Annotated in this window: 42 protein-coding genes (1 of these 42 running past the window's edge); 27 read left to right on the top strand and 15 right to left on the bottom strand. The window is 51.0% G+C overall.

The features are described 5' to 3' along the window. Window positions 1-2,404, top strand: the 3' portion of a protein-coding gene (glnE, locus tag AB1656_13395) for a bifunctional [glutamate--ammonia ligase]-adenylyl-L-tyrosine phosphorylase/[glutamate--ammonia-ligase] adenylyltransferase (GenBank protein ID MEW6236376.1). 494 nt of this gene lie to the left of the window's left edge; only the last 2,404 of its 2,898 coding nucleotides appear in the window; its start codon lies beyond the left edge, outside the window; it ends in the stop codon at window positions 2,402-2,404. A gap of 77 nt (window positions 2,405-2,481) precedes the next feature. Here the strand turns inward: glnE and xylA are convergent, their stop codons facing one another. Then, window positions 2,482-3,795 carry a xylose isomerase gene (xylA, locus tag AB1656_13390; protein ID MEW6236375.1) on the bottom strand — a complete coding sequence of 438 codons (1,314 nt, stop codon included), beginning with the start codon at window positions 3,793-3,795 and terminating at the stop codon, window positions 2,482-2,484. Window positions 3,796-4,080: 285 nt separating this feature from the next. On the opposite strand from xylA, the gene AB1656_13385 reads away from it, so the two are divergent. Both AB1656_13385 and AB1656_13380 read left to right on the top strand, forming a co-directional pair. Continuing rightward, window positions 4,081-5,922 (top strand): protein kinase, encoded by a 1,842-nt coding sequence (locus AB1656_13385; GenBank protein ID MEW6236374.1) that lies wholly within the window; start codon window positions 4,081-4,083, stop codon window positions 5,920-5,922. Next, window positions 5,919-6,674: a metallophosphoesterase family protein gene (locus AB1656_13380; protein ID MEW6236373.1), complete on the top strand. Its 756-nt coding sequence runs from the start codon at window positions 5,919-5,921 to the stop codon at window positions 6,672-6,674. Before AB1656_13385 ends, AB1656_13380 begins: the two co-directional genes overlap by 4 nt. Window positions 6,675-6,737: 63 nt before the next feature. Here AB1656_13380 and AB1656_13375 read toward each other — a convergent pair whose 3' ends face one another. After that, on the bottom strand, window positions 6,738-8,216 hold the full coding sequence (locus AB1656_13375) for a hypothetical protein (protein ID MEW6236372.1): 1,479 nt from the start codon (window positions 8,214-8,216) through the stop codon (window positions 6,738-6,740). Window positions 8,217-8,720: 504 nt separating this feature from the next. Between AB1656_13375 and AB1656_13370 the strand changes: the two genes are divergently transcribed. From AB1656_13370 to AB1656_13335, 8 genes are all read left to right on the top strand, one after another. Then, a complete protein-coding gene (locus AB1656_13370) occupies window positions 8,721-9,404 on the top strand; it encodes a hypothetical protein (protein ID MEW6236371.1) in 684 nt (227 codons plus the stop codon). Window positions 9,405-9,443: 39 nt separating this feature from the next. After that, window positions 9,444-9,842 carry a four helix bundle protein gene (locus tag AB1656_13365; protein MEW6236370.1) on the top strand — a complete coding sequence of 133 codons (399 nt, stop codon included), beginning with the start codon at window positions 9,444-9,446 and terminating at the stop codon, window positions 9,840-9,842. A 105-nt stretch (window positions 9,843-9,947) separates the two neighbouring features. Next, window positions 9,948-10,268, top strand: a complete 321-nt coding sequence (locus tag AB1656_13360; GenBank protein MEW6236369.1) for a nucleotidyltransferase domain-containing protein — start codon at window positions 9,948-9,950, stop codon at window positions 10,266-10,268. Next, window positions 10,255-10,617 carry a HepT-like ribonuclease domain-containing protein gene (locus tag AB1656_13355; GenBank protein ID MEW6236368.1) on the top strand — a complete coding sequence of 121 codons (363 nt, stop codon included), beginning with the start codon at window positions 10,255-10,257 and terminating at the stop codon, window positions 10,615-10,617. The genes AB1656_13360 and AB1656_13355 overlap by 14 nt, the downstream gene beginning before the upstream one ends. 30 nt (window positions 10,618-10,647) lie before the next feature. Then, window positions 10,648-11,211, top strand: a complete 564-nt coding sequence (locus AB1656_13350; GenBank protein ID MEW6236367.1) for a LemA family protein — start codon at window positions 10,648-10,650, stop codon at window positions 11,209-11,211. A gap of 1 nt (window position 11,212) precedes the next feature. Then, entirely contained in the window at window positions 11,213-12,337 is a 1,125-nt protein-coding gene (locus AB1656_13345) for a hypothetical protein (protein ID MEW6236366.1), read from the top strand. A 109-nt stretch (window positions 12,338-12,446) separates the two neighbouring features. After that, window positions 12,447-13,391, top strand: coding sequence for a sugar phosphate isomerase/epimerase (locus AB1656_13340; GenBank protein MEW6236365.1), 945 nt, complete (start codon window positions 12,447-12,449; stop codon window positions 13,389-13,391). 316 nt (window positions 13,392-13,707) lie between these two features. Then, window positions 13,708-14,169, top strand: coding sequence for a response regulator (locus AB1656_13335; GenBank protein ID MEW6236364.1), 462 nt, complete (start codon window positions 13,708-13,710; stop codon window positions 14,167-14,169). Window positions 14,170-14,223: 54 nt separating this feature from the next. On the opposite strand, the gene AB1656_13330 is transcribed toward AB1656_13335, so the two are convergent. Further along, window positions 14,224-18,348: an ATP-binding protein gene (locus AB1656_13330; GenBank protein MEW6236363.1), complete on the bottom strand. Its 4,125-nt coding sequence runs from the start codon at window positions 18,346-18,348 to the stop codon at window positions 14,224-14,226. A 184-nt stretch (window positions 18,349-18,532) separates the two neighbouring features. After that, on the bottom strand, window positions 18,533-19,849 hold the full coding sequence (locus tag AB1656_13325; protein ID MEW6236362.1) for a hypothetical protein: 1,317 nt from the start codon (window positions 19,847-19,849) through the stop codon (window positions 18,533-18,535). A gap of 213 nt (window positions 19,850-20,062) precedes the next feature. Between AB1656_13325 and bioB the strand changes: the two genes are divergently transcribed. Then, a complete protein-coding gene (gene bioB / locus AB1656_13320; GenBank protein MEW6236361.1) occupies window positions 20,063-21,061 on the top strand; it encodes a biotin synthase BioB in 999 nt (332 codons plus the stop codon). Between the two features lie 10 nt (window positions 21,062-21,071). Here the strand turns inward: bioB and AB1656_13315 are convergent, their stop codons facing one another. Next, window positions 21,072-21,569 carry a metal-dependent hydrolase gene (locus AB1656_13315; protein ID MEW6236360.1) on the bottom strand — a complete coding sequence of 166 codons (498 nt, stop codon included), beginning with the start codon at window positions 21,567-21,569 and terminating at the stop codon, window positions 21,072-21,074. Then, window positions 21,570-22,514, bottom strand: a complete 945-nt coding sequence (locus AB1656_13310; protein ID MEW6236359.1) for an aldo/keto reductase family protein — start codon at window positions 22,512-22,514, stop codon at window positions 21,570-21,572. It abuts the gene before it with no gap. A gap of 193 nt (window positions 22,515-22,707) precedes the next feature. Here AB1656_13310 and AB1656_13305 point away from each other — a divergent pair, with 193 nt between their 5' ends. The 8 genes from AB1656_13305 to AB1656_13270 all read left to right on the top strand — a co-directional run bounded on the left by AB1656_13305 (window position 22,708) and on the right by AB1656_13270 (window position 32,317). Then, on the top strand, window positions 22,708-23,976 hold the full coding sequence (locus AB1656_13305; protein ID MEW6236358.1) for a Gfo/Idh/MocA family oxidoreductase: 1,269 nt from the start codon (window positions 22,708-22,710) through the stop codon (window positions 23,974-23,976). A 24-nt stretch (window positions 23,977-24,000) separates the two neighbouring features. After that, window positions 24,001-26,073 (top strand): HEAT repeat domain-containing protein, encoded by a 2,073-nt coding sequence (locus tag AB1656_13300; protein MEW6236357.1) that lies wholly within the window; start codon window positions 24,001-24,003, stop codon window positions 26,071-26,073. A 138-nt stretch (window positions 26,074-26,211) separates the two neighbouring features. Further along, entirely contained in the window at window positions 26,212-26,664 is a 453-nt protein-coding gene (locus AB1656_13295) for a GNAT family N-acetyltransferase (GenBank protein MEW6236356.1), read from the top strand. A gap of 40 nt (window positions 26,665-26,704) precedes the next feature. Continuing rightward, window positions 26,705-28,129 (top strand): hypothetical protein, encoded by a 1,425-nt coding sequence (locus AB1656_13290; protein MEW6236355.1) that lies wholly within the window; start codon window positions 26,705-26,707, stop codon window positions 28,127-28,129. A gap of 49 nt (window positions 28,130-28,178) precedes the next feature. Next, a complete protein-coding gene (locus tag AB1656_13285) occupies window positions 28,179-29,081 on the top strand; it encodes an ABC transporter ATP-binding protein (GenBank protein MEW6236354.1) in 903 nt (300 codons plus the stop codon). 53 nt (window positions 29,082-29,134) lie between these two features. Further along, window positions 29,135-30,235 (top strand): MlaD family protein, encoded by a 1,101-nt coding sequence (locus AB1656_13280; protein MEW6236353.1) that lies wholly within the window; start codon window positions 29,135-29,137, stop codon window positions 30,233-30,235. Continuing rightward, window positions 30,232-31,365: a glycerate kinase gene (locus AB1656_13275; protein MEW6236352.1), complete on the top strand. Its 1,134-nt coding sequence runs from the start codon at window positions 30,232-30,234 to the stop codon at window positions 31,363-31,365. Before AB1656_13280 ends, AB1656_13275 begins: the two co-directional genes overlap by 4 nt. A 280-nt stretch (window positions 31,366-31,645) precedes the next feature. After that, complete coding sequence (locus AB1656_13270; GenBank protein ID MEW6236351.1) at window positions 31,646-32,317, top strand: prepilin-type N-terminal cleavage/methylation domain-containing protein; 672 nt, start codon at window positions 31,646-31,648, stop codon at window positions 32,315-32,317. Window positions 32,318-32,424: 107 nt separating this feature from the next. Here the strand turns inward: AB1656_13270 and AB1656_13265 are convergent, their stop codons facing one another. After that, window positions 32,425-33,714, bottom strand: coding sequence for a Gfo/Idh/MocA family oxidoreductase (locus AB1656_13265; protein MEW6236350.1), 1,290 nt, complete (start codon window positions 33,712-33,714; stop codon window positions 32,425-32,427). Between the two features lie 247 nt (window positions 33,715-33,961). Here AB1656_13265 and deoC point away from each other — a divergent pair, with 247 nt between their 5' ends. Beyond that, entirely contained in the window at window positions 33,962-34,666 is a 705-nt protein-coding gene (gene deoC, locus AB1656_13260) for a deoxyribose-phosphate aldolase (GenBank protein MEW6236349.1), read from the top strand. 437 nt (window positions 34,667-35,103) lie between these two features. Here the strand turns inward: deoC and mtnA are convergent, their stop codons facing one another. The 3 genes from mtnA to AB1656_13245 form a co-directional block, all read right to left on the bottom strand. Beyond that, entirely contained in the window at window positions 35,104-36,141 is a 1,038-nt protein-coding gene (mtnA, locus tag AB1656_13255) for an S-methyl-5-thioribose-1-phosphate isomerase (GenBank protein ID MEW6236348.1), read from the bottom strand. A gap of 113 nt (window positions 36,142-36,254) precedes the next feature. Continuing rightward, complete coding sequence (locus tag AB1656_13250) at window positions 36,255-36,653, bottom strand: HEPN domain-containing protein (GenBank protein MEW6236347.1); 399 nt, start codon at window positions 36,651-36,653, stop codon at window positions 36,255-36,257. Further along, a complete protein-coding gene (locus tag AB1656_13245; protein ID MEW6236346.1) occupies window positions 36,610-37,005 on the bottom strand; it encodes a nucleotidyltransferase domain-containing protein in 396 nt (131 codons plus the stop codon). Before AB1656_13245 ends, AB1656_13250 begins: the two co-directional genes overlap by 44 nt. 231 nt (window positions 37,006-37,236) lie before the next feature. Here AB1656_13245 and rsmA point away from each other — a divergent pair, with 231 nt between their 5' ends. The 5 genes from rsmA (at window position 37,237) to AB1656_13220 (ending at window position 45,644) form a co-directional block, all read left to right on the top strand. Continuing rightward, window positions 37,237-38,136 (top strand): 16S rRNA (adenine(1518)-N(6)/adenine(1519)-N(6))-dimethyltransferase RsmA, encoded by a 900-nt coding sequence (rsmA, locus tag AB1656_13240; GenBank protein ID MEW6236345.1) that lies wholly within the window; start codon window positions 37,237-37,239, stop codon window positions 38,134-38,136. Beyond that, the gene (locus AB1656_13235; GenBank protein ID MEW6236344.1) at window positions 38,120-41,503 is read left to right on the top strand and encodes a cellulase family glycosylhydrolase; all 3,384 of its coding nucleotides are present in this window, start codon (window positions 38,120-38,122) and stop codon (window positions 41,501-41,503) included. Before rsmA ends, AB1656_13235 begins: the two co-directional genes overlap by 17 nt. A gap of 111 nt (window positions 41,504-41,614) precedes the next feature. After that, window positions 41,615-42,460 carry an MqnA/MqnD/SBP family protein gene (locus AB1656_13230; protein MEW6236343.1) on the top strand — a complete coding sequence of 282 codons (846 nt, stop codon included), beginning with the start codon at window positions 41,615-41,617 and terminating at the stop codon, window positions 42,458-42,460. Between the two features lie 456 nt (window positions 42,461-42,916). Beyond that, window positions 42,917-44,320, top strand: a complete 1,404-nt coding sequence (locus AB1656_13225) for an MBOAT family O-acyltransferase (protein MEW6236342.1) — start codon at window positions 42,917-42,919, stop codon at window positions 44,318-44,320. A 67-nt stretch (window positions 44,321-44,387) separates the two neighbouring features. Beyond that, window positions 44,388-45,644 (top strand): hypothetical protein, encoded by a 1,257-nt coding sequence (locus tag AB1656_13220; protein ID MEW6236341.1) that lies wholly within the window; start codon window positions 44,388-44,390, stop codon window positions 45,642-45,644. Window positions 45,645-45,731: 87 nt separating this feature from the next. Here AB1656_13220 and AB1656_13215 read toward each other — a convergent pair whose 3' ends face one another. The 4 genes from AB1656_13215 to AB1656_13200 all read right to left on the bottom strand — a co-directional run bounded on the left by AB1656_13215 (window position 45,732) and on the right by AB1656_13200 (window position 55,048). Beyond that, on the bottom strand, window positions 45,732-46,712 hold the full coding sequence (locus AB1656_13215) for a hypothetical protein (protein MEW6236340.1): 981 nt from the start codon (window positions 46,710-46,712) through the stop codon (window positions 45,732-45,734). Between the two features lie 187 nt (window positions 46,713-46,899). After that, window positions 46,900-48,291: a sigma-54 dependent transcriptional regulator gene (locus tag AB1656_13210; GenBank protein ID MEW6236339.1), complete on the bottom strand. Its 1,392-nt coding sequence runs from the start codon at window positions 48,289-48,291 to the stop codon at window positions 46,900-46,902. Further along, window positions 48,288-50,420: an ATP-binding protein gene (locus AB1656_13205; GenBank protein ID MEW6236338.1), complete on the bottom strand. Its 2,133-nt coding sequence runs from the start codon at window positions 50,418-50,420 to the stop codon at window positions 48,288-48,290. Before AB1656_13205 ends, AB1656_13210 begins: the two co-directional genes overlap by 4 nt. Window positions 50,421-50,662: 242 nt before the next feature. Then, window positions 50,663-55,048: a PAS domain S-box protein gene (locus AB1656_13200; GenBank protein MEW6236337.1), complete on the bottom strand. Its 4,386-nt coding sequence runs from the start codon at window positions 55,046-55,048 to the stop codon at window positions 50,663-50,665. 252 nt (window positions 55,049-55,300) lie between these two features. Between AB1656_13200 and AB1656_13195 the strand changes: the two genes are divergently transcribed. Beyond that, window positions 55,301-55,942 carry an RDD family protein gene (locus tag AB1656_13195; protein ID MEW6236336.1) on the top strand — a complete coding sequence of 214 codons (642 nt, stop codon included), beginning with the start codon at window positions 55,301-55,303 and terminating at the stop codon, window positions 55,940-55,942. Here the strand turns inward: AB1656_13195 and AB1656_13190 are convergent. Further along, window positions 55,921-57,513, bottom strand: a complete 1,593-nt coding sequence (locus AB1656_13190; protein MEW6236335.1) for a hypothetical protein — start codon at window positions 57,511-57,513, stop codon at window positions 55,921-55,923. The two genes, AB1656_13195 and AB1656_13190, sit on opposite strands and share 22 nt — an antisense overlap. Between the last annotated feature and the right edge of the window lie 158 nt (window positions 57,514-57,671).

Here is a 57,671-nt window from a genome sequence, read left to right as displayed (position 1 = left end):
AAAACTCGGCGGACGCGAATTGAATTTCAGTTCCGACATTGACTTGATGTTCGTCTATCGATCCGAAGGGAAAACCAAAAGCGCGTCGGCGCCATCCGTAAGCAATCGGACTTTTTTTACTCAATTAGCCCAGGGAATATGCGATATGCTCGGCAAGATGACGCCGGAAGGCTTTCTCTACCGCGTCGATGCGCGTCTGCGTCCCGAAGGCGACCGAGGCGCCTTGGCGGTCTCCCTGGCGGCCGTAGAAGCCTATTACCATAACTATGGTCAAAACTGGGAACGGCAAGCGCTATTGAAAGCGCGAGCCATTGCGGGCGATGCGGACATCGGCCGTCAATTCATGAGCGTCATCACGCCTTTCACGTACCGCAAATACGTAGACGAAGTCGAAATCGCGGACGTGCTCCTCTCCATCGACCGAATGCGCAACAAGTACCTCTCTCAACTTGCCAGCCCCGAAGAGAAGGCGAACGATTTTAAAAACGGTTACGGCGGCATCCGGGACATCGAGTTCTTCGTTCAAGCGGTGCAAATGCTCTACGGCGGCCAGTATCCCGAAATCAAACTGGCCGGAACCCTGCTCTCCTTGAAGCGGATGCACGAAAGCCACCTTCTCCATTCCAAGGACTTCGGCCCGCTCGACGCCGCTTATCGCTTCCTGCGCCGCATCGAACATCGCATGCAGATGGTGGGCGACCGCCAGATCTACGAGTTGCCCAAAGACGAAGAGGGTCGCCGCCGTCTGGCGGAAAGCATGGGGATAAATACGTTCGAGGATTTAAAAAAACAATACGATCGATACAGGGCGGGAGTACGCCGGATTTACGAGGGGGTATTCAAGCGCGAAGAATGGCGCGATCCTTCCGAAATCATTCTGGAATCGGGCAAATTCGACGAACGTTCCGAAAAAATTCTTCGCGATTGCGAATTCGAAAATCCCAAAAAAGCCCATACATTTCTTCACGCCTTGAACCAATCTCCCGACGCTCATCTGCAGCCGAAAACCACGCGTCTATTCAAGGCGCTGCTCCCCCGGCTGCTTCTTTGCTTGAAGAACAGTCCCGATACGGACCTGGCGTTGTCCAACTTCGAAAAACTGGCGTCCAGTTTCAAAGCCCGCTCCGCTCTCTATCAAACCCTCTGCGATCAACCCGCTCTCGTGGACCTTCTCGTCTCCGTCGTCAGTTGCAGTTCGTTTCTCACCAGCCTGGTTTTGCGCGATCCCTCCTTGATGGAGGCTATAGGCCGCGACGGCGTCTTCGAAGAAATCGTCTCGAAGGAATCGTTGGCCAATCATCTGCGCATTATCGCCAAGACCTATCCCGCCAAGAATCGCCGGGAACATCTTCTCTTCGTGCAAAACGCCGCCATGCTCCGCAGCGGCATTCGCTTCCTGCTCGGCTTCACCGACGTGGAGCGCATGGGCGTTGAACTCGCCGACATCGCCGATTTCGTTCTGGAACATTCGCTGACGCCCGTCAACGAAACGCTGGCCTGCCGCTTCCCCGATTTCGTACGCGCTCACTCCCATGAAATCGCCGTTGTGGGATTCGGCAAACTGGGCGGGCGCGAATTCAACGTCGCTTCCGACTGCGATCTGGTTTTTATTTATCCGGAAACTGTTTCCTCCGAGAAAATCAGTTCCACCGAATTCTTCCAGCGCTGGGCGGCGGAATACGGCCGTTTTCTCGAATCGAAAACCTACATGGGTTTTCTCTATCATGCGGATATGCGGCTGCGCCCCTTCGGCAATAGCAGCCCCATGGCTTCCAGCCAGGACGCCTTCGCCAAATATTACCGCACCCAAGCGCTCTTTTGGGAAAAAATGGCCTTGACCCGCGCCCGTTTTATCTGCGGCAATCCTCAAATCGCCGACTTTTTGGATCGGATCAAAAACGAGATTCTCTTCTCCCGCTCCTGCGTCAAGGAAGAGATCGAAGCCATTCTTTCCATGCGGCAAAAAATCGAGAAGGAAAAAAGCAAAGAAACCTTAAAAGCCGGCCCCGGCGGCCTGGTCGACGTAGAATTCATCGCCCAAGCGCTTGTTCTTCATTACGGCCATTCCCACCCTTCTCTTCGCACGACATCCACTTTGGAAGCGCTGCGGCAAGCGCAGGAAGCGGGACGGCTCAGCCGTTCGGACGCCGCCCATCTCATCGCTTCCTATCTTTTCCTGCGCGAAGTGGAGAACCGTCTGCGCATCGTCAACAACGTCTCTTTGGATTCCCTTCCCCAAGAGCGCCACGAATTGGAAAAACTTACGCGGCGCTACGCCTTGCGGCTTGACGCCCATAAACCTACGCCGGATATCTTTCTCGGCATGATTTCGCTGCACACTCACCGCGTCCGGGAAATCTTCGACCAATTCTTCCATCGCTTGCTGGAAGAAGCCTCCGCTTAGCAATCGCCGCGCGCAACGAAAAGGGGCGGCATGACCGCCGCCCCGCGAAACCTAAAGCAATCGTATGTTTCCCGCTATTAACAGATATATTCGTTCAACAGATTTTCCAGCATTTCCTGTCGTCCGCTTTGAATTTCCGGTTCCCCGTTCTTTAAGATATAGGCTTCCAATTCTTCGAAACCAACTTCGCCGCTCTCGATCTTGGCGCCGAATCCCTTATCCCAACCGGCATAGCGAGCTTTGACGAATTTTTCGAATTTCTTTTCCTTAATCATATTGGCGGCGATTTTCAGGCCGCGGGCAAAAGCGTCCATCGCTCCAATGTGCGCGTAGAACAAATCGATGGGATCGATGGATTGACGCCGCACCTTAGCGTCGAAATTCAATCCGCCCGTCGTAAATCCGCCGCCGCGCAGAATGATGTACATCGCCATCGCCGTCTCGTAAATATCGGTGGGGAACTGGTCGGTATCCCATCCCAAGAGCAAATCGCCCCGGTTGGCGTCGACCGAGCCAAGGATGCCGTTGGCGACGCAGAATTCCAATTCGTGTTGGAAAGTATGGGCCGCCAGCGTGGCGTGGTTCGCTTCGATGTTGAGTTTGAAATCCTTTTCGAGTCCGTATTTCTGCAGAAAGGCGTAGCAGTTTCCCGCGTCGAAATCGTATTGATGCTTAGTCGGCTCTTTGGGCTTGGGTTCGATGTAGAATTGCCCCTGGAAGCCGATTTTTTTCTTGTATTCGACAGCCTTGTTGAGAAAAAGTCCCAAGTGATCGAGTTCGCGCTTCAAGTCGGTGTTGAGCAGCGTGTCGTAGCCCTCGCGGCCGCCCCAGAAAACATAGCCTTCGCCGCCCAGTTCCTGCGTGATCTCCATCGCCTTTTTCACTTGCGACGCGGCGTAAGCGAACACTTCCGGCGAAGGGTTAGTGGAAGCTCCAGCCATGAAGCGCCGGTGGGAAAAAGCGTTGGTCGTGCCCCATAATAATTTGACGCCCGCATCTTTCTGAAGTTTCTTGGCCACCGCGACAATGGCGTCCAACCGCTTGTTCGTCTCCGCCAAATTGTCCGCTTCCGGCGCGATGTCGCGGTCGTGGAAACACCAATAATTCACTCCCAGTTTCGAAAAAAATTCGAACGCCGCTTGCAGCGTCATCTCGGCTACTTTCATCGGATCGTCCGACTTGTTGTAGTTTCGAATAATCGTTTCCGGTCCGAAAACATCCCTGCCCAGACCTTTGAAGGTATGCCAATAGCAAACGGCGAAGCGCAGGTGGTTCTCCATCGTCTTTCCCAAAATCTTCTGTTTGGGATTGTAATGCTTAAAAGCCAACGGATTCTTGGAATCGGGTCCCTCGAACTTTATTTTTTTGATTTCGGGGAAAAATTCGGTCATAATCGGCTCCTCCGGTTATTCGTTTTTTTTGGGTTATCGGTTATCGTTTGCTTCCACGGATGCTCCAGCGAGGCATATCCTTCTCCGGCGCGCCAGCCGTTCGTCAGGATTCGGCGCGCTCCGGTTTATAAGACTAAGAGAAAACCTGAGCACTCGTCAAGCGTTCCAGTCCGTTTCGAAGAAATGAATTAAAACGCGTTATGCTATAACAAAAAAATCCGATGTAGAGTATGATCGTAATGCCGGGATAAAAGCGGCGGAAAAAGAGAAAATTAGAGAATTCCAGTGGAAGACCAACGCAGCTCCGATCCCTTCATAACAGGCGATCTTATCGAAAACCGCTATCGCATCGACGATCGAAAAAGCGGCATGATGGGAATCGTCTACCTCTGCACGGATATCGAGACCGGATGCCCCATCGCCTTTAAAACATTCAAAGACAAATATCTGAATTCGGAGAAAAACCGCAAGAAGTTCATTGACGAATCGTCGATGTGGATACGATTGGACAGCCATCCGAATATCGTGCGGGCTTATTATTTAAAATCGATCGAAGGCAAACTTCACCTCGCCATCGAACGGATTCTTCCCGGCCATTTCCGGGGCGCGACGCTGAAAGACTTGATCTTTTCCCGCCCGCTCACTCTTCAATCCATGATTCAAATCGGCGTTCATATCTGCGACGGCATGATTCACGCCATCAGCAAATTTCCCTACCTCGTCCATCGCGATCTGAAATCGGAGAATATTTTGATCGGCGAAAACCTCCTCCCCAAAATCACCGATTTCGGCATGACTCAACGTCTTGAACAAATCGAAGAAGAATCCCCGCGCTCCTTCTTCGCCGGCAAAGAAAAAATCGATCCCGCCGCCCTGCTTTCGAAAATGCAGGGAACTCCCGCCTTCGCCTCGCCGGAGCAATGCCTATGCAAAGCTCTGGATACGCGTTCCGACATCTACTCCGTCGGCTGCGTTCTCTATCATCTCGCCACGGCGCGCCTTCCCTTGCCCAAAGCCACCGTGGAAGAGTGCATCCGCGCCCATATCTTCGAAACTCCAACGCCTCCTAGCCAGATCAATTCCCGCGTCTCTCCGTCTTTCTCCAAGGCGATTATGACTTGCCTGGAGAAACCGGCGAATAACCGCTATTTCAGTTTCGCCGATCTTCGCCGGGATCTTATGCGAATTTACATCAACGAATTCGGCGTGGAACCGATCAGTTATCCCGTCGGAGCCCCTCTTTCCCCCGACGAATATTTGGAAAGAGCCAGGTCCTTCTATCTCATCGGCGAATTGGACCATTCCCTGGAGGAACTGACTCATGCGCGAGAATTGAGTCCCAACCGGGGAGACGTGTTATTCGAATTAGGAAATATCCATTTGCAGATGAACGAATTAAGAAAAGCCATTGGCTATTTCGAGATGGCTCGCTCCCTGCTGCCGGAGAACGCCGAACTTCTTGAAATCATGGGTACGGCTTATACGACGGTCAAGCTAAGGAAAGAGGCGGAAACCTGTTTTCGTTCCGCCATCCGCTTGGCTCCAGACCATCCTTCGCTTTATTTGAAATTCGCCGAATGGTTAATCGAAAAAGACGCTTTCTGGGAAGCGGAGAAAGTGCTCCTCCAAGGCGCCGGCCGATGCGGCGACTGTTTGGAACTCCATAAAAAATTGGCGACTTACTATCGCATGATGCGCAATCCCTTGAAAGAAAGGGAATATTTGAAAGCCGCCCTGAAAGAGACTCCTAACGATTCGGAAACGCTCCTGCTTTTAGCCGAATCCTATTTGGCCGTCCGCGATCGGCGGCAAGCGCAGCTTTTCGCCGATAAAGCGTTGGAATCCGAATTCCACTCCTTCGATTTGTTGTATCGAATCGGACTCGTTTATAAAACTCTCGATAATCCTTCGAAAAACTTGGAAGCGTGGTCGCGCGCCGCCAGAATGAGAAAAGGCGACGGCGCGTTCGAACGCGATATGTCCGAACTCTACTTTCGCCAGCGGATGTTCGACGAGGCCTGGGATCATCTGCTGAAAGCGGAAGAGGCGGGTCTTGATGCGGAAGCGTTGAAAAGAAAAATCCAGGCGGCTAGACTCAAGTTGAGCGATCCGAAATTACGACCATGAAATACGCTATCTTCAGCGACATTCACAGCAATTGGGAAGCCTTAAAGAAGTATATAGCTCATACCAGCGGTCTGGGCTTAAAGTGGATATGCCTGGGCGACGTCGTAGGCTATGCTTCCCATCCCAACGAGTGCATCCAACTGCTGCGCGAGCATAACATCCCCGTCCTTATGGGGAATCACGATTCCGCGCTGTTGAAAGCGTTCGAACGTAGAAAGTTCAACCTCTTGGCGCGTTCGGCGATCGAATGGCACGCGAAAGAAGTGACGCCCGCCAACCGCCAATGGCTTGGCGAATTGCCGCTGGGGGCCATTTATCAAAAATTGTTCTCCGTCACTCACGCCGATTTTTCGTCCCCCGGCGATTTCCCTTACATCATCACCGCCCAAGACGCCCAAAGATCCCTCGCCGCCATGAAAACCATCATCGGCTTCTATGGCCATACTCATATTCCTATGGTTTTCGCCGAAGATCCCAAGAAGGCTCCCGGCGAGGAGGGACGAATCGTCATCCGCCAGATTCGGGGGATAAAGAAATTCGCGCTGCAAACCGGAAAGCGATACCTCATCAATCCCGGCAGTCTCGGACAACCGCGAGACGGCGATCCCCGCATGAGCTACGTCATTTTCGATACGGATGAAATGACCGTCTCCTATCAACGGTTGGAATACGACTATCACTTGGAATCGAAAAGCATCCTGGAAGCCAAACTTCCCCCTCAGTTGGCCGAACGTCTTCTCGTAGGCGCTTGACGCCGGTTGGGAATACGAATTCGGAAAGGCCATTCACCGCCCTTTCCGGAAGGGTGGAAAGCGTTAGGACTCGTCGCGGTTTCTTCGGGGAGCCATGACCATGCGGCTGGATCTCTTTTTCTCCGACATATCTACTTGGCGGACTTTTTCCGGATCGATGAAGATTTGCGATTGCAATTGCTCCTCCACCTTTTTTTGCAGCGCTTCGTTCTTGTTGTAGCGCTGGATCGCTTCCGACACTAACGAATGCTGGATATCGATGAGCGATTGTTGGTTATCGAGAACGCGCAATTTTCTGCGGTGATTTTCCAGCTTCTTCTGAATTTGCGCTTTGCGCTTCATCAACTCGATGAATTGCGGGGATTGGGGATCGAGGGTTTGCGCCACGTCTTCGATCTGTTGCAGGAATCGCTCGAAATCGTCCCGAATGGCGGCGAATTCCTGATTGAAAACCTCTTTACTGTATTTCACGACGTCTTTTTGCAGATTCAAGACGATGCTCTGGCGAAGATGCAGGCCGTGCTGAAAAGAAGGAAGGCGATTAAAATCGAAAGCGACGATGCTGCGCGCCCGCGAGTAATCGCCAATCTTGCCTCGGATCTGATCCACGATTTTCGGCGCAAGTTTCGGATTGAGCAAACCCAACTTGATCTGGATTAAGGCTCGGATCAATTTGGGCAATTCCAACAAAATCGGCCTATCGCGCAGATGCCGATTAATTACGACTTCCAAATCCCTCAATTCGTCGATCGCCTTCTCCAGCGAGATTTTCGATCGATCCTGCCTTTCCCGAAATTCCAAAACCTTAGGAGTGCGGTTATATCCGCCGATTTCCAATTTCCTTATGAAATAATTGGCCATTTCCAGAAGCAAATGACCAGTCATTTCGTTATGCTGCACGATATCGTAGGCTTGATCCACGATCATCGTGAAAAAAGCCTGCATAGGATCGTTCTCTTCCAACTTGGACAATTTAACTCGGATGGCGCGTACTTCTTCCGGCGTGAAGATCAGCGCGATCTCCTGGCGCAACAGTTGCTGCGTGCCGGTGGAACAGGTTTTGGGATTAAAAAAATTGAAAAGGCGAGACCGAACCGTTATTACGCCTTCCGTTTTCTGCAGGCATAATTGACTTTGAATTTCCAAAAGGCTGGAAAAAACCGCCGCGACGTCCTTTATGCTCTTGGTCGGCGATTCGGAATCCAACTCTTCCAGTATGCGATACAATTCCTTTTTTTTCTCTTTAACGGTTTCGCAACCGTCTTCCACCAGAGCGTCAATTTCGTCGCGGTCTAAATCTTCGTCAAGAAATACATCTCCTAATGTATCGAAGACAACGTCTCTTACCGCTTCTTGAGCCGACGAGCCTGATTCGATTTTTTCCGCGATCAGATCCGCCGGAGAGGAATAATCGTCGCCTAACTCTTTTTCCAACTCCTCCGCCGCTTCCTTAAAATACTTCTCCGCTTCGCGCAAGGCTTCTTCATCGAACAGTTCATCGCCATTGCCGGAATTTCGATTATCATTATGTTCGTCAATCATAGATGATTACCTCAATCGATGCGGAAATTCACCTTTATTCGAAATATTTGCCATCATTTTAGCATGTAAAAATCTTTATTCAAGATATTTTATCAAACGCAATTTAAATAAATTCCCCATAAAAGTTCAGTTTTTCGAATATAAAATCAATATATAATTCCCATCATTATATACGTATAATCAATTCAAATCCATCGAATTCCAGAAATATTTAATCGTAATATTAATACGAATCTCTTTCGATATCCATCCTAATTATAGCCCGTAAAAAAGAAGAACAAAGAAGATTCGCCAATCCTTCCGAATCTCCGGCGAAGAAATTTCGCAATCGCTTTACGATCGTATGGTTCTATTCGGATACATCCCCTTCCGGCTGCGTTCTACTCATCCATTTTCGCAGCCAACTTCCCATCCCATTGAGTTCTATGCAATAATTTTTCTCTTGATGCGTTTGGAATAATGACTTTTTTTTCCATCATTCCCTTTATCGGCGGTTATAAACTTATGCCTGAATATTTTATCGTACTCTTGGTTTTGTTCGCCATCGTCTTTCTCGCCATTATGGGATTCATCCAGGCGCAAAAACGGAAGAAAGAGTTGATGGAGTGGGCGCAATCGAATGGTCTGCGTTTCCATCCCGATAACGATCATGCGATGGATAATCGCTATAACTCGTTTTCCTGCCTCCAAGAAGGTTCCCATCGTTACGCTTACAACATTATGGAGGGCGAATGGAAGCAGCGAGGCCTATGCGCCTTCGATTATCATTACGAGACCTATTCCACCGACTCCAAGGGAAACCGGGAAACGCATCATCATTATTTTTCCGCCGCCGCCGTGAAAACAGAATGGCCTATGAAACCGCTCTTCATCCGTCCAGAAGGATTCTTCGACAAGATTACCGAATTTCTGGGATTCGACGATATCGATTTCGAATCGGCGGAATTCAGCCGCCAGTTCTACGTCAAATCGCCCGACAAGCGTTGGGCCTTTGATGTGATCCACCAACGCGCCATGGAATTTCTTATGAACGCGCCCCGTTTCCAACTTGATTTTCAGGGATATGATATTATCGCTTACCGGGACAAAACGTTTTGTCCGGCGGATTTCGAAGCCGCCATCGACGTCATTCATGGCTTGCTCGATCTTTTACCGGATTATTTAATTCGCGAATTGAAAAAATTCTGAATTTTGAATTCTTAATTCTTAATTTTTGTGGGATTAACAATGAAAGAGAACCTAATTAAAGAAAAAAGTTATCAATTCGCCTTGAAAATCATTTCTTTGTATCAATCGATGGTTGAAAAAAGAGAATTTGTTTTATCCAAACAATTGTTGCGATCTGGAACCAGCAATGGCGCTAATGTCGAAGAAGCGCTGGCAGGACAAAGCCGAGCGGATTTCTTATCGAAGATGTCGATTGCTTCAAAAGAAGCCAGTGAGTGTAATTATTGGCTAAGATTAATAAGAGATTCAAATTTGGTTATCGAAAATGAAATAGAGCCTTACCTTGAAGAATCAGATGCGATTTTACGAATTTTAACATCCATTGTAAAATCAACGCATGAAAACATAATTCAAAATCAAAAATTCAAAATCAAAAATAGAAAAATTTTGAATTTTTAATTTCTGTGGGATTAACAATGAAAGAGAACCTAATTTGCTGGAGTTTTCTGTTATAATTTCGGATAATCAAGGCCATTGAATACGGCAAGTTATGGAGAAATTCTCATGAGCGAAACGATCCATATTAATCCTGTTTTAAACATATCACCGAAAGAATTAGAGGTTTTTTGCCGGAAGAATCGTATTCGAAAACTATCACTCTTTGGCTCTGCTTTGCGGGGAGAAATGCACGCAGAGAGCGATATTGACATCTTAGTGGAATTTTTGCCGGATCAGGAACCGGGTTTGATCGATCTGGCGGGAATGGAATTTGAATTGATGGAGCATTTCGGGCGTGAGGTTGAAATGCGCACTGCGGAAGATTTAAGCCAGTATTTTCGTGATGAAGTGATAGCGTCCGCAGAGGTTCTTTATGAAGAAAAGTGATTGGATTCGATTGCAGCCTATTCAACAAGCCGCCGATGAATTGGTGGATATAACCAAAAATCGCAGCCGGGAAGATTTGAACACTGACCGGTTTTTTATGTTTACCGTGATTAAATTAGTTGAAATCATGGGAGAAACCGCCTCGAAAATTTCCAATGAAATTACAGATCAATACCCGCAAGTTCCCTGGCAACAAATGATCCGAATACGGAACCGGCTGATTCATGGATATTTCGACATCAATTTGAATATCATTTGGAAAACCTCAACCGTAAATATACCTCCTGTATCGAAAGAAATAGCGAACATTTTAGCAAATGATACGTCGCACAACGATGAAAACATTTAATAACCTGTTTTTAATGAAGGGAGAGAATTGATGATTTCGCCGATCATTATTGGTTTAGCCGTCTTTTTCCTTATCTTCATCCTATGGATTGCGATGATGTACAATGGCCTTGTGCGCCTGAAAAACGCCTGCAACGAATCATGGGCGGATATCGATACGGAATTGCGCCGCCGCTACGATCTGATCCCCAACATGATCGAGACGGTCAAGGGCTACGCGGCTCATGAAAAAGAGGTCTTCGAGCGCGTCATCCAGGCGCGCAACAATGCCGCCGCCAACGCCGGTTCGCCGGAATCGCAGGCGCAGGACGAAAATGTCCTTATGGGCGCCATGCGTCAACTTTTCGCGCTGGCGGAGAGCTATCCCGATTTGAAGGCCAATCAGAATTTTCTACAATTGCAAGGCGAATTGGGCAATACGGAAGACCGCATTCAACGTTCGCGCCGTTTTTATAACGCCAATGTTCGCGATCTGAACAACCGCATTGAGGTGTTTCCCTCCAACATCATCGCCGGGATGTTCAGCTTCGATAAGCGCGAGTTCTTCGAGATCGAAGACGCCGCCATGCGCGAAGCCCCCCAGGTAAAATTTTAAAATGAAAAAGCCGCTCGCCTTTATGGCATCGACGGCGTTATGGCTGTCGTTATATTCCTGCTTGTCGGATCCAACCCCCATAAAAACCGGGGAGGTTCCAACTCGCGCCTTGAACGGCGGCTCAAAGCGCCCCATCAGCCAGGAAACGAAACCCGCTGCGAGCGACGATGCAAAGTCCGCCATTATTTTCGATGCGACGACCGCCATCAGTCCGAAGGAAATACCGGCGATTCGCAACGATTCGAAGCTGGCGGCGGTTGTAGAAACGAAGCCTACAAGCCTTCCCGCCGCCAAAGGGGCGGACAATCGGTACTCTCGGTCAACTGTGGATCGCGATTCGCCGCTCATCGTTTTCAACGCCATCCCAAAGTTGGACGACGAACCGGCGGCGAAAATTAAGGGAGACAAGCTCGAAGAATTGTCGGGAATCGCGCCCGCCGCTCAGCCGGGTGAATATTGGGGGCATAACGACCGAGGGAACGACGCCGAGATTTTCCGATTCGACCGTAAGGGAGAGATCCAGCAAAAAACGGTTTTGACGGAATGGGAGAACGACGATTGGGAGGCCGCGCTGCGCGGAGACGACGGATTTCTCTATATCGGAGGATTCGGCGATAATGACAAAAAACGAGAACTCCGGCATTTATATAAAGTAAAAGAACCTGCTCCAGGCGCCAAGAAAATCAGCGGCGCCGCGTCCTTTGCCTTCACGTATTCCGACGAAAAAGCGCATAACTGCGAAGCTTTTTTTTCCATGATGGGCCGATTTTATCTCATCACGAAGACGAAAAAAGACGATGAAAAACCGATCGTCTTTCGCCTCGAATCCTTGAAGGAAAAAGAAACGAATATAGCGCAGGAAGTGGGGAGAATGGAAATTCGCGGAGAAGTGACGGACGCGGCCTATTCCAAACCGCATAACCTGTTGGCGGTTTTGACCTATGAGGAGATTTTCTTCTTTTCTGCGAAAGAGGAGAAAGACTTATGGAATCCTCCGGCGCATCGCATCGAGATAGACTATGAACAATGCGAAGGGCTTTGTTTCGATAAGGAGAATTTGGTTCTTTGCAACGAACCGGGGAATTTATGGGTTTATCCCCTTTCCCGCTTTCTAAAAACGAATTGATTCCGATCAATCCGATTCCATGCCCTTGAAACAACCCTGGAAACAAGCTCCCTTCATCCCGTATACTGACGGAAGATTCGCAATGCATACCTTCGGAAAGGGAAATCCAATGAATAAGAACGGAAAAATAACCCGGCGCGATTTTACAAAGCAGTCGATGGCGGCCGCCGCATTTTTAACGGCAAACCAAGTTTCCCGCGCGGAAGAGAAAACCTATCCCATCCGGCTCGGCGGACCGGTGATGGAGAAATACGAATCGCCGGAGCAATGGGTTGCTATTGTTAAGCGCCTCGGCTACAGCGCCGCTTATTGCCCCGTAAACAATAAGCAAAGCGATGACGTCGTCAACGCTTACGCCGCCGCCGCCGAAAAAGCGGGAATCGTCATCTCCGAAGTGGGCGTATGGAACAATCCTATGGATCCCGACGAGGCCAAGCGCCGCCAGGCGCTGGAATACTGCCGCGAGCAATTAGCCCTGGCGGAACGCATCGGCGCCCGATGCTGCGTCAATATCTGCGGTTCGCGGGGGAAGGTTTGGGACGGCCCTGACAAGGATAATTTTACGAAAGAGACGTTCGATATGATCGTAGAGACGACGCGCAGCGTCATCGACGCCGTCAAGCCCAAGCGCACTTTCTACACATTGGAAACCATGCCCTGGGCCTATCCCGATTCTCCCGATTCCTATCTCGATCTCATCAAGGCTATCGACCGCCAAGCTTTCGCCGCCCATCTCGATCCCGTCAACCTCATATGCAGCCCACAGCGCTATTTCGGCAACGGCGCATTGATTCGCGAATGCTTTGCCAAACTCGGCCCCTATATCCGCAGCTGTCACGGCAAGGATATTATCTTGCAGGAGAAACTTACTACGCATCTCGACGAAATCCGTCCCGGCCTGGGGGGATTGGATTATGGGGTATACTTGCGCGAACTGAGCCGATTGTCCGGCGTTCCCCTGATGCTCGAACATCTCTCCACTGCCGAAGAGTACGCGCAGGCCTCCGAATACGTTCGCGCGACAGGCGCAAAGATAGGCGTACAGTTCGCGTAGCTATTCTTGCGTCTTTGTTTTCAAATATTCGAAACAGGCCGCTTCTCGAAAATGAGAAAGCGGCCTTGATTTTCATTTGTCAAGTAGACTTGCCATTTGAAAAATAATATGCTATAAATAAACGTATTTGTATAATATGTTTATATAAAGTGGTTTGGAGGCAGAATCGTTTTTTTTTGTTCCTCTTTTAGTCCTTCATAACGGCTGCAATTCGGTTTTCGAATTAAAGTCCTGAATGTTTGTCGTATTCGCGTTAAAAATTATTCTGAGCCTTTTCAAAGAATAAATCGATTCTCCAAGGGTAAAAAATTACACGATGAAAGTTCTAGTAGTCGACGATTCGGGGGCTATGAGGAAATACGTGATTGCCGCGCTTTCCTCCATCCCGGGCTTTACTCATTTCGACGAGGCGGAGGACGGAAAAAAAGCTCTTGAAGCCGCGAGAACCCAAAATTACGATTTGATTATGATGGACTGGAACATGCCCGCCCTCTCCGGTCTGGATGCGGTCATCGCGATGCGGTCCCTGGGAATCAATACGCCGATTATCATGGCCACGACCAACGCCGAAAAAAAACAAGTCGTTAACGCCCTCAAAGCCGGCGCCAACGATTATGTTATTAAGCCTTTCACACACGAATTGCTGGCCGCGAAATGCCGTAAAACATTGTCCATAAACTTTCCGCCGCCGGAAAACAAAATACCGACCCCGGAATCCAACGAGGAAGAACAAAAGGAAACGGAGACGCAGGAAATGGAAAAGAAGGAAAGCGCTTAACACCCCTATATTCGCAAAGCCATTTTTAATGTCTTTCGCGATGCGATAAAAAAGTCATTCCGATTTATCCAAGACTTTTCTGATTTCTTGAAGCATAACGTCATTGGCAAAAGGTTTTTTCAAAAGCGTCGTCCCCGGTTCCAATACGCCGTGATGACTAATAACATCTTCAGAATAACCGGAAATATAGATCGTGCGAATTTCCGGCCGCTGGGCGGTTATTCGTTTGGATAATTCTCTGCCGCTCATGCCCGGCATAATCACGTCCGTCAGCAGCAGATGGATAACGTCTTTGAATTGTTCATGTAGTTGTACGGCTTCGGCGCCGTTCGCCGCTTCCAATACGGCGTATCCGTTTTCCCGCAAGGCGCGAGCCGCCAAATCTCTTACTAGTTCCTGATCTTCCGCCAATAGAATCGTTTCCGCGCCCCTGCTGGATTTGGGAGAGGGCGGATCTTTCTGTATTGCGTCGGGCAGGGAGTCCACGCGCGGCAAATAAATGGAAAAAGCGGAACCTTTGCCCGGCTCGCTGTCGACGGCGATGGCGCCTCCGCTCTGTTTAACAATCCCATATACAGTCGAAAGTCCCAATCCGGCGCCTTTGTTTATTTCTTTTGTCGTGAAAAACGGTTCGAAAATTTTCTCTTGGATTGATTTCTCGATTCCATGTCCCGTATCTTCGATGAACAGAAGAACATAAGGTCCAGGAGGGAGGCTGAGCCGTTCCGTCGCGCGGATATCCAGAAAATCGATATTCCTCGTTAGGATCGTAAGCCGTCCTCCTTGGAGCATGGCGTCGCGGGCGTTGACGAATAGATTGACGATCACTTGCTCGATCTGGCCGGGATCGGCTTTGACGCAGCCGAGAGAAGGATCTAAATCCATGACGACTTCGATATCTTCCCCAATCAACCGCTGAAGCATTTTGTTCATATCGTAGATGATAGTATTCGGATTGAAAACTTTGGGTTGAACGATCTGCTTGCGGCTGAAAGCGAGAAGCTGTTGCGTCAAGGCAGCGGCGCGGTTTCCCGCTTTGATCATTTCTTCGATATATTTCCGCTGGGAAGCATTCGCATCGAGTTTTTTCAACGCCAGATCGCCATAGCCTATAATGGCCATCAACAGATTGTTAAAATCGTGCGCGATGCCTCCCGCCAACCTTCCGACAGCTTCCATTTTTTGGGATTGCTGCAACTGTTCTTCGCTTTGCTTCAAAGCTTCTTCGGCGCGCACGCGAGCCAGCGCGCCGCTGCAATTGTCGGCGAAGGATTTCAGCAAGCTCAAATCTTTTTCCTTGTAGCGGCCGGGCGTATAGCTTTGAACGGAAAGACTGCCTATGGTTTCATTTTCCCAAACCAGAGGAACAAACATAAGCGAACGGGAAAGACGGTCTTTGTATCCAAAAGGTAGAAAGGAACTAGTTTTTGCTTCTGATGGGCGGTTGATGAGAACAGTTTCGCCTAATAGGACTTTTAAATTAATAGAATATTTGTTTTCTATGGATTGAATATCGAATGTTGTGGAAGGAACTTCGACGGGTTTTTTGCCATCCGGCGGCGTATCTTCGTTATAGATGCCTAGGAGATGCGTTTTCGATGGATTGAAAATATCCAAAAAGAAAGCGTCGTGATGGAATATTCTTTGCGATTCTTCCGCCGCCAGGCGGGCGATTTCCTTGGCGGTCAACGATCCCGCCAATTTTTGTGAAATCCACTGAAGCGCTTTTCTCTCCTGCTGCGCCTGATTTCTCGTTCGAACGGCGATCAGAGCCAGAATCGAAGCGGCTGCCGCCAGCGAAACGATGAGAACGATGATCCCCGACACGGCGAACGTAAACCACTCTCGTTCTTGCAGCGGTTTAGGCAGAATGGCGAATTCCCATCGCGCCGGGGTGGGATCGACATCCAATCCTTCGTCCCGCGCCCGGACTTCCAGCGAATGCTTGCCGACAGCCATCGTCCGCGTATCGATAAAGATATCGGGCAAATGGGAAAAAAGCGGCCAAGGTTCGCTGTCGAGACGCATGGAATAGCGGAAATTTCTGTGTATGCCGCGCGGAAGACCGAACTCGATAGCTGTGAGGCCGCAAACAATATTATCGCCATGATAAAAAGGCCCGGAATCGGGAGAAAGAATTGTCTCAGGAGGAATGCGATCGGAACTGAAACGATAAACATCGCTGTCGATGCGTATCCATAGCACTCCGGTACTTTCGAGGACGGCGCCCGAAATGTAACCATGCCGCGGCAAGGTTATACGATAGGATTCCTTAACGAATACGGAAGAGACGTAAATCGTGTCATATCCTACGAAAACAATAGAGCCATCCGGATTTTTCGCCGTAAAAACGATTTGATCCCATATGTTATCCCATACGCCATCCTTCAAACGAGAGATTCCGGATAGGCCGTAAGAACCACAATCGCATACGAACCACAGGCCATGAACGTTTTCATAGACGCCAAGGATCACGCCGCCGACGGTCTTATTCTCTCTGGTCCACTCTTGGTTTTGATCCGGTTGGCGAAAGTAGAGAATATTGGAACCATATAACCAGATAGTACCCGTATGATCCACAAATATCTTTGGCGGAATAATCATCGGAAAATCGATGTCAACAAATTTGGGATTTTTTCCGGATGGAGAAAGACGTACAAGTTGGAACAATGAGGCTTGATCCGTCGAAAGGAGAAGCCAGACGCCTTCTTTGGGATCGGAACAAATATCGATGATTCGTCGATTTTCGAATCCCGCAACGTCGATAGCCATCCATTTTTCTTCCGCAAAAAGATCGATCCCTAGTTTTCCCTCCTCTTTTTTACCGTAAAACCAGATACGATTCTCGGCGTCCGGGATTACGCCATCAATGGTTTTCAAAGTCATGCCTTGGGCGCCGTATTGCGTTTCGCCTTCTTTATGCCAGCGAGTTAATTGGGATTCACTCCATCGCCAAACGCCGCCAGCGCCGTCTTGAAAAAAAAGACCCTTTGTCTGTTCCCAAGGTTCCCACCCGCCAGAGGCCGAACGGATAATCGCATCTTTTCCTACAAACCAGGTTCTTCCCCGATTGTCGTAGAAATGCGGTTCCGGAAATTCTTTAAAAGTCATCCATTCCTTCTGTCTCTTCGTCCAACGAAGCAGAAGGTTTTTTCCCCCGCACCATATCGAGCCGTCCGGCGCTTCCGCCACTGTTTCCACCCATTGATCGCCCGGATACGGCATGGAGGTAATTGGTTCGAAATGGTCTTCCCTCCACTCCAAGAGATACATGAATTGTTCGCCGGATGCTTTATTGAACGATAAGATGCGGCCGTCCCGCGAAGTACATAATTGATGAACCCTTTGATTAGGAAGGGGCGTAAGATTCGATGGATTGGAAAAGAAACGCCATTGACCGTTTTTCCAAACATAAGCGCCTTCGAAGGAGGCGATCATAACGCCGTCCACGGGCGATTCCGCAGCGCACCACAGATTTTCGTCTTTATGCAAACCAAAACTGGATAAAGGGTAAAACCATCGATCGCTCTCTTGTTGAACTAGTCCACGATTGCCCGTCATAACGAATTGCCGGTTTTGCGAATCGCGAAAATAATCGATCACATAATCGCTGGGGAATCCATTCTCCCTCCGATAGACGGTCCATCGGCCGTCGGCGTATCGGCTCAATCCGCCCTGAACATTGTATTCCGGCCAGCGATCGCAGCAAAACCAGAGGCTTCCATCGGGGTCTTCGACGATTCGGCGAACGCTGGGACCCGCTAAACCCGTTTCCGAACCATGCGCATCGTATCTTTTCCCGTCGAACGTCCCCGCGCCTTGATCGGTTCCTACCCACAACGTCCCGTCGCGGACGATGCGTACGCAACGAATGAAATTGCTGGGCAGTCCGTTTTGTTTCGTATAGCGTTTCCAGCCATAGCCGTCATAGCTATATAGACCGTCCGAAGCGGCGATCCAAACAACGCCATGGCGATCGAAATCGATAAAATATATGGATCGATAAGTCAAACCGGCGTCTTTAAGAAAGGAAACGTATTCCCATGTTTCCGAAAAATGACTTTCCTTATCGAGCGGCGTTAATTCCACCGAAGCGGCGGAGACGGGGGCCGAACTCAGCATCCACGGCAAATAAACCATTAAAAAATCGGCAAAAAATCGACGGATAGAAATAACCAATTTTTCCCTCCGGGGAAAAAAATATATTTATGGCCTCTCCATTAATTTTATAGAACTTTGAAAAAAGGAGTAATTAATTTTGGACATCACAATGGATTGTATGAAGCAAACATCGTTCTATAATTATATATTGATTCGGCGGGCAACTTAACGCATAAGTACGATTTCTTTCTTCTTTTTTCGATTATGGTTTACGATGCCGGACGATAAGGGCGGGTCCTGGCAGTAAAACTTCGATGCCGTGATGTTCCGTGCTGGAAAGGAGTTCGATGCGATTGGGACCGTTTTTTACAATGGCGGGATCGATAGGGAGTACGCGATAAATGACGTCATGCTTGCCTTCTCCCACGGCCTCAAGAGGATGCCCGTTGAGCGTAAATGGATTTTTCGTTTCGCCCCGGCCTCCATCCCAGATGGCGACATGCAATTCCGCTCGTTCAACGCGGCTCCTATCGGCGTCCACATCGATGGAGCAAGACGCCGATTTGTTGGCCCGCGACCAAAAAGGCTTCGGCAAATCGTGTGAGTAATAGATATCGACATCGCATCCGGTTCGAATAGGGGATGTTATGCCGTCAAGCGGCGGCGTAATATAAACGAGATCGCGATGATTCTTAAAATGAACGATGGCGCGGACAGCCATGCCTTTCTGCGTTGGCAGCATGGACGCGTTCCATTTCGCCGCAAAAGGAGCCGAATGAGCCGATCCGATGATGGCGGCGGGCCGTTTATCCTTTGTGAATCCATGCCAATCTTTGGTTTTTCCATCCCCGTTCTCGTCGTAACCGATATAATACCCCTCGAAATCGACGCGTTCGATCTGCGATAAAAAGCTTTGGGGGAAAGATAGTTGGATAGGAATCATTTCCTCGTTTGAAATAGATGGGAGAATATGGACGGCGGCCTGAAAATCAACAAGTCCTTCTTTCGCCAGGAAAGGATGTTGCGGTTTCAATTCCGCGCGCAGGCAGGCATTATCGACGATAAAATGCCCCCAAAAGGAAGAACCCGCATCGCAAGCGAATTGGAAGGCGTTATAGCCGTTGCATAGATCGGTGATTTTGAGCGGGATTAGCGGATAACTATAGGAGCAATGGCGGTCTTCCGTCCCGGCATCGGCTAGGCCGTAAACGCTGCGGCCATTGATGGAGACGCGCTTGTTCGCCGTACCGGGATGGCCGCCCCAGACTTCGAGATAGAGTTCCGCGCCTGCCAATTGGCTTAAATCTTCTTCCATGAGAATGAGCATCATGCCGTTGCCCCGGACTTCGCCGCGGTCTTTGAAGGCGGGATGGAGTACGGATTCGGGAGCATTGACGCGAAAGCGGGAATTGTACGAGGGATTGCCATGTTCGATTCCACTTTCAAACCAGAATAATTTCAAAAAACGTCCCTCGCTGGAATGGCAGAAAAGCGGCAGCCAAGAGAAAACGAATAGCCATAAAAGAATAAATCCTGCACCATTGATTTTCGAAAATATAGCGCTTTTATAATCGAACATTGTCATTATTCCTTTTGGATATTTCCTTTAACGGCGTTTGTATGGTTTAGAATACCATATCCGCAAAACAACAAAATAGATTGCCGGTCAAGAAGATTTCCAATAGAAGACGAATATCTTTACGAAATCGTCTTCGAGAAAAAAATTCGTAACGAACAATAGGGAGAGATTCGAATGACGAAAATCGATGAAATAATGACGGAAACGCCGCTCATGGCGGACGATCGTCCGCTTTACGAATTTTTGCATGAAATAACGGCCAGGATTCTTGACGGCGGTTTCATTACGAAGGAGGAGGCGCTTCAGATCGGTTCCTTGGATCGAAACGACGCCTTGCTCCTCTTTCATCACGCCCAGAAAATCCGGCGACTTTTTCGCGGAGAGAAGGTCAGCCTCTGCTCCATCGTTAACGCCAAGTCGGGCGCATGTCCGGAAGACTGCGCTTTTTGCGCGCAATCGGCGCTTTTCTCGACGGGCGCTCCCGTCTATGGAATCATGACGCCGGACGAGGTCGTGGAACGAGCGCGCGAGGCCAAGGCGGACGGGGCCGAATCGTTCGCGCCCGTAATCAGCGGCAGAGGCGTCCGCCATCGAAAAGAATTGGAAACGCTGGGCGAAATGATTCGACGCATACTCGGCGAGACGGGAATGGAGGCGCATGGATCGTTCGGCATTCTCTCCCGCGAGCAACTCCAATATCTGCGCGAATGCGGCGTAACCGAAATCAATCATAACCTGGAAACGTCGGAAAGGTTTTTCCCGTCGATCTGTACGACGCATACCTACCAGGAACGGCTGGAGACGCTGCGAGCCATGCGGGAGGCGGGGATCAAACTATGCTCCGGCGGCATCTTCGGGTTGGGGGAAACCTTGGAAGATCGCGTCGACCTGGCGCTGACGCTGCGCGAGTTGAACGTAGATACGGTTCCGATGAATTTTCTTCACCCCATTCCCGGAACGCCATTGGCGAATGCGGCGCCCCTGCCGCCCTTAACTTGCCTAATAACGATCGCGCTTTACCGTTTCATGCTGCCGAAACAGGAGATCAAAATCTGCGGCGGGCGCGACAAAAATCTGCGCGATTTGCAGAGCATGATCTTCTTCGCGGGCGCGGACAGCATGATGATTGGAAATTACCTTACAACCGCCGGACGCGATCCCAAACAAGATTGGCAAATGCTGCGCGATTTGGAATTGGACGGCGGAAGGTAGAGACCGGCGATCAGAAGAAGCGATCCAGGATCAAATGGCTGGCATATCCCAATACGGCGGCGAAGAAATACGGGAAAAAATCCATCGGGCGCCCGCCGGAGTAATGAAGAACGATGAGAAATATTCCACCGGGAACTATAATCATGCCTAACAAACTATGAGTCCAACCGCGATGGCGGGCGAGGATGGGCAGAACGATTAACAGGCCGAGATAAGCCGCCTTTTCGTATTCTTTTAAGTAAATCAACGCCGCATCCACGATCAGGAAGACGGTAAGGTAAATCGCCTGTCCCTTGCTTTTGGCGTCAACATCCGGCCAAAGGCCGAAAAAGACGGCGAGAGCGGCGCAAGCGATTTTTCCGGTTATCGGCAACGGAAGCCAAAACGGAAAAAGGGAGAGCAAACCGCAAAAAAGAAGCGCTCCGGTTATGTGCGTCTTGTAGCCTGGCATGGATCCGCCGGTGATATTGTTTATGGATAAGATCGGTTCGTAAATGGGCTTGTCCAATTAATCCGGGAAAATCATATCGAGTTCCATGTTGATTTCTTCCGTGATTTCAACGGACAACGCGCCGAGGTTTTCCTGCAATTGCTCCAATTTCGTCGCGCCGGTGATGACGCTGGAGACGCCCGGTTGAGAGGCAACCCAGGCGAGAGCGAGTTGTGAGCGCTCGCAGCCCAGAGAATCGGCGAGGTATTTCATTTTGCGCACCCGTTCGATATTGATGTTGGAATTGGTGCGCCCGCGCAGCCATTCGATCTGATCCAGCCGCGAGCCTTCCGGCAAACCTTTGTCGTATTTCCCCGTAAGAGTTCCAAAAGCCAATGGGCTGAATGTCGTTAATCCCATGCCATGCTTCATAGCGGCGGGCCGAACGTCGTTTTCGAAGCGGTCGCGCGCCAGCAGGCTGTAGCGCGGCTGCTCCACTTGGGGCGGGTAATAGTTTCGGCGTTCACAAAGCAGTTGCGCTTCGGACAGTTGGGCGCCGCTCCATTCGCTGGTTCCCCAATAAACGATCTTGCCTTGATGTACGAGGTCGTCCATAGCGCGGACCGTCTCCTCCAACGGAGTTTCCTCATCAAAGCGATGGCAAAAGTAAATATCGAGATAATCGGCGCCGATGCGCCGCAGGCTGCCGTCGATGGACTCCATAATATGCTTGCGGGAGAGTCCGCGATCGTTGATGGCGTCGCTCATGGGAAAAAAGACTTTGCTGGATAGGACGAGTTCGCGGCGGGGAAAATCGCGCAGAATCTCCCCCATCGCTCGTTCCGTTTCTCCCGCGCCGTATACGTCGGCCATGTCGAAAAAATTAACGCCCGCGTCGTAAGCGGCGTAGAGAATGGAGCGGATGGACGATGCGTCCTTCACGCTGTCGCCGAACGTCGTCCATCCTCCGAGACCGAATTGGCTTACTTTCGTTCCGCAACGGCCCAACGGGCGGTAGCGCATTTCCAACAATTTCATCATTTTCTCCTTTTCCATAATCTATCGCGCCTTGGCAACCTATGGTAATCTACCAAGAATAATCGCGAAATCAATCCGGCTTTGGTTGGCTGATCGGCGTGCTCGAGCCAAGGGCGCCGTTTTTCGCCGAAAAGGGCGGAGTTATTTGATTTTAACATCAACCTTTGGGAGGATCGCAATGTCGCATTCGATGACGAGACGAGCGTTTTTGGGGCGGGCCGGTTCGTCGGCGCTGGCCATGCCTTTTTTCGCGCGCAACCTTCACGCCAAGGGACGAGTTTCCGCCAACGACCGCATCTCCGTCGGCCTCATTGGCTGCGGGGGCATGGGAACGGCGAACATGAGCGTCGTTTTGGGATTCGCCGATTCGCAGGTGCTGGCAACCTGCGACGTTTACGAACCGCATCGCATGGGCGCCAAGGAGAGAGTCGATTACAAATACGAAAACGAAAATTGCTCCGCATACAACGATTTCCGCGAACTGCTCGACCGCGGCGACATCGACGCCGTCATTATCGCCACGCCGGATCATTGGCATACGCGTATCGCGATTTCCGCTTGCGAGGCGGGGAAGGATATCTATTGCCAAAAACCTCTGACGTTAACGATTCACGAAGGCAAGCAGTTAGTCAAAGCGGCGCAAAGGTATGGCTGCGTATTCCAAGTGGGCAGCCAGCAGCGTTCCAGCGAAGAGTTCCGCTTTGCCTGCGAATTGGTTCAAAGCGGACGAATCGGCAAGGTTCATACCGTCCGCGTTTTTCTTCCCAACGGCTCCGCCGGAGGCAATAGTCCCAACGCCGATCCGCCTGATGGCATGGACTGGAATATGTACCTCGGCCCGGCGCCCTTGGTTCCTTTTAACAAAGACCGCGCCTTTTGGAGTTTCCGTTGGTTCTTCGATTATTCCGGCGGCCAAATGACCGACTGGGGCGCCCACCATTTCGATATTGCTCAATGGGGATTGGGAATGGACCGCAGCGGCCCCGTATCCGTCGAAGGAACGGGAACCTTGCCTACGAGCGGACGTTTCGAAACCTATACCCAATTTCACGTGGAATATGAATATGCCAATGGCGTCCGCATGATCGCCGCGAATCCAGAGCATGGAACCAAATTCGAAGGAACAGAGGGCTGGGTGCATGTTTGGCGCGGCGGCTTGATCGCCGAACCCAAGGAATTGCTTCAGGAAAAACTCGGCCCCAATGACGTCCATTTCTATCGCAGCCCAGGCCACGAACGAAACTGGATGGATTGCATCCGCGCGCGCCGCCGTCCCATCTGCGACGCCGAAATTGGCCACCGTTCCGTAACCTGCGCCCATTTGGGGAATATCGCGCTGCGTTTGGGGCGAAAGTTGCAGTGGGACCCTGAGCGCGAAAAATTCGTCGGCGACGAGGAAGCCAACCGTTGGCTATTCAAACCCTACCGCGCTCCCTGGCGCCTGTAATTCAAAAATGGAGGAGAAATCGATATGAGTATCGTTAAATCTATAAAAGGACTCGTCCTTGGAATGCTCCTTTGCGCCGCCTTGGCCGCCGAGTCGCAAGACGTTGTCCGCCAACTCGGCTCGCCGGAGGAAAATGTAAGACAAATGGCCTTGGAATCGCTCGCCGCCAAAGGGCCTGCCATTTTCGCATCCGTCATTCAAGGCGTCGGGAGCAATAATTTATTTGAAGACAAATACGCCCGCCGCGTTGTCGAAACTATCGTTTTTCGATCCACTGCGCCCGGCGCGAAGCAGGATCGACTCGCCGTGGAATCGGCCTTATTGGATATTCTGAAAAACGATTATTCTTCCAGCGCGAAATTATTCGCCATCGAAATGCTTTCTTACGCCGGCGGCGATCAAGCCGTCCCATCGCTGGCGCAGTTGTTGGACGACATAGATTTTCGTGAAAAAGCGCGCGGGGCGTTGGAGAGGATTCCCGGCGCGGCGGCGGAGCAAGCGATCGTCTCCGCCATTGAGCCTGCCCAAGGAACGGAATGGCAATGCGCTTTGTTGATAACGCTGGGATCGCGAGGAGACGCAGAGGGCGGCGCGGCCGTCGCTGCCGCTTTGTCGAATGATAATCCCATCATCCGCTGCGCCGCCATCGAAGCGGCGGGCCGCATCGCCCTGCCGCAAACCGAAAAAGCCTTATGGGCCGTATTCCAAAACGGAGAAGAGACAGAACGCCAATCGGCTGCCAACTCGCTTTTGGTTTTGGCGGAAAAATGGCGTCAACAAGGCCAGGTATCCAAAGCCATTACGATTTATAAGCGATTTCTCCAGGATGAATGTCCGGCGCTTCGTTGCGCAGGATTGGCGGGCATGGCGGAGATCATGGGCGAAAAAGCCTTGCCTATGCTGATTCAGGCCATGCGTTCGCCGCAGCAGGAACTGCGCGGTTTGGCGCAAGGCCGCTTGGCGCAAATGCCGGGAGAAGCCGTTACCCAGGCGCTGGTTCAAGAATTGGGCATCACGCCTTTGGCGGAACGTCTAGCGTTGATTGCGCTCGTAGGAGAGCGCCAAGACGAAGCGGCGAAGAAAGCGGCGCCTATGCTTTTGGAAACAATGATTCAAAGCGATGGATTGTTGAAAGACGCCGCTGCTTCCGCTCTCGCCCAACTTCCCGGCGAAGAAGCCGCGAATGGGATTTTGCGCGCTTTGGCGGATGGTTCGGGAGATGCGCCAGCGCTGCTGCGGCTGTTGGGCGTCCGGGGCGATGCAAAAGCCTTGCCGTTGATACTGCATTACGCAAAAAGCCCTGATGAAAACCTGCAACAGGCGGCGCTGGAAGCCATCGGCAAGCTCGGCGATCCCTCTTGCGTCCGGCTCGTCTTAGAAGCGCTGCACGAGGGCGGAGAGAACCTGCGCAACGCGGCGGTTTCGGCGGCGATTCTCTTATCGGAGGCGTTAGAAAAGGCAGACCGCCATCAAGACGCCGTCGCTTTATGCGCGGCGGCCGCTCGCGCCACGGAGAATGTTGATCTTCTGCGCGCATTGACTTCGCGTTTGCAGGCTTTAGGTTCGACGGAAATGCTCTCCGATATGATTGTCAAAAACGGATATATCATCCATTGGTGGACGTTGGGACCAATTCCAGATCGGGAAAAATTGCGCAAGACGGACGTCTTCGACGTGAAGCAACCAGTCGATTTATCCAAGCCGATCTCCATCGGCGGCCAAAAATTTTCCTGGAATTATAAGTTGATCGACAATTTCAACGGCCTGCTCGAATTCAACAAACTCTACGGCGATCTTAACAACGCAGGGGCGTATCTCTACGCCGAAGCGACGTGCGATCAAAAAAAGAACGCGAAGTTTCTCGTGGGCAGCGACGACGATTTCGCCTGCTATCTCAACGGCGAAAAAGTGGGTGAATTTCTTGGCGATCGCGGGTGGAGTCCCGATCAGGATTCGATGAACGTCGTTCTCCAACCCGGCGTCAATCGTATTCTTTTAAAAGCGCTGCAAGCGGGCGGCGGTTGGTCGGCTAGTTTGAGAATCGTCTCCAGCGACGATCGGCTTTTGCCGTTGCCGCAGAAACAATCAATAAAATAGCCGTTTTTATGGCGAAATGAAATAAAGGAAATGGCGCAGTCCACTGCGCCTTTCCCATTTCAGCATATCGGATGGGATTTTATCGATTGGTTCTATATTATCTCTATACGCGAGTAATTTCGTAGAAAGATTTATCCAATGACTTTTTCCATTCGCAGGGCAAACGAAATTGATTTGCCGACGATCGCCGATTTCAATGCGGCGATGGCCTATGAGACGGAAGGTTTGGTTCTCGACCGCAAGCGCCTGGAAGGCGGAATCGGCGCGGCGTTGAACGATTCGCGCAAAGGATGGTATTACCTCGCCGAAGCTCAGGGAGAAGCCATAGCGCAAACGCTTATCACTTTGGAATGGTCGGACTGGCGCAACGGCTGGTGGTGGTGGATTCAAAGCGTCTACGTAATCCCTTCCTGGCGCCGCAAAGGAGTTTTTCGAGCGATTTACGAACAAATCGCCAAAGAAGCGAAAGAGGACGGCGCCGTCGGCTTGCGGCTGTACGTGGAAAAAGAGAATACCGGCGCTCAAAAAACATATATCGACTTGGGCATGAAAACGTCGCATTATCAATTTTACGAAGCGGCTTTCGAATAGCTCGTCGCTTCAAAACGAATCTATTAGGAGGTTTGACGTTATGAAAAATTATTGTTTCAAGATGAAATGTACGCTATTAACAATGCTCATCATGTTGATGTCAGTTGCCGCCTTCACTTTTTCTCAGGGAAAATCGAACGCGAAAGACCGCATTCAACCGTGGCCGAAAAATTTGCATTATTGGCAATATAAGCAAAAGCCCATTTTGCTGTTGGGCGGTTCCGACGAGGATAATCTCTTCAACAATCCATCCTTGATGGAAGACAATTTCAAAAAAATGAAACTATGCGGCGCCAATTATATTCGCTGCACTTTATCCTGCCGCGACGAGGGGAACGTATGGCCGTTCGCAAAGAAAGATAATGGATTGTATGATCTCAACGAATTTGATCCCAAATTCTGGGACCGATTGGAAAATTGCTTGCGGGAAGCTCAGGCGATGGATGTCGTCGTCCAAATCGAAATCTGGGCCACGTTCGATTATTATCGCGAATTTTGGTTGAAAAATCCATTCAATCCTACGTTGAATTCCAATTACGATTCGTCGGATGCGAAGCTGGTTCCCGAATGGGATCATCATCCCGCGGAAATGCGCAATCCTTTCTTTTTATCGGTTCCCAAACTGAACAACGATGAAAAGGTTCTTCATTATCAACAGGCGTTCGTAAATAAAGTTCTGGATGTCTCGCTTCCCTATGGAAACGTGTTGTATTGCATGGATAACGAGACCAAGGCGCCCGCGGAATGGCCGCACTATTGGGCGGATTTCATTCATAAAAAGGCGAAACAACAAGGCTATGAAGTTCAATTGACGGAAATGTGGGACGCCTGGGATTTGCGCGACGAACAGCATAGCCGAACCTACAAATATCCGGAACGGTTTTCCTTTGTGGACGTATCGCAAAACAACTGGCAAGTCGGCCAGACTCATTACGACAATTTAATGTGGTATCGCAATATGTTAGTCGATCAGCCGGGGGGAGTTCGTCCTATGAACAATGTTAAAGTGTATCAACGCCAAGGCGGCGGCAAACCTAACGATCCTATCATTTCCGTCGACCGATGGTGGCAGAACGTATTCGCCGGCTGCGCCTCCACCCGTTTTCACCGTCCCGACGGCGGAATCGGCTTGGACGAACGGGCGCAAAAAACGATCCAGGCTGCGCAGACATTGTTCGGCGAATTCGATATTTTCCATTCCGAACCTAAACCGGCTTTGTTATCCGATCGGGAAGAGAACGAAGCCTATTGCCTCGCGGGGGGAACGAATTACGCCGTCTATTTCCCCACAGGAGGAGAAGTAAAGTTGGCTGTTCCTGTCAGGGATGCGCCTTATCGGCTGCGATGGTTCGATCCGGAAAAGTCGACGTTTTTAAACGCTGTCTTTTCCGACGGCGACAATACTCCCATCGCATTGAAAACTCCTGACGAAAAACAAACATGGTTTGTCATTGTCAATCAATAACCATAGTAATACGATTGTAAGTTTTGATAATAGAAGAACTGTTACTCTAATGACTGAAAATCGAAGAATAGAGGCGGACGGTGCGGCGAAGGCTAAATCGCATCGTTCTCTGGATTCGGTCAAGAAAGCAAATGGCGTTCTATCCGCCGAGGACGTCATCATCGAAGTAAAGCATTTAGGAAAATCTTTCGGTCCGCGGCGGGTTCTCGATGACGTTTCCTTTACCGTTCCCAGGGGCAAAACCACCGTCATTATCGGCGGCAGCGGCTGCGGAAAATCGACGCTGCTCAAGCAGCTGGTCGGGTATCTGAAGCCGGATGCGGGGGAGATTGCGTATGACGGCGTCAATATCGTCGCCATGAGCGATGACGAGTTGAATTCCATCCGCCGCCGCTTCGGCATTCTTTTTCAAAACGGGGCGTTATTCAATTCCATGACGGTGGGGGAGAATGTGGCGCTGCCTTTGCGGGAGCATACCGATCTCGATCCGAAAATTATATGGACGATCGTAAAGATGAAATTGGAATTGGTGGGATTGCGGGGATTCGAGGATTTAAAGCCCGCGCAAATTTCCGGCGGCATGAAGAAGCGCGTCGGCCTGGCGCGCGCCATCGCCCTGGATCCGCAGATCGTCTATTACGACGAACCATCGGCGGGATTGGACCCCATCACCTCCGCCGTCATCGACAACCTGATGCTGGACCTATCCCATAAATTGGATATTACCTCCATCGTGGTAACGCATCACATGGACAGCGCATTTAAAATCGCCGATAAAATGATTATGCTGCACAACGGCCGCATCATCGAACAAGGCTCCCCCGAACGGTTCCAGCATTCCCAAAATTCGTTAATCCGCCAATTTGTAGAAGGATTGGCGGACGGACCCGTTCCCTTTCAAATGTCGGCGGACGATTATATTGAAGATTTGCTTCGAACCTTTAACGATTGATCGATGCGGATGAAGGACGTTAACTGACAGGATTTCGAGAAAGGGTCGAATCGATGTCCGCGTTTTCCATGTCCGAAGTGAAAGTGGGATTGATGGTCGCGATATCCGCCGCGTTGATCGTGTCGTTGACGATCTCCGTAGGGAATTACGAATCCCTCTTATCCAGCCGTGCGACCGTTTCGATTTATGTAGATAATGTCGTGGGATTGGATAATTTCGCGCCCGTAACCTATGCGGGCGTAAAGATCGGCGCAATCACCGGCATCCGCTACGACGAAGAAAAAGAGCAAGCGCTGATCGTCGCCAAGATCGATTTGGATTATCCCGTATCGCTCGATTCGAATGTACAAGTTACTTCCGCGGGATTGCTTTCTCCTTTCTTTATCAACATTTCCAAAGGCAGCGCAGAGCAGCGGATCAAGACGCTTTTGGAAAATGGAAAATTGGAAAAAGATAAAATTATTTTGAACGCGACGCCGAATTACACGATCGGCGAAGTGTTCTCGCTGGCGGGTGACTTGAAAAAGGTATTGGCCAAAGTCGAAACCGCGTTGGACGGCATCGGCGGCCCCATCGCCGAAGTCTCCGGCTTCATCTCCTCCGCCAAAAAGGACGTCACGGAAATCATGGGTAAAATTCAAGTCATCCTGGAAGATAGCCAACCGCGGATCGCTTCTCTGCTGAACAACGCTTCCGGCTTGATCGATAGCGCCTCGGAAAATGTAATCCCTGCCTTACAAAGCGTACGGATGGGCGCAGCGGGATTGCCAGGTCTGGTTACGGATGCAGGGCGGGGGATGAACGATATCATGTCCCAAGCCAGCGGCTTCCTCCGCGCCGCCAGTCCGGAGACGATCGCCGCTATCCGGCAAGCCAAAGAATCCTTGGCGGCGTTGGATTCGCGAATTCAAACCATACAAGATAGTTTGGTCAAAGCCATCAACGACGCCGACCATATTGTTGTAGACAATCGGGAAGATATAGACCAGATCATCCTCAATCTGAAAAATGCTCTGGGCAATCTGGACGATATGTCCAGCCAGTTGGCGAAAAATCCTTGGCGTCTGGTTTGGAAAACGGAAGAACGCAAAGAACCGATGCGGGTATCGCCGGAATGGAATCCGCTTCCGATAATAGAAACGCAAAAGCCATGAAGATCGTATTGGCGCCCAACGCCTTTAAAGAATGTCTATCCGCTCCCGAAGCGGCCGCCGCCATGGCGCGCGGCGTACTTCAGGCGCGAGGGGATATCGACGCCGTTTGCGTTCCCTTGGCGGACGGCGGAGACGGGACGACGGAAGCGTTGGTAGCCGCCCGTACAGGCGATTGGATCGAGATGACGGCTTCCGATCCTTTGGGGCGGCCTGTCGCCGTAAAATATGGTTTGATTGACGGCGGCAAGACGGCCGTGATGGAAATGGCCGCCGCTTCGGGTTTATGGCGCCTGACGGAAGCGGAAAAAAATCCACTGAATACTTCGACGCGGGGAACCGGCGAAATGATGCGCGACGCGTTGGATCGGGGCGTCGAAACGATCGTCATCGGCATCGGCGGCAGCGCGACCACGGACGGCGGCGCCGGGATGGCCGCAGCGCTTGGCTATCGGTTGCTGGACGGCGCGGGCGCAATAGTGGAATCAACAGGCCGGGGAATGGCGGCGGTGCGGCGGATTGACGCTTCTTCCGTTCACGCCCAATTAAAAAAAGTAGAAATCCTGGTTGCCAGCGACGTAACGAATCCCCTGTTGGGACCGGAAGGAGCAGCGGCCGTTTACGGCCCGCAAAAAGGAGCGACGACGGAAATAATCCCCTTACTAGAAGATGGATTGGCGAATCTAGCGGCGCTCTGGGAAAAGGACATGGGCGCGACCATCGGCGCCATGCCGGGTGGCGGCGCGGCGGGCGGCCTAGGTGCAGGATTGGCGGCGTTTTGCGGCGCGGAAATCCGTTCCGGCTTCGACCTGATCGCCGATTACGCCCGCCTGAACGAGGCGCTCGATGGCGCCAGCCTTGCGTTTACGGGCGAAGGAAAGATCGACGATTCCACTCGTTTCGGTAAAGTTCCCGCCGGAGTAGCGCGCCGGGCAAAACAAAAAGGCGTTCCCGCCGTCGTTCTGGGCGGCAGCCTCTGCGGCGATTTGTCCATCCTTCACGAGGCGGGAATTATCGCCTATTTTTCGCTTGCGCCCGGTCCAATTACTTTGAAAGAGGCAATTGAGAATGCTCGGAATCATTTGGAACGAACGGCGGAACAAGCGATGCGATTGTGGCTCTGCAGGAGTTGACGATCATCGCCATCGGAACGAGGGAAAAGGATCGTAGATAATTTACTCCCTGTCGATGGATATCGATTTATATCGGAAATCGCTTCGAATAATTCGCCGATTTGTTAGGAGAGGAATTAATGAAATTCATCGCAGAGACAATTCATAGGAAAAAGTGTTTGTCTTTTTCTTCGGCGTTATTTTTTCTTTTTTATAGGACTCATATCCATCATACGGAAATCATCATAATATCAAAACCGCTTAGGGAAGCGGCGAAAAATCGACTTGGAGTTGCGATCGTATGAAAAAATGCGCATTTACTTTGATTGAGCTGCTCATCGTCGTCGCGATCATCGGCATCCTGGCCGCCATTGCAGTTCCTAATTTTCTCAACGCCCAAACCCGAGCGAAAATCGCCCGCTCGGTTTCCGATTGCCGCAACCTGGGTTTGGCGATTCAATCGTTTCAAGTCGAGCGCGGGATGCTGCTCATCGACATTTGGGACGACGACAACCAAACCGGCGTGGATCGGCTGAACAAATTTTTCGGAAACATCGCCAATCCCAGCAAAGCTACCCGATTGCAGCGCGACGTTATGGCGCCAATCACTACGCCAGTTAGTTATATGTCGGCCATACCCCAGGATCCCTTTTTGAAAAATCCTTTACAAGCAGCGACAAGCGAAACCTGGACGGGACAATTGGATACCTATACGTATTTCGACCGCGATCCCGCCATTCCCGACAATCCATGGATTCACGATCATAACATTCAGGGATATCATCCTAATAACCAGGCGATTTCGCGAGTTTCGCCATTAGGAGATGGAGAATTCGCTTTGATCGGCGCCGGCCCAGACGGCGGCGTCGTGCAAGACGGATTCCGCGGAATGCCCTATGAATCCAGCAATGGTTTAAATAGCAATGGCAATATTACATGGCGTTCCGGCGGCGGAGTGGATGGCAGTTTGTAATAGACGCCTATTCATGCTGCTTCCAAGAAAAGTAAGCCATCATAAAGACAAAGCCGTGAAGAATGTTCGCTTCTTCACGGCTTTTGGCATTTAGCATCGATACCCGATTACACTTCTTCGGGAACGATGAACGGCGGCCGGTAATCGCGTTTGAGATAGCGATTGGCGTCTTCATCGCCGACAAAGCGTTCCGTACGCGGATCGAAATCGAGAGCGCGGCCCGTGAGGTAGGCGATATTGCCTAGATGGGCGATGGCGGAAGCGTAATGGATGGTTTCCACCGGCCCGTTCTGATCGGCCATGTTGCGGCTGCGAATGGCTTTGTGAAAGTTGGCGAAATGGTTGCCGCCTTCTCTCCCCTTGGGGCCTGGTTCGCGCCGGTCGCCGAGGAAAGTGGCGAACTCGTCATAGCCTCGAACAACCATATACCCTTTTGCGCCGTAAAAAATATTCCCCACGCTGGCGCCCCCTTCGTCGTTGGTGTTCCAGGGCCGCGTCTCGAATTGGACGACTTTGTTTTCCGGCGTGAATTTAAAGTTGGTTGTTAGCAATTCCGGCGTTTCCTTATCGTCATCCCAAAGAAACTTGCCGCCCATGGCGACCACTTTATCGGGAAGCGATTTAACTCCTAATCCCCAAAGGCACATGTCGGTTTCATGAACGCCTTGGTTGCCGACGTCGCCGTTGCCGAAATCCCAATGCCAATGCCAGTTATAATGAACGACGTTTTCGGAGAATGGACGCCACTTGGCCGGTCCTAGCCAAAGATTGTAGTCGATATGTTCGGGAACCCATGTCGGCGGCTTTTTACCGATGGATGGACGGCGGCGGAAGCAAAGGCCGCGGGCGAGATAGGGTTCGCCGATGACTCCCTCGCGCAAGAGGCGCACGGCTTCCTGCAAGGCGGCCGAACTGCGCAGCTGCACGCCATGCTGCACGATGCGGCGATATTTGTATGCCGCTTCAATCATCTTGCGTCCTTCGAAAATATTATGAGAGCCAGGTTTTTCGACGTAGACGTCTTTACCCGCCTGGCAAGCCCATATGGTTGCGAGCGCGTGCCAATGGTTGGGAGTGGCGATGCTGACCGCGTCAATGGCGGGATCGCTGAAAAGATCGCGCATATCGACGACGGTTTTGACCGGCTTATTGTAATTCTTTTGGAATTCCTCGGCGCGTTGCGCCAATACGCGCTTATCGGGATCGCAGATGGCGGCCACTTCCACATTCTCTTGCGCCTGGTGGCCTTTGATGTGATCGTTCCCGCGTCCATGAACGCCGATAACGGCGATGTTGATGCGATCGTTGGCGCCCGCCCAGGAAGAGGAAGTCCCAATGAGAGCGCCCGCCGCGACGGCGCCAGCGCCTTTTACAAAAGTTCTTCTTTTACATTCCATCGTTTTTCCATCCTTTACCCATCTCGCGAATTGGAGGCATTGAGCGGTTTATCTCGCTGCTTCATGCCGTCATCCTCAAATTAGCAGCGTCTTAGACGACTCTATAGGGGAATGAAAATCATAATACAATGAAAGCGGCAGGTTCCCAATCTTTTCTTTTCTGCAAATGGATTGAGGCTTCTCATTGCAGTATGATTGCTTTTTTAGGAAAATGGGGTAAACCATGCGTCCCATTTCAGGAGATACCATGAACTCTATCGCCAAAATGATCGATCACTCGCTGTTGCACCCTACATTAACCGATAAGGAATTGAAAGCAGGCTGCGAATTGGCGGCGAAATATCGCGTCGCGTGCGTCTGCATCAAGCCTTACGCCGTTCGCGACGCGGTGGAGTGGTTGGAAATGACGGATGTCGCCGTGGGAACCGTAGTCGGTTTTCCTCATGGGAATAGCTGTACGAATATCAAAACGCTGGAAGCGGATCAGGCGTGCAAGGACGGCGCCGAGGAATTGGATATGGTCATCAACATCGGAAAAGCGCTGAGCGAGGATTGGGATTACGTTCAACGGGAGATTGAGGAAGTGCATAAAGCGGCGAGGGCGAACGGCGCGTTGTTGAAAGTCATTTTCGAGAACGATTTTCTTACTATGGATAAATATAAAATCCGGCTTTGCGAAATCTGCGACGGCGCAGGCGTCGAATACGTCAAAACCTCCACGGGCTACGGCTTCGTCAAACAGAAAGACGGTTCCTACAATTATCTCGGCGCAACGGATCGCGATCTGCAATTGATGCGGAAGCATAGCTCTTCCCGCGTACTCGTCAAAGCCGCCGGAGGCATACGCACTTTGGACGACGTTTTACGGGTGCAGGCGTTGGGCGCAACGCGAATCGGCGCAACCGCCACGGAGGCGATTCTGTTGGAAGCGCAACGCCGGGGAATTGAGTAAGCGGCTCTAAATGAAGGGGGTGGCAAGGGCAAGGCAAAGCCTGCCTTTGATTTTTTCGCAGGACAATCTATAGGGAATAGATCGAACGCTCTTCCCTTTTACTAACTCATGTTACGCAACCAATATTTTCATGCCATCGGAAAAATCGCTCAAAAGAGACGTTGATGCGTTAATAATTGCTGCTCTTTCGAATCGCGATGACGCGAAAAGAATCGAATTTAGCGAAATTTCTTCTCCCAGCCTTGAAAGGTTGGGAGAACAATAACGACTTGCCCTTGCCACTCCGCCTTTTGAGCACATTTTACATGACTTACAAAAGTGTTTTTTGGGAGTAATAAACATCCCACTTACGGTTAACGAGCAATAGCAGGCAAACAGGCAAGACGCCATTTTACCCATATAGGCGGGGCTTGCTTTGCTCGACTCACCCTGCGATTTTATGCCATAATTTTCTTTAAATTTACGTCGTAAGGCGGACGCACGATTCCTTTTTCCGTGATGAGCGCCGTTACGTATTCGTGCGGCGTTACGTCGAAGGCGGGATTGTAGATGTCGATGCCTTCGGGAGCGATGCGGCGTCCAAAGCTGCAGGCGATCTCTTCCGGCGCCCGCTCTTCGATGGGGATGTGCGAACCATCGGAGAGCGACATATCGATGGTGGAAGTGGGTACCGCGACGTAAAAGGGAATATGATGAGCTTTCGCCAGAATGGCGACGCCATACGTGCCGATTTTGTTGGCCACGTCGCCGTTGGCGACGGTGCGGTCGGTTCCGACGATGACGGCTTGAATCCAGCCCTTAGCCATAACCGTGGCGGCCATATTGTCGCAAATCAGCGTAACCGGAATTCCTTCTTCGCGCAGTTCCCACGCCGTCAGGCGGGCGCCTTGGAGCAAGGGGCGCGTCTCGTCGGAATAGACGTGGATGTTTTTCCCTTTTTCCTTGGCGATATAGATGGGAGCGAGCGCCGTGCCGTACTGCGCCGTCGCCAAGCCGCCCGCGTTGCAGTGCGTAAGGACGCCATCGCCGTCCTTGAGCAGCGTCTCGCCGTATTCGCCGATGGCGCGGCAAACGCGGTTGTCCTCATCTACCATATCAACGCCTTCCTGGAAGATGCGCTTCTTCAATTGATCAACCGGAAGCGAGGCATTGTCACAAACGACGCGCTTGACGCGGTCGAGCGCCCAAAAGAGATTGACGGCGGTGGGACGGGATGATGCCAGGTAATCCGCCGCTTTTTCCACATCTTTATAAAATGCGCCGAAATCGGACGCCGGGGAATCTTTAACGCCTAAATAGAGGCCAAAAGCGGCGGCGATGCCGATGGCGGGCGCGCCGCGGACGCGGAGAATCTTGATGGCTTCCCACATGTCGTCAATGGTTTCGACGGTGAGGTATTTCGTTCGAGTGGGGAGCAATGTCTGATCGATGATTTTGACTTGGCCGTTCTCGACGGCTATAGTTTGTACGGGCATCGTTGATCCTTTGCTCAGGAGAATGGGGAGTTGCGCTTTATGATTACCCTAAATCGCTTTTCTTAAAAGAAGGTGGGCTACGCTTCGCTTTGATCCCACCCTACCTAATTGGTTTATGTTCTTTCCATCAAAATGGCTTTCACCTGGCGATGCGTTTTTTCGGCGAAGGAATAAAACTCTTGGGCGTCTTCTACCGTTGGTTTTCCATACGGTAATAAACCTGTATCGCTTGGATAACGTGAGTCGATATATAAATTATCCAATTTTCCCAACAAATCGACATCGGAAATCACAACGCCATACGATTTTACGCATTCATACAAACTTTCCAGATTATGCGTTTTCACTAAAACGGTATGATATTCCTCGATCACAGCCTTAAGTGTTTTTTCCACGGCTTGTTGAGCATGAAAAGAAACAACATTGGTTAAATGTTTTATATGGAGCAGTTGCTTACAGGCGTCAAGATCATCCTTTGCCAGATTCAACCATTCCTTCGTCATCGACTTCATATAACACGATTCCTTTTTTAACGATCTCTTGCGAGAATAGACTGCCGAGTTCGATGAATTTCCGATACATGGCTTTAGTATGAACGATTAAATCGATGGAAACTTGTTTATGGAATTCGTCGATTGAACGCGACGTTTCCACATATAGATCGCTTTTTTCTCGATAGTTCTTGGGAAAATCATCCCGATTGACGACCACCAATAAATCGATATCGCTATCTTCCTTCGGCTCCCCGTAGGCGAGCGAGCCGAACAAAATAATTTTGTAAGGATGGATTGTTTTCAACCGGTCGACAATCAGCGGAATATACGCCGATGGGTTTGTATGTTGATCGATGATTGGTTTATTCATGTTCAACATGCCTATAATCGAGTTGATTTTAATACGATCGTCTTTCGATCCAGTAAAGGGATTAAATAATCCTCTATCCGCATCCGTTGCGGCGGGCTATGCTTCGCTTCGATCCCACCCTACTATTCTATACGCAAACAAATCCGAAGAGTTATCTTCTTTTATCTATCCATACGATCGCAGATCGAGACGAAAAATTTGAATTCCAACTTGAACCATCGCATAGATGGAATGGATCCAATTCTCGAAACATTGTATGACAAGAATGGATTGGTTCAATTCCTGCAAAGCCGGGGGCTGCGGATGTCGCGGGCTTTGGGGCAGAATTTCCTTATCAAACGGCCTTTGATGCGCAGCCTTTTGAATGAGGCGGAGTTTCCTCGCGAAGGCGCCATCATTGAAATCGGCCCCGGCGTGGGACATTTGACCTGGATGCTCATCGAACGCGGCTTGCGCGTGTTGGCCGTGGAAAAAGACCGGACGTTCGCCGCCATCCTGGAAGAATTATCCCCCATCCATCCCGGCCAGCTCACAATTCGACAGGAAGACGCCTTGGAAACCGATTTCGCGGCGTTGGCCAAGGAATCGGGAGCGCGATGGGCGATCGGCAACCTGCCTTATAACGTCGCGGTTCCGATTCTCTTTCGGCTGGCCTATTGCCCTTTCCGCTTTGAAAGCGTCAATGTTATGCTGCAAAAGGAAGTGGGAGAACGCATTCTCGCCGAACCGGGAACCAAGCGTTATGGCCGCCTTTCCATTGTTTTGAATTATCTCTATCGCATCCATAAAATCCGCACTATCGCCGGCCCATCCTTTTTCCCGCCGCCTAAAGTGGAATCCGTTTTTGTGCAAATGAAGCCCAAAGAGGACGCCGATTTGGAATTGGCTCAGTTTTATTTAGAGCGAATCGTAAAAATTGGCTTTCTTCACCGGCGAAAGAAGTTGAGAAAACAGCTGCAAGGCGCCATTATAGAGAGACGGATCATCAGCGATGATTTTTTGGATCATGCGCCATCCGCTTTCGATTTCGAAAAGAGGGCGGAAGAATGGCCGGTGGAGACATGGGTTCAATTCGCCCGCTCCATCCGAGAAACCAAGCCGGAAAGGGAGAACGATGCGATCATACCATAAATTATTAATCCCGGTTATCGGGTTGTTCATGCTTTGCCACTGCGGCGGAGATGCAGGGAAAAACGCTTCTATTGCCAAGAGCGAAGTCAAGAAAGAATTTAGCATAGGCATTTTGGATGCGAATTTCCTTCGAAAGAGATCGAACGCCGATCCTCAATTTTTATTAACAGCGCTTAATAACCAAGGATTCCAAAGCCGCATTGTCACAGAAACGGATTTCGATAAGCCGGAGTTGGTATTAAGCAAAGACCTTGATTTAATTGTTCTACCCAATGGCTCTTATTTTCCTAAAGATGCGCGAGAATCTTTTATAAATTACCTCAAGAACGGCGGCTCATTTATTTCGCTAGGCGGATATGCTTTCGACGAACTAGTGGAGAAAAAAAACGAACACTGGCAGCCAGTGCGGGTAGACGATCCCGCCCAAACATTATCTGGACGGCGGGGAAAAGCGGGAGACATTTTGGAACTTCTGCCGGAACAAATCTCTATTTTCGATCCAACTTATACTTTCAAAAGAGTTACAAAAATCGCCAAAGACCCGCAATCGCCGCTTAATACGGCCGATCAATCCGAAGAGATAAATATATTCGGACATCCAGCCACAGCCATGTCGGGAAACAACAATCCCGTTTTCACGAAATCTCATGCGCGATGGCATTCTCTTGTTTCCGCTTACGACCGCTTCGGGCGGCCTCGGGGCAGCGTCTTCAGCCTCATGCTGCATCATGACGGCTATTACAACGGCTCGGCGTGGGCGTTTTCCGGCGTGAATAATATCAACCTTTTTTCCGCCTCGCATCCCATCATGGTCAATTCGCTAATTGACGCGGTTTACGCCATGCGCGACCGGACGTTTCTGGTTAGCGTAGAGACGGATAGAAGCTCATTGGAATTTGTTGAAATTGCTGCAACGGCGGCTAACCGCAGCCGGTGGTCCCAAACCGCCAAGTTGACTTTCTTCGCCGGTGAAAAAGAAATCGGCAGTGAAGAGATCGCCCTAGCAGAGGGAGAGACAAAGACGTTTCGCCAAAAACTCGATCCTATACAATTGCAAGAAGGTTATACGCCCATCGCCGTGGAGCTTCAGGTTGAGGACGTCTTTCACGATCGTTTGGAAACCGGCGCGATTCGTTCTTCCGTTTTAAGCGGCTCCAAGCCAACGCTGACTTTTTCCAATAATTATTTCCGCGTTAAAGGACGGCCTCTATTTCTGTTTGGAACCAACCAGACGGGAACCGTCTGGTTCTCGCCTGATGAAAATCCCGCAACTTGGAAGCGCGATTTTCAGCGCATGAAAGACAATGGCCTCCGTTTGCTGCGAGTTATTCATCTCTCTCCCTTCGCAGCGCAAGGCTTCGAAGGCAAGGGGCAACATGCGTCTATAGACCTGGGCAAGCAGCCGCCGCCCAAGTTAGTGCAAAAAGCGGACGAACTGGCCGCCCTCTGCGCTCAAAACGGCATTTTTCTCATGCTGGGTCTGCACGACTGGCTGCCGGTGGAACTTGCGCCGGAAGAATTGGATGCGCAGCGGCAATGGGGACGGTTTTGGTCGGATCATTTTAAAAACGATCCCCACGTCCTATTCGATATTCAAAACGAACCTAGTTTAATGCCGAAGCCTTCTCCCAACAATAATAAATTATGGAACGATTATTTGCGGGAAAAATACGCCGATGACGCCAAGATCAAAGAAGCGTGGGGAACTTACGCTCCCGCCGAATCGCTGGGCGGCATTCCCTGCGAGCCGGGGCCAGACGAATGGCCGAATCCTCGCGCTTACGAATACAATCGCTTCCGCGCCTGGCTAGTAGAGCGTTGGATCGACGCCAATGTTAAGGGGATCAAAGAAGGCAATCCCAACGCTTTAACGACAGTGGGCTTTCTGCAAAACGGCTTGCAAGCGGATAAGCTGATTCCCTCGCACCGGCTGGATTTCATGAATACTCACTACCACGGCCCCATGAAAGACTTTCCCACCGTAATGAAAATGACGGACCGGCGCTTCAAAGGGCAGGGATTGACTCTCGGCGAATTCAGCGCCTGGGACGCCCACGAAGCGCGCGTACAAGGCCAATTCAACGACGAAACGGATTCTGCCATCGCTCAATATTTGTGCGAAGGGCTGGAGACTTTCGGCCTGGGGGGATCGATGGCGCTCAATTGGGATTTAAAGGACCTTAACGAGTGCATCTTTCCGTGGGGATTGACCTGGCCGCAAGACGGAGTAGCTAAAGATTGGTTTTATGCCTATCGCAACTTGAGCCTGTTTTTGTCTTCCTTCCGTCCGCAATACGAAGACCCCGGCGTATATCTTTTGATCCCCGACAGCCACAGGTTGGGCGCCCAAGCGGCGAAAATCCAGCAGGGAATCGACAACGCCCTGCGCATGATGTTCGCGGCGCATTGCAATTTCAACGTCATCAACGAAGAGTCGATCAGTCAACTCCCGCCTACGGCGCGTACCTTAATTTGGCCGATTCCCTATTGTCCCAGCGACGAGGTTTTTCAGCGCGTTTTATCCTTCGCGGCGAATGGCGGCAACTTGCTTTATACCGGCGAAGCCGATTTCGATCCCCTGCGCCGCGCGAAAAGCCAAGAGCGCAGCAAAACCTTTCTCTTGAGCGATCATGCCCCTCGGCAGCCGTTTACCGTCGAATCGCCTACGAGCGTCCCGGAAGCGATCGTATCGGAATATCAAAAAGGAAAGATACACTATCTTCCCGCACCTTTGGAATTAGCCGAATCTCCTTTCTTCCGGCCTAATCCTTACGCCGCCTTTTTGCAGAAAGTGAATGAAGCGACGATCGCCATCGAACCGGACGATCCCGCCATACACGTCTTCACAATTCCCGAAGATAACGGCAATGCGATCTATACCTTTTTCCGCAACGAAGAAGCGGCGAACACGCGCAACTATCGCATTCGGAAGGGAGACAATCTCTTAAACATGTATCTCGCCGGTTACGAATCGGGATTAATTGAAACCAACAGCATAGGCGATGTTCTGGCTATCGGCGGGAAAGGGACGTATCGCCGAGAACGGGACATCATCATTCTCATGACCAGCTTTGCTATGGTTAAGAGCCTCGACCAGATGGACATTTCCTCCAGCGGAATGATTCTTTTACTGCCCACTGCGCCTGCCCGCATCCGATTGTGGAATACCGTGATGACCTCTCCGAAGTTGATCGTAGGAGAGATCGTCAATGGACAATGGATTACCTATGAAGAAGAGGATTTGACAGTCGAAAGCGGCAGAATGCAGTTCAAAATCGATGCCGACCGCGCTTCGTGCATCCTACTGATTACTTCGGATGCTCTTAAGTCTCTGGCGCAGCAAAACGTCATGTCCCTTGTCAATTGAACAGGGCAGGATAGGCTTTGACGATCTTAACCATAATAGGCCCTAACCCTCTCCCAAAGGGCGAGGATCGTGGGAGCCTCTACGCAATCTCATAGAGGAGCGAATGAACGAATGCGGCCGATAGAGATTACCATAGGCCATAGTCCCGACGCGGACGACGCTTTTATGTTTTTCGCCCTGGCCAAGGAGAAGATTCCTACGGGACGTTTTGCCTTCCGCCATATCCTACAAGATATCGAAACGCTGAACCATCGCGCCGCCGTGGGCGAATTGGATATTACCGCCATTTCCGTACACGCTTACGCCTATGTGCATCATCGCTATGCGCTGCTTACTGCCGGAGGCAGTTTGGGCGACGGCTACGGGCCCTTGTTAGTCGCCCGCGAGGCTATGACGCTGGACGAAGCGAAGAAAAAGACTATCGCCATCCCCGGAAAGATGACATCGGCTTATCTGGCGTTGCGGCTTTGCTTGGGCGAGTTCGATTACGACATCGTTCCCTTCGATCAGATCGTCCCCGCCGTGGTTAATGGCCGGGCGGACGCAGGATTGATTATTCACGAAGGGCAGTTGTATTACGAGCGGATGGGTTTGCATAAGATCGTCGATCTTGGCGAATGGTGGAGCGGCGAAACCGGCGGGCTGCCCCTGCCGCTGGGCGCCAACGCCATCCGCAAGGATTTGGGCGAAGAGACGATTTCAGAACTCTCGCCCTATATGCGCCAGACGATCGAATACAGCCTCGCCCACCGGGAAGAAGCATTGCAACACGCTTTACAATACGCCCGCGACCTGCCCGGCGATTGCGCCGACCGGTTCGTCGGCATGTATGTCAACGACTTGACGCTTCATTTAGGAGATCGGGGAAAACAATCGTATCAATTGTTTCTCGATAGAGGATTCGACGCAGGCTTGATTCCAAATCGGGTGGATTTGGAATTCGTGGAATGCGGGTGAAGTGGAGATTGGGCGGGACGGGTGGCAAGGGCAAGGTTGTTTGTGCCCTTGACTATCCGATTTGATGTTTAGGATCGACATTAGCCGTATAAAATTTAGTTTCTATACAACAGAGGTTCTTGCAAAAATGGTATAATTTTCTTTTCAATTCTCCCCCCAAGATTGGGGGGAGTTAGAGGGGAGAGGGGGGTTGATTTTGTTAGACTTATCTCAACCCCCTCCTAACCCAATGTCATTAAGTTAAGACATAACGTGACGAAATTCCATTCCCTCGCCCTCTGGGAGAGGGTTAGGGTGAGGGATTTTAAATTCAACAAATTCATGCTATTAGATTTGTTGATATTTTCGATTAAGGAATTAGTCTATCCTTAACTTAACGACATTGCCTCCTAACCTCCCCCAAGCTTGGGGGAGGAATAATATAGTTTTGCAAGAGGCTCATCAGTATAATACCTCATGGTTTTCAGCACCTATATCTTTATTTTCGGATTTCTCCCCATTGCATTAATCGTATACTATGCGCTTCCATTTCGTTGGCGGGCGGCTTGGCTGGCGGCGGCAAGTTATGTCTTTTACGGATGGGAAAAACCGGAATACTGCCTGCTGATGGGCGCGACGACTATATTGAATTTCTATTGCGGGAAATTCATGATGCGTTCGCGCTCGCATCGCGGACGCCATTTTTGGCTGACGCTGGCTGTAGCCGGCAGTTTGGGGCTGCTGGGATATTATAAGTACGCGGGAATGCTCTCCTTATGGGCCGACGCTGCGGCGCAGTTGTTCGTTGCGGCGGGAGAAAGCGGCCATGTATTGCCAATTCTGCATATTGTTCTGCCCATCGGCATCTCCTTCTTTACCTTTCAAGCCTTAAGTTATCCCATCGATCTTTATCGCGGCGACGCCGAAGAAGCGCCGGACCTTATCAGTTTTGCCAGTTTCATTTCCATGTTTCCCCAATTGATCGCGGGTCCTATCGTGCGCTACCAATGGATCGCCGATGAATTGAAGGAACGGACGCATTCGGCTGGGAAGTTTGCGCTGGGACTGCGGTTCTTCGCTTTGGGTTTGGCCAAGAAAGTCATGGTTGCGGATTTATTCGCCCTGGCGGTTCCAGCGGCGTTCGGCCCCCATCAACCAAATTTCGAAAGCGCTTGGATCGGCGTTTTGGGATACAGTTTGCAGATTTATTTCGATTTTTCCGCCTATAGCGACATGGCTGTAGGTTTGGGGCTTTTGATGGGTTTCACTTTTCCCCAAAATTTCAATTCGCCCTATAAATCCGCCTCGATCACGGAATTCTGGCGGCGATGGCATATCACACTTTCCACCTGGCTGCGCGATTATCTTTATATCCCGCTGGGCGGCAACCGCTTGGGACGGACGCGGACTTACGTAAACTTGATGCTGGTCATGCTCTTGGGCGGTTTATGGCATGGCGCCAGTATCGTTTTCGCGATTTGGGGCTTATGGCATGGCGTTCTGCTGGCTTTAGAACGCGCGCTGGGCCGACGCCATCCTCTAAACCGAATGCCGCATTATCTGGCCGTCGCTTGCACGAATTTACTCGTATTATTGAGTTGGGTTTTGTTTCGGGCGGAAAATTTCAGCATGGCGGGACGAGTGCTTAAGGGGATGTTTCTCACGCTCCCATCATTCCAATTGCCAGCAAATATTGTTTCCCCTTATCTACCGGCATTGATTCTAGCAGGGTATCTGGTTTGCTTGTTTGCGCGCAATACGTGGGAAATGAGTCCGCGGCTATCGCCGTTGTTGGCCTTGCGGGATGGCCTGCTCTTCGCCGCCGCCATCACGGCGGCATTGGCGGCCAGTTCGACGCCATTTCTCTATTATCAATTTTAAAATGACTACAACGAAGAAATATACTTTAGATGAGATTCAACATCGCGAGCGCATGAGACTGCCGCAAATGGCTCAATGCGCAGAGAGTTCTTCTCCCGCATTTATATGGTTTTCCATTATCGCGGTTATGCTTCCTTTTCTATGTCTCTTCGCGTATGAAATCGGCGCGCGCATTGCCGATCCGCCGCTGGAGACATTGAGCGTTCCCTGGCATGTTCTCGATTCTCCTTACCCTCCCTTGAGCGAATACAAATGGACGGGAGACCTGACGCGGATGGCTCGCCTTCCCTATTTCGACCAACTGGTGGAAAAGGGACCCCATCCGCCCCGCTTCATCCATCGCATTACGGACGAATGGGGATTCGTTAACCGCCCGGCGGGAAAGCCGCGCCGCCCGATCGACGAAGATCATCAGATCGTCGCCTGCGGAACCAGTTACATGGCCGAAGGATCGACGGTGGATAAAACGTTCGCCTCGCAACTAGGCCAGGCGTTGAATCAAAGCGTTTACAACGCCTGCTGGCCCAGCGCCGGGCCGGTGCAGAGCGTTTTGAAAGTATTGACGGACAAGAATTTCTGTACAGGCAAAGAAAAACAGATCGTTATGACCGTTATCCAACGATACTTATACAGCGGATTGTTCGAAGACGCATTTCGTTATTTAAGTGAAGACGGTTCGGTTCTGCAACGCATGACCGCCGATCCCGAAGCTTGGCCAACCTTAACCGATTGGATGAACTGGCGCAAAACCATCGAGAACTATCTGGAACGCACCAGCGCGGCGCGGCTATGGGCATGGCGCGCGGGGCGGCGTCTGCCGCCGATGGCTTTCGATCTTGGTTTGACTACGCCAGTACAAGCGGCCTGGCTACAAGAAAACAATGCTCCCATTTTGTTCTATTCGGGCGATATCGATTCGGCCTACCATAGTTATGAATCGCGCAATGGAGACCGCATCGCTGAAGCCGTCGAACGCATTGCCAAAGGTTGCGCCAAGCAGGGGATTCGTTTTCTCCTCGTCATCGTGCCGGATAAATACGAAATATACCGCGATCATGCGCAACCGATTCTTTATCCTAACCGCCTCGCGCCTCCCAGCCAACGCCCAAATCGTCCGGCGCGCAGGTCGCCGGAAGTTTTGGCGGAGCGTTTGCAGGAAAAGGGAGTCGATGTTCTCGACCTCTTCCCTCCCCTATACGATGCTCAATTCAGCGTCAAGGAAAACAACTTGCTCTATTGGGTGAACGATACGCATTGGAACGACCAGGGCATACAAATCGCCGCACAGTATACGGCGGAACATTTACTATCTACAAAAAAATGATAAATGAAACGAAGAAGACCTCCGGAATTATTCGGAGGTCTTCTTTTCTCTATTCCAAAAGCGGGGAGAGATATTCGTTATCGAGAATTATCTCCAACCGCCGAATCCCATGCCGCGCCCGGCGCGTCCTGGGCGAAGACCTATTCCAGGACGGTTCGCCTGATGTTCGGCTCTTCCTTGAACCACAAGAGTTTCCAACTGCTCCAGCTGTTCTTTCGTTAGGATGTTCGCCAACTCCGCGAAATGAGGGCCGGGACCGCTTTCGCGCAACGCGATAATTTGCTGCTTCTGTTCGTCCGTTAGGTTCAATTGCGCCAAGGGCGAATTATCGTTGATGCCGTCGTTATCGGCGTCCACGAAGCCGCGTCCCGCGCCGAAAGGCCTTAAGGTTTGCAACTGCGCCAGTTGTTCTTCCGTCAGGATGCTCTTCAATGCCTCGAAATGGGGGCCGGGACCGCTTTCGCGCAAGGCGATAATTTTCTGTTTCTGTTCGTCCGTAAGGTTCAATTGCGCCAAGGGCGAATTATCGTTGATGCCGTCGTTATCGGCGTCCACGAAGCCGCGTCCCGCGCCGAAAGGCCTTAAGGTTTGCAACTGGGCTAGTTGCTCTTCCGTCAGGATGGCCTTCAATGCCTCGAAATGGGGGCCGGGGCCGCTTTCGCGCAAGGCGGCGATTTGCTGTTTTTGTTCGTCCGTTAGGTTCAATTGCGCCAAGGGCGAATTATCGTTGATGCCGTCGTTATCGGCGTCCACGAAGCCGCGTCCCATACCCATGCAACCGCCCATACGGCCGCCCATGCCGCCATGCCGCATCATACCTAGCCTATCGCAGACGCCATCGCCGTCGATGTCGATGAAACAAGGCTGGGCGGCGTCATGAATCATACCAAAGCCGCGTCCCTTCATCGCATTCATGCCATGTTGTACGGCGCCTGCTTGATTCTTGGGACCGCTAAAAACGCGAATGCCTTTGCTCCGGCTCGCTTGCCCGAAAACGTCCGGCGTTAGGATAATGCAGCCTAAAACCGCTCCTGCAACGATCGTCTTGCCTATGAGTTTGCTTATCATGATTTTTGCCTCCAGTGGAGTAGATAGATTTTGATGTTTCACTCTAAGAGCAAGGGAGGCGCCAAATGAATACTATAGTTATAACTAATTGATATAAATAAACTTATATTTTATTCTCTATAATCATTCGCAACAGAATCTATTTTTATTCGACCATTTCGTCGAACGAGATGCTGCGGCGGGGAATTTATTCGACGAAATCGTCGAGCGGTTCTTTGGAGGAAGGGGAAACATCGCCGTATTTTTTTATCTTATAACGAAGATTGCGTTCCGTAACGCCTAAGGCGCGTGCGGCTTCCGATTGATTGCCTTTGGCTTCAAGCAATGCTTGGCGGATCAATGTTTTTTCCAAATCGGCCACCAATTCGGGCAGAGAGCGTTTCACATCCATTGCCGGTTTTTCATTAGCGGGAAAGAGATTCGCGGGAAGGTCGCGGGTGGAAATCATCTCGCCGCGGGCGAGAACAACGGCGCGTTCAATGACGTTTTCCAACTCGCGAATGTTCCCAGGCCAATGATATTTCATCAGCCGGTCCATCGCTTCCCGGGAAATATCGATGGAACGCCCCGGCGCGTAGCGTTGGAGAAAATGGCGGATCAGCGGCGGGATATCCTCGCGCCGGTCGCGCAAAGGGGGGATGACGATGGCGATAACGCCGAGACGGTAATATAAATCTTCCCGGAACTCGCCTTGAGCAATGGCTTTTTGAAGATCGCGGTTGGTCGCGGCGACAATGCGCACGTCCACAGAAAGGGTTTGGCTGCCGCCAACGCGCTCGAAAGAACGCTCCTGCAAGACTCGCAATAGTTGAACCTGAACGTTCAAAGGAATATCGCCCACTTCGTCGATGAAAACCGTGCCGCCGTCGGCCAGTTCGAAACGGCCTTCGCGGCGGGAGACCGCGCCGGTGAAAGCGCCTTTCTCATGGCCGAAAAGTTCGCTCTGCACGACGCCTTCGGGCAGCGCGGCGCAGTGGATGGGGATGAACGAACGTTGGGCGCGGGGACTGGCGGCATGGATGGCGCGGGCGAGAATTTCCTTGCCGGTTCCGCTTTCGCCGAGAATGAGAATGCTGGCGTCGGAAGCGGCGGCGCGCAGAGCGGTGTTGATGACGGATTGCATGATGGAACTGACGGCGATGAGGCCAGGAGCGCGGCGGCTCTCTTCCACTATGCGGCGCAGACGGCGGTTTTCGGAAACAAGCGTAACCCGCTCCAACTCGCGCTGGATCACCAGGTCGAGTTCGTTGAGATCAAGCGGCTTGGCGACGTAATCCGAAGCGCCCGCCCGCATCGCCGTTACCGCCTGGGCGGTATTGCCATAGGCGGTCATGATAACCACGGGAACGTCAGGGCGCAGCGTTTTCGCCTGACGCAAGATTTCCTCACCGCCGCCGTCGGGAAGGCGCATATCGGTCAAAACCAGATCGACGGGATATTCCGCGAAAAGATCCAGGGCGGCGATTTGATTGGACGCTTCCAAAATGCCGTAATCGCGTTTGCGTAAAAAAGCAGTCAGCGCTTTGCGTTGCGAGGCTTCGTCTTCAACAACGAGGAGCAAGGGATGGGGCTGATTCATGCCTCCGTTTCCTCCTGGCCGACTATTGCCGCCGCCGGTATTTTAAAGCGAAGAACTACATCGGTTCCCTTCCCCGGCTGGCTAGTAACGGCGATTTCGCCCTGATGCGCTTCCATAATGCGCTTGACGATGCTCATGCCCAGCCCCGTGCCTTTGGGTTTGCTGGTGTAATAGGGGTCGAAGAGATGCGCCAATTGCTCTTGACTCATTCCAATTCCAGCATCCGAACAGATAAAGACGGCGTCCCCATTCTCCCGCTTCACTGAGAGAAGAATATCTCCGCCAAATTCCATCGCCTCTACGGCGTTCAAGACGATGTTCAAAAGAACCTGCCGAATCTGCTGCGCATCGGCGAGAATAGGTTTTACATCTTGCGCCTCTATCCGCAATTGGATATGGCGATCATGGATTAAAGGTTGCAAAAAATTGGACGCTTCGTAAACAATTTCGCCCAAATCGAGTTCGGAAAAGACCGGCGGCTGGGGACGTCCATAAGCGAGAAAATGTTCGATAATGTGGTTAATGCGGGCGATTTCCTCCCTGACGTCGCGCAAAGTTTCTCTATCCTGGAATTGAAGGGTGGAAGGTTCCATCAACAAAGTTTGGATATTCATATCTATCGCGTTGAGCGGATTGCGCACCTCATGAGCTACGCCGGAAGCAACGCGGGCCAGAGCTTCCAACTGCTCGCGGCGATGGCGTTCGTCGGCGGCTTGTTCCACGGCGGTAACGTCGGCGAGAAAAAGGATATGAGTGGGGATGGGGGAAGCGATAGTTTCGTAAACTGCTTGAAAATTTCTTTTGCCGGCGCCGCAGATCAACGGCAAAACCGCCTGGCCGCCTGCTTGTTGCGCCTGCCGCGAAGCGGAAAGAACGCGGGGAGGCGGAACTTCGCCGGGATGCAGTTGCCTCAGTTCCGGCCAGAGAGATTCCGCCTGATGATTCCAAAAAGTCAATCCTTCCTTCGGCTCCCAGGCAAGGACGGCGTCGTTCATGCGTTCCAAAAGAAAGCGATGATAGGAATGCACTTGTTCCAGAGCTTGCGCTAAAAAACCTTGCCGTCTGCGCAGGCGCGTCCAAATCAGGCCTAACGTCCCCAAGAGACAGGCAAATCCCGCCGACCAGATTAATTGATGGCGCAATTCGAGTTCGGCGGAGTTTAGCGGAGCGGCGTCGAATCCCACAAGCAGCGACGTATTATCTTGGCCGGGAACAGCGGCGCTTACATCGATGGTTTTAGGATGCCCTTGATACGTTTTAGAAACAGAAAGCGGTTCGCTCCCCGACGATTCATTGTTGGCGGGGATTTCCTCGAATCCCGCGGTATGATGTTTTGGAGCATCCCCAAATTGGATGTCGATTTCATTATCGTAGAGACGTTGAACATAGACAACGCCGGGGCGGGAAGCGAAATCATTGAGCAAGGCTTCGGGACCAAGTTCCCGCAGCATTTGATCCTGGGCGTCGTCGTCGATATCGATCATGATTGCGCCGCCGTTGCTGCGGCGGACGAGAACAGTCATGCCCGTCTGCCGGAACGGCCCCCGTTGATGAAATCCATGCATCAAACACATTTGCCGGGATTGAAGAAAATTCTTAATAATATCCTCTCTCATGACGCCGCCGATGCGGCGAAGCATTCTTCCCATGCCAACGCCAGCTCCCGATCCCATGCCTCTTCGCATCATCCCCATTCCCATACCCATACCCATACCCATTCCCGGTCCGCCGCGAAGCCCGATCTCGCGGACGCCATCGGGATTGAAAAGGACGATATTGAAGGCTTTTGTCTCGGCAGCTATGCGTTCAAGATCGTCGAAAGTCAATGTTTTGCGAGCGTCGATATCCCGCAGCCAGGAACCGACGACTGCCAGCCGGGAACCTTGTTCGTCTTCTAAGCGATCCAGGATCCGAGACATATATTTATTGCCGAGAGCCAACATCGCCGCCATTTCCTGAGCCTGCCGTTGCAGCAATAGGCGAATTTGCTCCTTGGCTTGAAGATAATGGAAAACGCTTAATCCAATCCAGACAAACGCCATGACCAAGACAATTAAAACCACGGTCCGGAAAGCGGCGAAGCCGGAAAAGGAAATAGCGGATGGCTCCTTGAAATTCGACGCATCCATTTTCTTATCGCTCCTTATTTACTACGAATAGGGCGAACCATGAAATTGAAATCGGATTAATAAAGTGAAAAAAATATGCCATCTCATAAGCAGGCGTTATTTCTATCTGTATTATATAGACATAGAAATGTTTATTTAAGAGAATGGATGAAAGGAAAATCGTTTCATTCGACGAAATGGTCGAATGAAGGAAGATATAAGAAATCTTACTTTTTACATAGGAACCTCGAACGGATTTATTCCTATGCGCCTAAAACCTCCCGTACTTTTCTCCGCAGGGCATCAGGTATAAAAGGTTTTTGGAGAAAATGAAGACCCGGTTCCAATACGCCGTGATGGACAATGGCGTTATCGGTATAACCGGATACGTAAAGGGTTTTCATCTGGGGATAAATCGGAGTCAAGCGTTGAGACAACTCGCGTCCGCTAATGCCGGGCATGATGACGTCCGTTACCAGAAGGTGAATTGGTTGGATTAAACTATCGTATTTCTGCAAAGCGTCGTCGCCGCTAATGGCTTGAAGAACATCGTAACCGCTGTCGCTTAAAGTTCGCGCGATCAGTCTACGGACGATTTCATCGTCTTCCACTACAAGGATTGTTTCCGTGCAGCGGCTAGTAGAGGCGGGGGGCAATGCGCTTGTTTCGACGATTCTAGTAGATTCCACTTTGGGAAAATAAATCTTGAAGGTTGTTCCTTGGCCGACTTCGCTATATACCCAAATGTTACCGCCGCTTTGCTTGACGATGCCATAGACGGTGGATAGACCCAATCCTGTGCCTTTTCCTTTGGGTTTCGTCGTAAAAAACGGTTCAAAAATATGTTTTTGAGTCTTCTTATCGATACCGGCGCCGGTATCGCTTATCGCCAGCATGACATGGGAACCAGGCCGAGCATCGACATGAATGCGAGCGTATCTTTCATCCAGTTCGATATTCATGGTTTCGATCGTGAGTTTGCCGCCGTCAGGCATAGCGTCGCGGGAATTGACCGCTAAATTGACGATGACTTGTTCGATTTGCCCAGGATCGGCTTCAATCAGGTTCAAGGAAGGATCGGGAATAGTAACGAGATCGATATCTTCGCCGATGAGGCGGCGAAGCATTTTATCCATATCGAGAATCAGAGCATTGAGATCGATTATTCGCGGTTGCAACACCTGCTTGCGGCTGAAGGCCAAGAGTTGGCGGGTTAACGATTCCGCCCGCAATCCCGCCTTTTTTATCTCTTCAATATGTTTGCGGACGGATTCGTCGAGGGATGATTTGGCGAGGGAAATATCGCTGTAACCAAGAATCGCGACCAGAATATTGTTGAAATCATGGGCGACGCCGCCTGCTAGTTGGCCAATGGCTTCCATTCTATGGCTATGACGCAATTGCTCCTCTAAATTTTTGCGTTCCGTAATGTCGGTGATGAAACCTTCCAGGAAAAGAATCTCCCCGCCGGAAGTAAATACGCCTTGTCCGCGTTCCCAAACCCACTTTTCTGAACCGTTGGCCGCTATGATCCGATACGTCAATTCGTAAGGGCGTCTTTCCCTCAAAGCGGAATGTACATTATCCCATACAGGCGTCTGGTCGTCAGGATGGATGATATCGTTAAAGGATTTCTTCCGGTTGTGGATCAGATCGGAAGGGGGAAAACCCGTCAATCCCATACACCCTTCGCTGATGAATTCCATGGTCCAATCCTTGTCAAAACGGCAACGGTAAACCATTCCGGGAAGATTACTCATAAGCATGGAGAGCATACGCTCGTTTTCACGCAGAGCCTCTTCCGCCTTTTTGCGTTCGGTGATATCCACGCCGACGGCCCAAGCCCGCCATCCTTTTATGGGAAAACTTTTGGATATATTCGACCACGATACGATCTTAACGCCGCCGTCTTTACAAAGCGTATATCGCTCTCGATCCCGGTAATCCTCCTTTTCTTCGAACAATCCTTTCATGATTTGTTCATAATGCTCGCCATTGGGAAACAACAATCGAAAAATTCGAGGATGCCCAATGATTTCTTCAGATTTATAACCGGTAACGTTTTCGCATTCTCGATTCCAAACAATCACATTGCGATTTTCGTCGAATGCGTCCAATAATATGGGCATATTCTGTATGACTTTGCGCAGGTTTTCTTCTTTTTCGCGAATTTCCGCCGTCCGGATTACAACGGTTTCTTCGAGTTTTTCGACGATCGCCGCCAGTTTGCGCCGAGCGGCGAGCGCATAGACCGCTAGGAGAAGAATCAGGAGAGAAAGAATCGCTATGCTGGGAAAGAACCAGGGTCTCTCGCGGAGAGGAATTGGCATTACATTGAAATAAAATTCGGCGGGCGTGGGATCGATGTCGAATCCTTCATCTTGAGCGCGGACTTGAATCATATGCGATCCCGTTTTGAAATCCTTCACAGGAAAAAGAAACTGTTGGATATAGCGAAAATCGCTCCATTCGCCCGAATCGATTCGCCAGGAATAGAGGTAAGCCTTCTCGTCGCCGCGCGGCTTGAATCGTTCGGATCCGCTCACTCTTGCCTGTAGAATTTGTCCGGGATATAAATCCGTTTCCGAACTAACAATGAGAGTGTCCGGCGGTATTTTGTCGGATTGAAAACAAAAAACCGTATCGTCCACTCCCATGCCCGCATCCATCCAATAACGCCCTTCCTTATCCATTATGGCGGTATTGACGGAACCATACGTTGGAATCGTAATTTTTATGGGCGCCACTAACGAATTAGGGGAAACGATATAAAGCGAACCATCACCGCTAAATATGGCCGATCCATCGGAGGAAGCCGATCCAAAACGCCTCACGCTCGCTTCGTAAGCCGTAAATACGCCATCGCGAAAACGCATCAGGCCGCTCCGCCCGCCCAAAAACCCATCGCAGCCGAGCCATACGCTATCGCCGGATTCCTCCGCCGCAAACCAGAATCCACCTGTAAATTCGGGGAGCCTCTCCCATTCGTCTCTATTTTCTTTCTTCGAGCGATACATTTGGAAATGGCTGGTCAGCCAAAGATTGAATTTCGAATCGATGGAAAAAAATGGCCTATCGAACGCTCTTACGCCGTAGGGAAAAACATGCGTCTCCACTCGATCGCCATCCAATTTCACTAAACGCATCGATCCCGCTTCATAATGGCATAACATCATCCAAACGCCGGATAATGGATCCGATACTCCCTGAATGATCGTTCCATCCCGAATATCATCCGGCGTTGTTTTTTTCCAGGAAGAACCATCGTAGACTACAGCGGCATTTTGGCAATGATCGTCGATTCCAAAAAAACAGGATTTACCCGATTTATCGGGGATAAAACCTTGAATGGAAATCATTCCCGTCTCGGCATGGCCGAATTTTTTCTCTTCCTGGCCAGACCAATAGGATATATCGCCATCCGACCATCCCCAGACGCCGCCCTTGGAGTCTACGGCGGCGGAACCGGTAAAATCGACCGGTTCCCAGGTTTCGCCATCGAGGCGAATCGTGTTTCGATCTCCAATAAACCATACTCTTCCGCGTCCGTCCACAAAACGCGGCGGGGGCAAGTTTTCATATTCCGTCCATTCGCGGCCTACTCGGTTCCATCGGACGAGATAATCGAAACCAACGCACCAGATCGAGCCGTCGGGAGCTTCGCGCATAGCATTCAGTTGGCGGGGAGGAGATTGATAAAAAACGGAAATCCGCTCGAATGTATCGTTTTTCCATTGTGCGAACGACAACTGGTCGCGGCCGGTATAGGCGCAGGAGATGATCTCTCCAGCGCGAGTGGAGCACAAAAAAAGAGGCAGGTAGTTATCTTGGCGTTCGCGCCGGCTCCAATGGCCTTCTTTGAGAATGAACATTTCATCGTCAGTCGAAGCCATTACTCCGGTTTCGGGATCTTCCGCTATCGACCAAAAACGCTTTTGCGCTTCCTGGAATCCTTCACGCTCCAAAGGAGAAAACCAACCTTCTCCTTCCTTTTGAGCCAGCCCCTTCAGCGTGAGAACGAACTGGCGGCCCTTGGAATCGCGGAAATAATCCATTACGTGATCGCTGGGAAGCCCGTCTTTTTCGCCGTAAACCGTCCATATTCCATTATGCAGCGAACTCAGCCCCCCGGTTACGGAAGCATCCGGCCAACGGTCGCAACAGAACCAAAGCGTTCCGTCCGGATCTTCCACGATGCGGCGAACGCTGGGTCCTGCCAAACCATCCTTAACGCCGACGACAACAGCCTTCTCTCCTTCCAGAAATCCGGCTTCTCGATCCGTTCCAAACCAGACCCTCCCGTTTTGGGCAATACATACGCAACGAACCAATGAACTGGGCAGACCGTCGGATTCCAAGTAATGCTTCCAGACGAACCCGTCATACCAATAAAGACCGCTGGATGTAGAAATCCAAACCGCCGAGTTATCCTTTTCGAAATCAATGAAAGTAACATAACGATCCGATAAGCCCCCATCTTCCAGAAGAGAGGAAAGTCTCCAATTCTGACCGGACCGTTCGATGGGAAGCGGAAAATTCGAAGATGCCGGTTGGGCGAAAAGAGAAAGCGGAGTTTCCGCGAAATAACCGATTAATATGACGAAAATCAATAGGCGAATTCCGCACCGCCATAACCGAGCGATACCCATTCATCGATCTCCAATCGCAGGCATTGAAAAAGATTTCGCCTCCTATACGAATGCGAAACCTGCTATCAAGACTATTGATCCTAATGACTGAAACAATAAATACACAATACATATAATACTATTTAAAGACTGAATAGAAAAGCATTTTCATATCAAAAAGTTATATTGCTTGGGAAAAAAGGAATATTCCATTCCATCGTTCGAAGCAATCTGAGCATATATTACTACTGTTCTTGACGGATTGCGTCATGAATGTCTAATAACAGCCAAGGCCAAGCTGGAAATAAAGGAACGAATATGGATGCGGAGCCGCAAACCTTCGAATGGGCCGAGGAAGAAACGGGAGAAGGGTGGAAACCCAAAACGCCGAAGCCGCATTTCGACGCGCCGGGCTTTTGGGTGCGGGCTGGAGCGTTCGTTATCGACTACTATCTTTGTGTTTTTCTGCATTATGGAATCATGACGGCGTCCGATTTTTTGTTGAGAGAATGGGGAATCTTCGATTTCGATTCCTTGGACGATTACGAATTCGATATCACAGTCATCGTTTGCATGTATATCATCCTGCTGCTTTATTTTTTCATCGTTCAGGGCCTTTGGGGACGGACGGCGGGAAAAGTGCTTATCAACGCCAAAATCGTTACAACGGCGGGAGGGAGAATTACATTTTCCCGATCCTTGCGGCGAACGGCGGGCTACCTGGCAAGCCTTTTTCTTTTTGGCGTCGGATTTCTCGTCGTCGCTTTCAACCGCAACAAGACGGGTTTGCACGATTGGATCGGAGGAACGCAAGTCGTTTACCGGGGCTATACTTCCCTTTGGCGAAAAACAGCGGCCATCGCCGCCGGGTGGCTGGGTGCGGCATTTATGATTTATCTGGTATTGGGATATTGAACGACCTCAAAACGGCATCCTTGCGGAAAGGATGCGGCTGGGAGATTCACGAAAACAAGACTGCCTTCACGATCAGTTGACGCCGCGCGTCCATCGAGGACGGCGCGGATCACCGTATCGCCATCTCCAGCCGACAGCTTAACGCCTAACCGTTGAGCGCCGCCCCAATACCTTCCCGCAATTTGGCCGACTCGCATCCGGTATTGAAGGCGCCGATCGCGCCATTCCAGGGTTTGTCCAAAACCCTGTTTCCAAAATTCCTCCGGGACAGTAGGAGCGAGCGCAAGCGTTCCATCCAGACGCAACTCCACTCCGAGCAGAAAACGCTGAACAATCCGGATTAGATTGGCTGGGTATTCGCAATATTTTTCGGCGCCGTAACCGCCATTTTCGTTGTACCGCTCCCGCCAATAATAATCATTTTCACAACCGGCCTTGCAGACTCTTCGAATTGAATCCACGAGTCCCTGGCCATCGCTCATGCGCGCCCGCGCCCAGGCTTCCAGATGCCAGACCCGCCCCATAGCCGCCAAATCCATTCTATCGGGGTAGGTGAATTCCCACGGTTCGTAGTTTTCTGGAAGGGCGGCGATGCCTGTGGGCATCCCGCCGTAGTAAAACCGCTTTTCATTCCTTAATTGCGGCCAGAGAAGAGCGCGCTGCCCGGCGCTGGCGACATTGAGAGCGATGGCGCTCCAATCTACATCCGTCAAGCCGTGATTCGCGACAACGCCGCGCTCCGGGTGGATATATTCTGCAAAACGATCCTTGAGCCAGAAGCGGGCGCGGAAACGAGACTCAATCCGGCTGGCGAATATCCGGTATTTCCCGGCAGCTTCGGCGTCGCCTGCGAACTCGTTCAAATCGGCCGCGCGCCGGAACGCATCCACGGCATGGCACTGCGCTACGCCGTCGTATTCGACGCGCGTGGGCCGTTCTACGTAATAACCCGCGCCCATGACCGCGCCGTCGTCTGTAGTTAACGACGCCAGATAATCCGCCGCCAGGTTGATGGACGGGAGTTGTTTTTCGAGCCACTCGCGATCTTGCGTGAAGCGGAAAATGGCGTCGGCATTCTGGATGTAGGTCGGCCCCGCCAACGCCCGCAGCGGGTCGCCAGGCGCCCAATGACGATAAAGGCCGCCGTTCGCGTCCACAAGCGACCATGCCGAAGCCGGACCAATCCTCTGCCCGGCGCTGGCGGGAAGAATCGCCAGCGGCAGTTGGCCATTCGGTTTCTGAAACTTCTTCACGTATTCCCAGTTCGCCTTCACAACATCCGCCTGGCCCAACCAAAGCAGAGCATCGGTCATCTGATGTCCATCTAGCGAAGGATAGGTATTGCCAAAGCCGAATCCTTGGCCGTCGGCGCAAACCGACCAGTATCCAGGAAAGACCTTAGGATTCACCGCCGCCAGTACGTTTTTCCGGGCCGCCTGGCCATACGCCTCGGCAATCTGCGCGTCGGGAATATCCAAGGACGCATTCCATTTTTCCGATCCCTGATCTTCGATCGATCCAATGGCTATAGGAATTGCGATTAAGAGACTGATATATTTTGCAATTATCATTTCGACTCCGGAACGCGCGGCGAAGCAAGACCGCGTCTCTTCCCTCTCGCCGAATTCATGGTTAGATAAGATTCAAAATATATTGGACTGAGGTGAAACATGATCGTCGACTTACTGCAAAATTGGGAACAATATTCGTTTGGACCCGCTGGCCGGCG

The sequence above is a fragment of the Candidatus Omnitrophota bacterium genome, from assembly GCA_040755155.1.
Lineage (GTDB): Bacteria > Hinthialibacterota > Hinthialibacteria > Hinthialibacterales > Hinthialibacteraceae > JBFMBP01.
Note: the sequence above shows the minus strand (reverse complement) of the source record. Positions and strands in the feature narration are given on the sequence as shown.

What these genes read in the sequence shown, in the direction of transcription:
- AB1656_13345 (MEW6236366.1), top strand. Translation starts at nt 11,213, where the DNA reads ATGAAAAAGCCGCTCGCCTTTATGGCATCGACGGCGTTATGGCTGTCG.
- AB1656_13230 (MEW6236343.1), top strand. Translation starts at nt 41,615, where the DNA reads ATGCGGCCGATAGAGATTACCATAGGCCATAGTCCCGACGCGGACGAC.
- AB1656_13310 (MEW6236359.1), bottom strand. Translation starts at nt 22,514, where the DNA reads ATGCGCTACCGCCCGTTGGGCCGTTGCGGAACGAAAGTAAGCCAATTC.
- AB1656_13245 (MEW6236346.1), bottom strand. Translation starts at nt 37,005, where the DNA reads ATGAATAAACCAATCATCGATCAACATACAAACCCATCGGCGTATATT.
- AB1656_13335 (MEW6236364.1), top strand. Translation starts at nt 13,708, where the DNA reads ATGAAAGTTCTAGTAGTCGACGATTCGGGGGCTATGAGGAAATACGTG.
- AB1656_13350 (MEW6236367.1), top strand. Translation starts at nt 10,648, where the DNA reads ATGATTTCGCCGATCATTATTGGTTTAGCCGTCTTTTTCCTTATCTTC.
- xylA (MEW6236375.1), bottom strand. Translation starts at nt 3,795, where the DNA reads ATGACCGAATTTTTCCCCGAAATCAAAAAAATAAAGTTCGAGGGACCC.
- AB1656_13280 (MEW6236353.1), top strand. Translation starts at nt 29,135, where the DNA reads ATGTCCGCGTTTTCCATGTCCGAAGTGAAAGTGGGATTGATGGTCGCG.
- AB1656_13235 (MEW6236344.1), top strand. Translation starts at nt 38,120, where the DNA reads ATGCGATCATACCATAAATTATTAATCCCGGTTATCGGGTTGTTCATG.
- AB1656_13380 (MEW6236373.1), top strand. Translation starts at nt 5,919, where the DNA reads ATGAAATACGCTATCTTCAGCGACATTCACAGCAATTGGGAAGCCTTA.
- rsmA (MEW6236345.1), top strand. Translation starts at nt 37,237, where the DNA reads ATGGATCCAATTCTCGAAACATTGTATGACAAGAATGGATTGGTTCAA.
- AB1656_13325 (MEW6236362.1), bottom strand. Translation starts at nt 19,849, where the DNA reads ATGTTCGATTATAAAAGCGCTATATTTTCGAAAATCAATGGTGCAGGA.
- AB1656_13215 (MEW6236340.1), bottom strand. Translation starts at nt 46,712, where the DNA reads ATGATAAGCAAACTCATAGGCAAGACGATCGTTGCAGGAGCGGTTTTA.
- AB1656_13340 (MEW6236365.1), top strand. Translation starts at nt 12,447, where the DNA reads ATGAATAAGAACGGAAAAATAACCCGGCGCGATTTTACAAAGCAGTCG.
- deoC (MEW6236349.1), top strand. Translation starts at nt 33,962, where the DNA reads ATGAACTCTATCGCCAAAATGATCGATCACTCGCTGTTGCACCCTACA.
- AB1656_13200 (MEW6236337.1), bottom strand. Translation starts at nt 55,048, where the DNA reads ATGGGTATCGCTCGGTTATGGCGGTGCGGAATTCGCCTATTGATTTTC.
- AB1656_13250 (MEW6236347.1), bottom strand. Translation starts at nt 36,653, where the DNA reads ATGAAGTCGATGACGAAGGAATGGTTGAATCTGGCAAAGGATGATCTT.
- AB1656_13190 (MEW6236335.1), bottom strand. Translation starts at nt 57,513, where the DNA reads ATGATAATTGCAAAATATATCAGTCTCTTAATCGCAATTCCTATAGCC.
- AB1656_13205 (MEW6236338.1), bottom strand. Translation starts at nt 50,420, where the DNA reads ATGGATGCGTCGAATTTCAAGGAGCCATCCGCTATTTCCTTTTCCGGC.
- mtnA (MEW6236348.1), bottom strand. Translation starts at nt 36,141, where the DNA reads ATGCCCGTACAAACTATAGCCGTCGAGAACGGCCAAGTCAAAATCATC.
- AB1656_13355 (MEW6236368.1), top strand. Translation starts at nt 10,255, where the DNA reads ATGAAGAAAAGTGATTGGATTCGATTGCAGCCTATTCAACAAGCCGCC.
- AB1656_13370 (MEW6236371.1), top strand. Translation starts at nt 8,721, where the DNA reads ATGCCTGAATATTTTATCGTACTCTTGGTTTTGTTCGCCATCGTCTTT.
- AB1656_13365 (MEW6236370.1), top strand. Translation starts at nt 9,444, where the DNA reads ATGAAAGAGAACCTAATTAAAGAAAAAAGTTATCAATTCGCCTTGAAA.
- AB1656_13295 (MEW6236356.1), top strand. Translation starts at nt 26,212, where the DNA reads ATGACTTTTTCCATTCGCAGGGCAAACGAAATTGATTTGCCGACGATC.
- AB1656_13375 (MEW6236372.1), bottom strand. Translation starts at nt 8,216, where the DNA reads ATGATTGACGAACATAATGATAATCGAAATTCCGGCAATGGCGATGAA.
- AB1656_13305 (MEW6236358.1), top strand. Translation starts at nt 22,708, where the DNA reads ATGTCGCATTCGATGACGAGACGAGCGTTTTTGGGGCGGGCCGGTTCG.
- AB1656_13275 (MEW6236352.1), top strand. Translation starts at nt 30,232, where the DNA reads ATGAAGATCGTATTGGCGCCCAACGCCTTTAAAGAATGTCTATCCGCT.
- AB1656_13220 (MEW6236341.1), top strand. Translation starts at nt 44,388, where the DNA reads ATGGCTCAATGCGCAGAGAGTTCTTCTCCCGCATTTATATGGTTTTCC.
- AB1656_13300 (MEW6236357.1), top strand. Translation starts at nt 24,001, where the DNA reads ATGAGTATCGTTAAATCTATAAAAGGACTCGTCCTTGGAATGCTCCTT.
- AB1656_13225 (MEW6236342.1), top strand. Translation starts at nt 42,917, where the DNA reads ATGGTTTTCAGCACCTATATCTTTATTTTCGGATTTCTCCCCATTGCA.
- AB1656_13270 (MEW6236351.1), top strand. Translation starts at nt 31,646, where the DNA reads ATGAAAAAATGCGCATTTACTTTGATTGAGCTGCTCATCGTCGTCGCG.
- AB1656_13290 (MEW6236355.1), top strand. Translation starts at nt 26,705, where the DNA reads ATGAAAAATTATTGTTTCAAGATGAAATGTACGCTATTAACAATGCTC.
- AB1656_13265 (MEW6236350.1), bottom strand. Translation starts at nt 33,714, where the DNA reads ATGGAATGTAAAAGAAGAACTTTTGTAAAAGGCGCTGGCGCCGTCGCG.
- AB1656_13360 (MEW6236369.1), top strand. Translation starts at nt 9,948, where the DNA reads ATGAGCGAAACGATCCATATTAATCCTGTTTTAAACATATCACCGAAA.
- AB1656_13210 (MEW6236339.1), bottom strand. Translation starts at nt 48,291, where the DNA reads ATGAATCAGCCCCATCCCTTGCTCCTCGTTGTTGAAGACGAAGCCTCG.
- AB1656_13285 (MEW6236354.1), top strand. Translation starts at nt 28,179, where the DNA reads ATGACTGAAAATCGAAGAATAGAGGCGGACGGTGCGGCGAAGGCTAAA.
- bioB (MEW6236361.1), top strand. Translation starts at nt 20,063, where the DNA reads ATGGCGGACGATCGTCCGCTTTACGAATTTTTGCATGAAATAACGGCC.
- AB1656_13195 (MEW6236336.1), top strand. Translation starts at nt 55,301, where the DNA reads ATGTCTAATAACAGCCAAGGCCAAGCTGGAAATAAAGGAACGAATATG.